The 54,326-nt window shown below is 70.2% G+C and carries 56 protein-coding genes, 1 tRNA gene and 1 pseudogene (1 of these 58 cut by a window edge); 31 read left to right on the forward strand and 27 right to left on the reverse strand.

Going from position 1 to position 54,326, the window contains the following annotated elements; all coding sequences use genetic code 11:
- The 3 genes in view from ACTU3I_RS06220 to ACTU3I_RS06230 are tightly spaced (at most 1 nt apart) and all read right to left on the reverse strand, a layout consistent with a single transcriptional unit that may run on beyond the window.
- A protein-coding gene (locus ACTU3I_RS06220) for an acetyl-CoA C-acetyltransferase (protein WP_442924790.1) crosses the window boundary here: on the reverse strand, window positions 1–885 show its 5' portion. The gene continues 300 nt to the left of window position 1, outside the view; only the first 885 of its 1,185 coding nucleotides appear in the window; its start codon is at window positions 883–885; its stop codon lies beyond the left edge, outside the window.
- Window positions 882–1,535, reverse strand: coding sequence for a CoA transferase subunit B (locus ACTU3I_RS06225; RefSeq protein WP_442924791.1), 654 nt, complete (start codon window positions 1,533–1,535; stop codon window positions 882–884). Before ACTU3I_RS06225 ends, ACTU3I_RS06220 begins: the two co-directional genes overlap by 4 nt.
- A gap of 1 nt (window position 1,536) precedes the next feature.
- Window positions 1,537–2,310 carry a CoA transferase subunit A gene (locus ACTU3I_RS06230; protein ID WP_442924792.1) on the reverse strand — a complete coding sequence of 258 codons (774 nt, stop codon included), beginning with the start codon at window positions 2,308–2,310 and terminating at the stop codon, window positions 1,537–1,539.
- A 122-nt stretch (window positions 2,311–2,432) separates the two neighbouring features.
- Between ACTU3I_RS06230 and ACTU3I_RS06235 the strand changes: the two genes are divergently transcribed.
- Window positions 2,433–3,224, forward strand: coding sequence for an IclR family transcriptional regulator (locus ACTU3I_RS06235; RefSeq protein ID WP_442924793.1), 792 nt, complete (start codon window positions 2,433–2,435; stop codon window positions 3,222–3,224).
- Window positions 3,225–3,226: 2 nt separating this feature from the next.
- On the opposite strand, the gene ACTU3I_RS06240 is transcribed toward ACTU3I_RS06235, so the two are convergent.
- The 3 genes from ACTU3I_RS06240 to ACTU3I_RS06250 form a co-directional block, all read right to left on the reverse strand.
- Window positions 3,227–4,816, reverse strand: coding sequence for a hypothetical protein (locus ACTU3I_RS06240; protein ID WP_442924794.1), 1,590 nt, complete (start codon window positions 4,814–4,816; stop codon window positions 3,227–3,229).
- Window positions 4,798–5,541, reverse strand: a complete 744-nt coding sequence (locus ACTU3I_RS06245; protein WP_442925306.1) for an ABC transporter ATP-binding protein — start codon at window positions 5,539–5,541, stop codon at window positions 4,798–4,800. The genes ACTU3I_RS06240 and ACTU3I_RS06245 overlap by 19 nt, the downstream gene beginning before the upstream one ends.
- 75 nt (window positions 5,542–5,616) lie before the next feature.
- On the reverse strand, window positions 5,617–6,243 hold the full coding sequence (locus ACTU3I_RS06250) for a J-domain-containing protein (RefSeq protein WP_442924795.1): 627 nt from the start codon (window positions 6,241–6,243) through the stop codon (window positions 5,617–5,619).
- A gap of 128 nt (window positions 6,244–6,371) precedes the next feature.
- On the opposite strand from ACTU3I_RS06250, the gene ACTU3I_RS06255 reads away from it, so the two are divergent.
- Genes ACTU3I_RS06255 through ACTU3I_RS06265 form a run of 3 tightly spaced genes read left to right on the forward strand, consistent with a single transcriptional unit; the run spans window position 6,372 to window position 10,467 of the window.
- Entirely contained in the window at window positions 6,372–7,988 is a 1,617-nt protein-coding gene (locus ACTU3I_RS06255; RefSeq protein ID WP_442924796.1) for a xylulokinase, read from the forward strand.
- 15 nt (window positions 7,989–8,003) lie between these two features.
- Window positions 8,004–9,515 (forward strand): L-arabinose isomerase, encoded by a 1,512-nt coding sequence (gene araA / locus ACTU3I_RS06260; protein ID WP_442924797.1) that lies wholly within the window; start codon window positions 8,004–8,006, stop codon window positions 9,513–9,515.
- Between the two features lies 1 nt (window position 9,516).
- Entirely contained in the window at window positions 9,517–10,467 is a 951-nt protein-coding gene (locus tag ACTU3I_RS06265) for an aldose 1-epimerase family protein (RefSeq protein ID WP_442924798.1), read from the forward strand.
- Window positions 10,468–10,484: 17 nt separating this feature from the next.
- Here the strand turns inward: ACTU3I_RS06265 and ACTU3I_RS06270 are convergent, their stop codons facing one another.
- Together ACTU3I_RS06270 and ACTU3I_RS06275 are read right to left on the reverse strand one after the other, a co-directional pair.
- A complete protein-coding gene (locus tag ACTU3I_RS06270) occupies window positions 10,485–11,045 on the reverse strand; it encodes a hypothetical protein (protein WP_442924799.1) in 561 nt (186 codons plus the stop codon).
- 9 nt (window positions 11,046–11,054) lie between these two features.
- Window positions 11,055–11,462, reverse strand: coding sequence for a DUF4383 domain-containing protein (locus ACTU3I_RS06275; RefSeq protein ID WP_442924800.1), 408 nt, complete (start codon window positions 11,460–11,462; stop codon window positions 11,055–11,057).
- A gap of 210 nt (window positions 11,463–11,672) precedes the next feature.
- Here ACTU3I_RS06275 and ACTU3I_RS06280 point away from each other — a divergent pair, with 210 nt between their 5' ends.
- A complete protein-coding gene (locus ACTU3I_RS06280; protein WP_442924801.1) occupies window positions 11,673–11,834 on the forward strand; it encodes a hypothetical protein in 162 nt (53 codons plus the stop codon).
- Window positions 11,835–11,886: 52 nt separating this feature from the next.
- Window positions 11,887–12,468 carry an asparagine synthase gene (locus ACTU3I_RS06285; protein ID WP_442924802.1) on the forward strand — a complete coding sequence of 194 codons (582 nt, stop codon included), beginning with the start codon at window positions 11,887–11,889 and terminating at the stop codon, window positions 12,466–12,468.
- 99 nt (window positions 12,469–12,567) lie between these two features.
- Here ACTU3I_RS06285 and ACTU3I_RS06290 read toward each other — a convergent pair.
- Window positions 12,568–12,640, reverse strand: a tRNA-Arg gene (locus ACTU3I_RS06290).
- Window positions 12,641–12,760: 120 nt separating this feature from the next.
- Here ACTU3I_RS06290 and ACTU3I_RS06295 point away from each other — a divergent pair.
- Window positions 12,761–14,257: an L-serine ammonia-lyase, iron-sulfur-dependent, subunit alpha gene (locus tag ACTU3I_RS06295; protein WP_442924803.1), complete on the forward strand. Its 1,497-nt coding sequence runs from the start codon at window positions 12,761–12,763 to the stop codon at window positions 14,255–14,257.
- 3 nt (window positions 14,258–14,260) lie between these two features.
- On the opposite strand, the gene ACTU3I_RS06300 is transcribed toward ACTU3I_RS06295, so the two are convergent.
- A complete protein-coding gene (locus tag ACTU3I_RS06300) occupies window positions 14,261–14,704 on the reverse strand; it encodes a MarR family winged helix-turn-helix transcriptional regulator (RefSeq protein ID WP_442924804.1) in 444 nt (147 codons plus the stop codon).
- A 44-nt stretch (window positions 14,705–14,748) separates the two neighbouring features.
- Here ACTU3I_RS06300 and ACTU3I_RS06305 point away from each other — a divergent pair, with 44 nt between their 5' ends.
- On the forward strand, window positions 14,749–16,539 hold the full coding sequence (locus ACTU3I_RS06305) for a DUF2207 family protein (RefSeq protein ID WP_442924805.1): 1,791 nt from the start codon (window positions 14,749–14,751) through the stop codon (window positions 16,537–16,539).
- 20 nt (window positions 16,540–16,559) lie between these two features.
- On the opposite strand, the gene ACTU3I_RS06310 is transcribed toward ACTU3I_RS06305, so the two are convergent.
- The gene (locus ACTU3I_RS06310) at window positions 16,560–17,222 is read right to left on the reverse strand and encodes a response regulator transcription factor (RefSeq protein ID WP_442924806.1); all 663 of its coding nucleotides are present in this window, start codon (window positions 17,220–17,222) and stop codon (window positions 16,560–16,562) included.
- On the reverse strand, window positions 17,219–18,415 hold the full coding sequence (locus ACTU3I_RS06315) for a sensor histidine kinase (RefSeq protein WP_442924807.1): 1,197 nt from the start codon (window positions 18,413–18,415) through the stop codon (window positions 17,219–17,221). Before ACTU3I_RS06315 ends, ACTU3I_RS06310 begins: the two co-directional genes overlap by 4 nt.
- A gap of 153 nt (window positions 18,416–18,568) precedes the next feature.
- Between ACTU3I_RS06315 and ACTU3I_RS06320 the strand changes: the two genes are divergently transcribed.
- A complete protein-coding gene (locus ACTU3I_RS06320) occupies window positions 18,569–19,267 on the forward strand; it encodes an ABC transporter ATP-binding protein (protein WP_442924808.1) in 699 nt (232 codons plus the stop codon).
- Window positions 19,264–20,574 carry an ABC transporter permease gene (locus ACTU3I_RS06325; RefSeq protein ID WP_442924809.1) on the forward strand — a complete coding sequence of 437 codons (1,311 nt, stop codon included), beginning with the start codon at window positions 19,264–19,266 and terminating at the stop codon, window positions 20,572–20,574. The genes ACTU3I_RS06320 and ACTU3I_RS06325 overlap by 4 nt, the downstream gene beginning before the upstream one ends.
- 51 nt (window positions 20,575–20,625) lie before the next feature.
- On the opposite strand, the gene ACTU3I_RS06330 is transcribed toward ACTU3I_RS06325, so the two are convergent.
- The 4 genes from ACTU3I_RS06330 to ACTU3I_RS06345 form a co-directional block, all read right to left on the reverse strand.
- Window positions 20,626–22,047, reverse strand: coding sequence for a DUF222 domain-containing protein (locus ACTU3I_RS06330; protein WP_442924810.1), 1,422 nt, complete (start codon window positions 22,045–22,047; stop codon window positions 20,626–20,628).
- Between the two features lie 364 nt (window positions 22,048–22,411).
- On the reverse strand, window positions 22,412–23,452 hold the full coding sequence (locus ACTU3I_RS06335) for a Gfo/Idh/MocA family protein (protein ID WP_442924811.1): 1,041 nt from the start codon (window positions 23,450–23,452) through the stop codon (window positions 22,412–22,414).
- On the reverse strand, window positions 23,452–24,066 hold the full coding sequence (locus tag ACTU3I_RS06340; protein ID WP_442924812.1) for a bifunctional 4-hydroxy-2-oxoglutarate aldolase/2-dehydro-3-deoxy-phosphogluconate aldolase: 615 nt from the start codon (window positions 24,064–24,066) through the stop codon (window positions 23,452–23,454). Before ACTU3I_RS06340 ends, ACTU3I_RS06335 begins: the two co-directional genes overlap by 1 nt.
- Window positions 24,063–25,091 carry a sugar kinase gene (locus ACTU3I_RS06345; protein WP_442924813.1) on the reverse strand — a complete coding sequence of 343 codons (1,029 nt, stop codon included), beginning with the start codon at window positions 25,089–25,091 and terminating at the stop codon, window positions 24,063–24,065. The genes ACTU3I_RS06340 and ACTU3I_RS06345 overlap by 4 nt, the downstream gene beginning before the upstream one ends.
- Window positions 25,092–25,364: 273 nt before the next feature.
- Between ACTU3I_RS06345 and ACTU3I_RS06350 the strand changes: the two genes are divergently transcribed.
- The 11 genes from ACTU3I_RS06350 to ACTU3I_RS06400 are packed head-to-tail and all read left to right on the forward strand — an operon-like array spanning window position 25,365 to window position 37,599.
- Window positions 25,365–26,828: an ABC transporter substrate-binding protein gene (locus tag ACTU3I_RS06350; protein WP_442924814.1), complete on the forward strand. Its 1,464-nt coding sequence runs from the start codon at window positions 25,365–25,367 to the stop codon at window positions 26,826–26,828.
- Window positions 26,825–27,871: a carbohydrate ABC transporter permease gene (locus ACTU3I_RS06355; protein WP_442924815.1), complete on the forward strand. Its 1,047-nt coding sequence runs from the start codon at window positions 26,825–26,827 to the stop codon at window positions 27,869–27,871. Before ACTU3I_RS06350 ends, ACTU3I_RS06355 begins: the two co-directional genes overlap by 4 nt.
- Complete coding sequence (locus ACTU3I_RS06360) at window positions 27,864–28,679, forward strand: carbohydrate ABC transporter permease (RefSeq protein ID WP_442924816.1); 816 nt, start codon at window positions 27,864–27,866, stop codon at window positions 28,677–28,679. The genes ACTU3I_RS06355 and ACTU3I_RS06360 overlap by 8 nt, the downstream gene beginning before the upstream one ends.
- A 20-nt stretch (window positions 28,680–28,699) precedes the next feature.
- Window positions 28,700–30,151, forward strand: coding sequence for an aldehyde dehydrogenase family protein (locus tag ACTU3I_RS06365; RefSeq protein ID WP_442924817.1), 1,452 nt, complete (start codon window positions 28,700–28,702; stop codon window positions 30,149–30,151).
- Between the two features lie 32 nt (window positions 30,152–30,183).
- Window positions 30,184–31,215: a Gfo/Idh/MocA family protein gene (locus tag ACTU3I_RS06370; protein ID WP_442924818.1), complete on the forward strand. Its 1,032-nt coding sequence runs from the start codon at window positions 30,184–30,186 to the stop codon at window positions 31,213–31,215.
- Window positions 31,212–32,333 carry a pyridoxal-phosphate dependent enzyme gene (locus tag ACTU3I_RS06375; protein ID WP_442924819.1) on the forward strand — a complete coding sequence of 374 codons (1,122 nt, stop codon included), beginning with the start codon at window positions 31,212–31,214 and terminating at the stop codon, window positions 32,331–32,333. The genes ACTU3I_RS06370 and ACTU3I_RS06375 overlap by 4 nt, the downstream gene beginning before the upstream one ends.
- A 7-nt stretch (window positions 32,334–32,340) precedes the next feature.
- On the forward strand, window positions 32,341–33,942 hold the full coding sequence (locus ACTU3I_RS06380; RefSeq protein ID WP_442924820.1) for an N-acyl-D-amino-acid deacylase family protein: 1,602 nt from the start codon (window positions 32,341–32,343) through the stop codon (window positions 33,940–33,942).
- Entirely contained in the window at window positions 33,939–35,048 is a 1,110-nt protein-coding gene (locus ACTU3I_RS06385; protein WP_442924821.1) for an NAD(P)/FAD-dependent oxidoreductase, read from the forward strand. Before ACTU3I_RS06380 ends, ACTU3I_RS06385 begins: the two co-directional genes overlap by 4 nt.
- Window positions 35,038–35,880: an IclR family transcriptional regulator gene (locus ACTU3I_RS06390; protein WP_442924822.1), complete on the forward strand. Its 843-nt coding sequence runs from the start codon at window positions 35,038–35,040 to the stop codon at window positions 35,878–35,880. The genes ACTU3I_RS06385 and ACTU3I_RS06390 overlap by 11 nt, the downstream gene beginning before the upstream one ends.
- Window positions 35,881–35,938: 58 nt before the next feature.
- The gene (locus ACTU3I_RS06395) at window positions 35,939–36,343 is read left to right on the forward strand and encodes a RidA family protein (protein WP_442924823.1); all 405 of its coding nucleotides are present in this window, start codon (window positions 35,939–35,941) and stop codon (window positions 36,341–36,343) included.
- A 2-nt stretch (window positions 36,344–36,345) separates the two neighbouring features.
- On the forward strand, window positions 36,346–37,599 hold the full coding sequence (locus ACTU3I_RS06400; protein ID WP_442924824.1) for an amino acid deaminase: 1,254 nt from the start codon (window positions 36,346–36,348) through the stop codon (window positions 37,597–37,599).
- Between the two features lie 100 nt (window positions 37,600–37,699).
- Here ACTU3I_RS06400 and ACTU3I_RS06405 read toward each other — a convergent pair whose 3' ends face one another.
- The gene (locus tag ACTU3I_RS06405; RefSeq protein ID WP_442924825.1) at window positions 37,700–38,044 is read right to left on the reverse strand and encodes an ArsR/SmtB family transcription factor; all 345 of its coding nucleotides are present in this window, start codon (window positions 38,042–38,044) and stop codon (window positions 37,700–37,702) included.
- 92 nt (window positions 38,045–38,136) lie between these two features.
- On the opposite strand from ACTU3I_RS06405, the gene ACTU3I_RS06410 reads away from it, so the two are divergent.
- Window positions 38,137–39,456, forward strand: a complete 1,320-nt coding sequence (locus ACTU3I_RS06410; protein WP_442924826.1) for an FAD-dependent oxidoreductase — start codon at window positions 38,137–38,139, stop codon at window positions 39,454–39,456.
- A gap of 58 nt (window positions 39,457–39,514) precedes the next feature.
- On the opposite strand, the gene ACTU3I_RS06415 is transcribed toward ACTU3I_RS06410, so the two are convergent.
- Window positions 39,515–39,913, reverse strand: a complete 399-nt coding sequence (locus ACTU3I_RS06415) for an arsenate-mycothiol transferase ArsC (RefSeq protein WP_442924827.1) — start codon at window positions 39,911–39,913, stop codon at window positions 39,515–39,517.
- A 21-nt stretch (window positions 39,914–39,934) separates the two neighbouring features.
- Window positions 39,935–40,609, reverse strand: a complete 675-nt coding sequence (locus tag ACTU3I_RS06420; protein WP_442924828.1) for an arsenate reductase/protein-tyrosine-phosphatase family protein — start codon at window positions 40,607–40,609, stop codon at window positions 39,935–39,937.
- 48 nt (window positions 40,610–40,657) lie between these two features.
- On the opposite strand from ACTU3I_RS06420, the gene ACTU3I_RS06425 reads away from it, so the two are divergent.
- Both ACTU3I_RS06425 and ACTU3I_RS06430 read left to right on the forward strand, forming a co-directional pair.
- Window positions 40,658–41,416 carry an MIP/aquaporin family protein gene (locus tag ACTU3I_RS06425; protein WP_442924829.1) on the forward strand — a complete coding sequence of 253 codons (759 nt, stop codon included), beginning with the start codon at window positions 40,658–40,660 and terminating at the stop codon, window positions 41,414–41,416.
- Window positions 41,417–41,426: 10 nt separating this feature from the next.
- Complete coding sequence (locus ACTU3I_RS06430) at window positions 41,427–42,809, forward strand: FAD-dependent oxidoreductase (RefSeq protein ID WP_442924830.1); 1,383 nt, start codon at window positions 41,427–41,429, stop codon at window positions 42,807–42,809.
- 49 nt (window positions 42,810–42,858) lie between these two features.
- Here the strand turns inward: ACTU3I_RS06430 and ACTU3I_RS06435 are convergent, their stop codons facing one another.
- Genes ACTU3I_RS06435 through ACTU3I_RS06445 form a run of 3 tightly spaced genes read right to left on the reverse strand, consistent with a single transcriptional unit; the run spans window position 42,859 to window position 44,017 of the window.
- On the reverse strand, window positions 42,859–42,993 hold the full coding sequence (locus ACTU3I_RS06435; RefSeq protein ID WP_442924831.1) for a hypothetical protein: 135 nt from the start codon (window positions 42,991–42,993) through the stop codon (window positions 42,859–42,861).
- A complete protein-coding gene (locus ACTU3I_RS06440; protein WP_442924832.1) occupies window positions 42,990–43,676 on the reverse strand; it encodes a cation diffusion facilitator family transporter in 687 nt (228 codons plus the stop codon). The genes ACTU3I_RS06435 and ACTU3I_RS06440 overlap by 4 nt, the downstream gene beginning before the upstream one ends.
- Window positions 43,673–44,017, reverse strand: coding sequence for an ArsR/SmtB family transcription factor (locus tag ACTU3I_RS06445; protein ID WP_442924833.1), 345 nt, complete (start codon window positions 44,015–44,017; stop codon window positions 43,673–43,675). Before ACTU3I_RS06445 ends, ACTU3I_RS06440 begins: the two co-directional genes overlap by 4 nt.
- A 113-nt stretch (window positions 44,018–44,130) precedes the next feature.
- On the opposite strand from ACTU3I_RS06445, the gene ACTU3I_RS06450 reads away from it, so the two are divergent.
- On the forward strand, window positions 44,131–44,691 hold the full coding sequence (locus tag ACTU3I_RS06450) for a hypothetical protein (protein ID WP_442924834.1): 561 nt from the start codon (window positions 44,131–44,133) through the stop codon (window positions 44,689–44,691).
- Between the two features lie 10 nt (window positions 44,692–44,701).
- Here the strand turns inward: ACTU3I_RS06450 and ACTU3I_RS06455 are convergent, their stop codons facing one another.
- Together ACTU3I_RS06455 and ACTU3I_RS06460 are read right to left on the reverse strand one after the other, a co-directional pair.
- A complete protein-coding gene (locus ACTU3I_RS06455) occupies window positions 44,702–45,073 on the reverse strand; it encodes a carboxymuconolactone decarboxylase family protein (RefSeq protein ID WP_442924835.1) in 372 nt (123 codons plus the stop codon).
- A 44-nt stretch (window positions 45,074–45,117) separates the two neighbouring features.
- Complete coding sequence (locus ACTU3I_RS06460; protein ID WP_442924836.1) at window positions 45,118–46,386, reverse strand: MBL fold metallo-hydrolase; 1,269 nt, start codon at window positions 46,384–46,386, stop codon at window positions 45,118–45,120.
- A 97-nt stretch (window positions 46,387–46,483) separates the two neighbouring features.
- Between ACTU3I_RS06460 and ACTU3I_RS06465 the strand changes: the two genes are divergently transcribed.
- The gene (locus tag ACTU3I_RS06465; RefSeq protein WP_442924837.1) at window positions 46,484–47,059 is read left to right on the forward strand and encodes a TetR/AcrR family transcriptional regulator; all 576 of its coding nucleotides are present in this window, start codon (window positions 46,484–46,486) and stop codon (window positions 47,057–47,059) included.
- Between the two features lie 39 nt (window positions 47,060–47,098).
- Here the strand turns inward: ACTU3I_RS06465 and ACTU3I_RS06470 are convergent, their stop codons facing one another.
- Entirely contained in the window at window positions 47,099–48,664 is a 1,566-nt protein-coding gene (locus ACTU3I_RS06470) for a glycosyltransferase family 2 protein (RefSeq protein ID WP_442924838.1), read from the reverse strand.
- Between the two features lie 108 nt (window positions 48,665–48,772).
- Between ACTU3I_RS06470 and ACTU3I_RS06475 the strand changes: the two genes are divergently transcribed.
- A complete protein-coding gene (locus ACTU3I_RS06475; RefSeq protein WP_442924839.1) occupies window positions 48,773–49,882 on the forward strand; it encodes an alpha/beta hydrolase in 1,110 nt (369 codons plus the stop codon).
- On the opposite strand, the gene ACTU3I_RS06480 is transcribed toward ACTU3I_RS06475, so the two are convergent.
- Window positions 49,883–51,073, reverse strand: a complete 1,191-nt coding sequence (locus ACTU3I_RS06480; protein ID WP_442924840.1) for an MFS transporter — start codon at window positions 51,071–51,073, stop codon at window positions 49,883–49,885.
- 51 nt (window positions 51,074–51,124) lie between these two features.
- On the opposite strand from ACTU3I_RS06480, the gene ACTU3I_RS06485 reads away from it, so the two are divergent.
- From ACTU3I_RS06485 to ACTU3I_RS06500, 4 genes are all read left to right on the forward strand, one after another.
- Window positions 51,125–51,439 carry an ArsR/SmtB family transcription factor gene (locus tag ACTU3I_RS06485; protein WP_442924841.1) on the forward strand — a complete coding sequence of 105 codons (315 nt, stop codon included), beginning with the start codon at window positions 51,125–51,127 and terminating at the stop codon, window positions 51,437–51,439.
- A 43-nt stretch (window positions 51,440–51,482) separates the two neighbouring features.
- On the forward strand, window positions 51,483–51,923 hold the full coding sequence (locus ACTU3I_RS06490; protein WP_442924842.1) for a GNAT family N-acetyltransferase: 441 nt from the start codon (window positions 51,483–51,485) through the stop codon (window positions 51,921–51,923).
- Between the two features lie 4 nt (window positions 51,924–51,927).
- Window positions 51,928–52,455, forward strand: coding sequence for a GNAT family N-acetyltransferase (locus ACTU3I_RS06495; RefSeq protein ID WP_442924843.1), 528 nt, complete (start codon window positions 51,928–51,930; stop codon window positions 52,453–52,455).
- Between the two features lie 171 nt (window positions 52,456–52,626).
- Window positions 52,627–53,460 (forward strand): aldo/keto reductase, encoded by an 834-nt coding sequence (locus ACTU3I_RS06500; RefSeq protein ID WP_442924844.1) that lies wholly within the window; start codon window positions 52,627–52,629, stop codon window positions 53,458–53,460.
- A 386-nt stretch (window positions 53,461–53,846) separates the two neighbouring features.
- On the opposite strand, the pseudogene ACTU3I_RS06505 reads toward ACTU3I_RS06500, so the two are convergent.
- Window positions 53,847–54,203 (reverse strand): annotated as a pseudogene (locus ACTU3I_RS06505) (SDR family oxidoreductase); the annotation flags it as partial.
- Between the last annotated feature and the right edge of the window lie 123 nt (window positions 54,204–54,326).

Consider the following 54,326-nt stretch of genomic DNA (forward strand, 5'->3'; position numbering starts at 1 on the left):
CGGCTGCTCGTGCAGCGAGTTGTCGGGACCGGCGACCTGGCCGACGGCGCCGAGCGTCGCGAGGACGTCCCAGCCCTGCTCGGCCGCGTGCGAGCGGGTGGTGAGGACGACGGCGGATGCCCCGTCGGAGATCTGCGACGAGTTCCCCGCCGTGATCGAGCCGCCCTCGGCGAACGCCGGCCGCAGCCGCGCGAGCGTCTCGACTGTCGTGTCGGCGCGGATCCCCTCGTCCGCGGTGACGACGATCGGGTCGCCCTTGCGCTGCGGGATCTCGACGGGCACGATCTCGGCGTCGAAGACCCCGGCGTCGCGCGCGGCGGCGGCGCGCTGGTGCGACCGCGCGGCGACGGCGTCCTGCGCCTCGCGGGTCACCTCGAACCGGCCGTTGGCGCGCTCGGTCGAGGCGCCCATGCTCTCGCGGTCGTAGGCGTCGGTGAGCCCGTCGTAGGCCATGTGATCGAGTGCCTCGATCGACCCGTACGCCCACCCCTCCCGCGAACCGACGAGGAGGTGCGGCGCGCGCGTCATGGACTCCATGCCCGCCGCGACGACCACGGTGGCGTCGCCGCTGCGGATCATGCGCGCTCCGTCGATGATGGCCGTGAGGCCCGACAGGCACACCTTGTTCACCGCCGACGCGTGCACGTCCCATCCGATGCCGCCGGCGATCGCCGCCTGCCGTGCGGGGTTCTGCCCGGCGCCGGCCTGCAGCACCTGTCCGACGACGACCGCGTCGACGGCCTCCGCGGGGATCCCGCCGCGCTCGAGGGCGCCGCGGATGGCGATACCGCCCAGCTCGGTCGCCGAGAGGCTGCCGAGCTGCCCCTTCAGGCGGCCCTGCGGTGTGCGGGCGGCGGCGACGAGGACGATGTCGTTCGTGGTCATGCGTTCTGCTCCTCGGGGATGCGGACGATCAGGGGCGGCTCGGTGGCGGCGATCACATCTTGCACCGTCACGCCGGGGGCGGTCTCCACGAGCACGAGTCCCTCGTCGGTCACGTCGATCACGGCGAGGTCGGTGATGATGCGGTCGACGACGCCCTTGCCGGTCAGGGGAAGGCTGCAGGTCTCGACGATCTTGGCCGATCCGTCGCGGGCGACGTGCTCCATGAGGGCGATCACGCGACCAGCGCCGTGGACGAGATCCATCGCGCCGCCCGGGCCCTTGACCATCTTGCCGGGGATCATCCAGTTGGCGATGTCGCCGGTGGCCGACACCTGCATGGCGCCGAGGATCGCCGCGTCGATCTTGCCGCCGCGGATCATGCCGAAGCTGAGACCCGAGTCGAAGAAGGCCGCACCGGGCAGGGTCGTCACCGTCTCCTTGCCCGCGTTGATGAGGTCGGCGTCGACCGCGTCATCGGTCGGGTACGGTCCGACGCCGAGGATGCCGTTCTCGGACTGCAGAACCACGGTCACGTCGTCCGGCACGTAGTTGGGGACGAGCGTCGGAAGGCCGATCCCGAGGTTGACGTAAGAGCCGTCCTTGAGCTCCTGCGCCGCGCGCGCGGCCATCTCCTGTCGCGTCAGAGTCATGTCAGTTCCCCTCGGTGCGCACGGTGCGTCGCTCGATGCGCTTCTCGATGCCGGTGCCGACCTCCACGACGCGGTGCACGAAGACGCCGGGGAGGTGGATGCTGTCGGGATCGAGCTCGCCGGGTTCGACGAGCTCTTCGACCTGCGCGATGCACACGCGCCCGGCCATGGCGGCGAGCGGGTTGAAGTTGCGGGCCGCCTTGTTGAAGACGAGGTTGCCATGGCGGTCGCCGCGGAGCGCGTGGACGAGGGAGAAGTCGGTGACGATGGCCTCCTCCAGCACGTACTCGCGCGGCTCGCCGGAGACGTCGAAGGCGCGGACCTCCTTGACGGGGGAGGCCACCGCGACGCCGCCCTGACCGTCGTAGACGCGCGGGAGACCGCCCTCGGCGACCTGCGTGCCGACGCCGGTCTGCGTGAAGAAGGCGGCGATCCCGGAGCCGCCGGCACGGAGCTTCTCGGCGAGGGTGCCCTGCGGGGTGAGCTCGAGCTCGAGCTCACCCGAGAGGAACTGCCTCTCGAACTCCTTGTTCTCCCCGACGTACGAGGAGGTCATCTTGCGGATGCGGCGGGCATTGAGGAGCATGCCCAGTCCCCAGTCGTCGACACCGCAGTTGTTCGAGACGATGGAGAGATCGCGGGTGCCCTGGGCGAGGAGGGCCTCGATGAGGGCGATCGGATTGCCGGAAAGACCGAAACCGCCCACGGCCAGTGACGCTCCGTCGGGGATGTCGGCGACGGCCTCTGCCGCCGAGGACAGGGTCTTGTCGATCACGTGGCGACTCCTTCGTGGTCCGTGCCGCGGCCCGGCGCCGCTCTCCCATCGTGGGCGATCGACGCCGCGACGACGGCATCCGCTGTTGCCATGTGGATGAGTAGCAGCGTAGCGTCCATATCGTGGACACCGGTGACCCGCGTCGTAGCATCCCGGGCGCGCAGGCGATCGCGCGCGCGGCGCTCCTCCTGCGGCTGGTGACGTCGGCCGGGGCGGACGGCGCGGCGATCGGCACGCTGGCCCAGCGTGCCGATCTGACCCGGCCGACCGCCCATCGCCTGCTCAGCGCCCTGCGGCGCGAAGGGCTCGTCGACCGCGATGAGCGTTCAGGTCGCTGGACCCCGGGTCCCGAGCTGTATCTCATGGGGACCGTGGCCGCGGCGCGCTACGACATCACCGCCACCGCTCGGGACATCGTCCGCTCCCTCGCCGTGCGGACGGAGGAGAGCGCCTTCCTGTCGGTGCGTCGCGGCGACGAGACAGTGTGCCTCCTGCGCGAGGACGGGAGCTTCCCCATCCGGTCCTTCGTCCTGTCCGAAGGCGTGCGCTTCCCGCTGGGCGTGGCCTCCGCGGGGCTCGTCATCTTGTCATTCCTCCCGCCCCACGATGTGGACGCCTACCTCGACAGTCATCCTGACCTGGCACGGGAGTGGGGTGCGGCGCACAGCGAGAAGCGACTGCGGGCGCGACTGCGCGAGACGCAGGAGCGAGGTTACGCGGTCAACCCCGGGCTCATCGTCGAAGGAAGCTGGGGGATGGGCGCCGCCGTCTTCACGCGCGAGGGCGACCCGCAGTGGGCGCTGAGCCTCACCGGTGTCGAGTTCCGCTTCGGCCCCGATCGGGTCGCCGATCTCGGGCGCATCCTCCTCGCGCACGCGCACCAGCTGACGACGCGGATCGCCGCGCAGCGCTGAACTCAGGCGCCCTTGAGGGCCTGCAGGCGCGCCAGGAGGACCGGACCGCTGCGGTCGAACTGACGGCCGCCCACCGCGATGCCCAGGGCCAGCACGAGCGGGCCCAGCACGACGCCCACCGCCAGCGCGATCCACCCGAAGAGCACCGACGACGAGACGGCCGAGATTGCGGCGAGGACGATCGCGGGGGAGGCGAGGACGACGGCCGCGAGCCAGCATCCGAAGAAGGCGAGGAACATCGTGAAGTTCGCCCCCGGCACGCGTTTGAAGGGGTTGTCGCCGGAGGCGGGGGTGGGGACGATGAGGAGCGCCGAACTGACCGCGCTCACGCCGTATCCGGCGAACAGCAGCGCGATGCCCGCGCCGAGCACCGCCGGCAGAAGGTCCCAGCGGCCGGAGATGGCGATCGTGACGACGGTGATGATCAGCAGGAGGGGAAGGCCGAGACTCGCCGCCCCGAGCATCCGCCCGGCGCGGTCGGCGCGCCCCCGGATGCCGGTCTGCAGTACCGTGGCGAACGCCGTGCCGTCGAAGGAGACGTCGGTGTACGGCACCACACCGAGGAAGAACGCCACCAGCACGCCCGACAGGGCGAAGAAGACGCTCGACACATCGCCGCGGTTGTAGATCAGCAGAAGGATCGGCAGGAACGGCACGACGAGGAGCTGCCGCGAGTACCGGAGGTCACGCAGCCAGTAGGTGAGGGATCGGGCCCAGGTGGCTCCGACCGGCCCCGTCGGGAAGACGCCGAACCAGCCCAGGGCGCCCGCCTTCGCGCGACGGGCGGCCGAGCGCGCCGGCGGGGCGATGAGCGACGCCGACAGGCTCCGGTGCCACAGCGCCCACAGCAGCACCAGCGTCCCGGCGGCGATGAGCGCCTTCAGGAGCGCCGGCAGCACGGCGCCGGCCGCGAGATCCCCCGGCACCGCCCACGCCGCGGCGATCGGCGTCCACGACACGCCCTCGATGACGGTCACGATCTGGGCGCCGTCGTCGGCGGCCGCACGCACGAGGCTGAGGATCGCCAGGATGAGAGGGCTCGCGAAGATCACGGCGGCGAAAGCGAGGAGGCCGAGCACCTCGCGCGTGCGGCGGCGGCCGCCCAGGCCCGCGGCGAACGACGCCACCGCGCGGGAGGCGACGACGCAGATGGCGACGCCCACCGGGATCGCCACGATGGCGGCGAGGGCGGCGACGGGCCACCGCCACCACACCAGGAACGTCGCCAGAGCCCCAGCCGCCGTCGTGATGCCCGGGATGCCGGTCGCGCCGCCGGCGGCGATCGCCACCATCATGCGCGTCGTCGTCAGCGGAAAGGGCGCCAGCTTGGCGGGGTCGAGCGTCGTGTCCACGCCCGCGGCGAAGATCGGGCCGACGACCCAGCCGAGGGTCAGAAGGCCTCCCGCGATGGTGACGGTGTACCGAGCCGGGTCGAGGCCCTGCGTCCCGGCGAAGAAGAGGCCGGCGCCGGCGAGCACCAGCATCCACAGGGCGCCGAACGCGCCGAAGAGAAAGCCGACCAGTTGCCAGGGGCTTCGGGCGAGGGTGTTGCCGAGGACGCGGAACCGGATCCTCAGGACTGTCGCAACCACTCCGGGCCTTCCGAACGGTGACGGCCGCCGACGAGCTCGACGAACCGGTCCTGCAGGGTCTGAGTGCCGCGCACCTCGTCGACGGTGCCCGCCGACAGCAGCTTTCCCGCGGCGATGACAGCGACGTGGTCGCACATGCGTTGAACGAGATCCATCGAATGGCTCGAGACGATCACCGTGCCACCGCCGGCGGTGTAGCCGCGGAGGATGTCCTCGATGTTGGCCGCCGAGACCGGATCGACCGACTCGAACGGCTCGTCGAGGACGAGAAGACGCGGCGCGTGCACGAGAGCGCACGCGAGGGCGATCTTCTTCGTCATTCCGGCGGAGTAGTCCACGACGGGAGTGCCGGCGGCGTCGACGAGATCCATGATCTTGAGCAGGTCGGCCGTGCGCGCGGTCACCTCGTCGCGCGAGAGCCCGAACATCATGCCGGTGTAGGTCACCAGCTGCTCGCCGGTGAGGCGGTCGAACAGGCGCACGCCGTCGGCGAGGTTGCCGATCATGCCCTTCGCCTTCACCGGGTCCCGCCATACGTCGACGCCGTGGATCTCAGCGGTTCCCGCATCCGGCCGCAAGAGTCCGGTGGCCATCGACAGGGTCGTGGTCTTGCCGGCGCCGTTCGGGCCGACGAGGCCGTAGAACGACCCGGTCGGCACGGTCAGGCTCAGCTGATCGACGGCGACCTTCTCGCCGAAGCGCTTGACGAGACCCGTCAGCGCCATCGCGGGAAGTGACGCCGTCTGTGCAGAAGCGGGAGCGGGTGAGGGAAGGTCGGGGATGTCGGCCACTGTCCGAACCTATCGGCCATCCTCCCGTGTCGACTCGCCATCTTCTGCCGTGTCGAGCGGCGAAAGCCGACGTTTTCTGGCGACTCGACGGCGGAACCACCCGCGCGGCGCCGGGCGAGGAGCGGATGCCGTGCTCGCCATCCGTTCGGCGCGGCGATCGGCCCACGCCGAGACCTCCGCGTCGACGTCGAGCGTCGGTGTCACGACGGGCGGGCCGCCGAGGAGCTGGCGGCGCGCCTCGATGATGCGGCGGTTGAAATCCGTCACTGCCTCGCGCACGTCGTCCGCGCGCGAGAGCGCGTCGAGCCGCGCGGCCATCTCGGCGTGCTCGACACGGAGCGTCAGAGCGGGCGGGCCGAGGCCGGTGAGCTTCTCCGTCTCGATCTTCCGACGGATCCACCAGTCCGGGTCGGAGCTCGTGCCGAGGTCGAGCGGCTTGCCGGCGCCGGGAAGATCGTCGAAATCGCCGCGGCGGATCGCCTGCTGGATCGCCGTCTCGACGTACGCGGCGCGCTCCGCGGCGCTCGACCCGCGTGCCGGGGCGCCCGCGTCGTCTTTCGGAACGGCCTCGCCCCGTGCCTCGGCGTCCCGGTCGAGGCGGTAGCGTGCGGCCGCCTGTCGGGGATCCTCGCTCATCGCGCACCTCCTCGATCCTCCGACCCTACGCGCGCCTGCGCCCTCCGGCGGCCGGACCGGGTCGCAAGAGTCGCGCGCGGCGAATGTGAACGGTAACATTCCGGTGATCCCGAGTCGATGGAGCCGCCGTGACCACTACCGAACCCGCCGCACGCGCCGGCGACGACGATCGCCGCGCCATCGAGGACGGACGCACGGCCCTCGGGATCGAACTGGGGTCGACCCGTATCAAGGCGTGCCTCATCGACGAGGACGGCGCCGTGCTCGCGGTGGGGAACTCGGCCTGGGAGAACGCCTACGTGGAGGGCGTGTGGACGTACTCGCTCGACGCCGTCGAGCAGGGACTCCGGGCGGCCTACGCCGACCTGGTCGGCGACGCCGAGCGCCGCCATGGCGTGCGGCCGTCGACGTACGGCGCGATGGGCGTCTCGGCCATGATGCACGGCTACCTCGCGTTCGACGGGGCCGGCGACCTTCTCACGCCCTTCCGCACCTGGCGCAACACGTCCACGACGGATGCGGCCACCGAGCTCACCGCCCTCTTCGGCGTCAACATCCCGCTCCGCTGGTCGATCGCCCACCTGCATCAGGCCGTGCGCGACGAAGAAGCCCATGTCCCCCGTATCCGCTCGATCACGACCCTCGCCGGATACGTGCACCGTCGCCTCACCGGGCGTCACGTGCTCGGGGTGGGGGACGCGTCGGGCATGTTCCCCATCGACCCGGCCACCGGCGGTTACGACGCCGAGCGCCTGGCGCGGTACGACGAGATCACGAGCGGAACGGCGCTGCCGGGCTCCCTCGCGGAGCTGCTCCCCGAGGTGCTGCCCGCGGGAGAGATCGCGGGCATCCTCACGCCCGAGGGCGCGGCCTTCCTCGACCCGACCGGGGCCCTTCGCGCGGGGGTGCCGCTGTGCCCGCCGGAGGGGGATGCCGGCACCGGCATGGTCGCGACCAACGCCGTCGCGCCCCGCACCGGCAACGTCAGCGCCGGCACCAGCATCTTCGCGATGGTCGTGCTGGAGCGCGCCCTGGGCGGCATCCACGACGAGATCGATTTCGTGACGACACCGGCGGGCGACCCGGTCGCGATGGTGCACTGCAACAACGGCGCGAGCGAGCTGGCCGCGTGGGCCGACGTGTTCGGCGCGTTCGCCGCTGCCATCGGCGCGCCGCGCGACAGCGATGCGGTCTTCGCCGCACTGCTGAGGGAGGCGCTGGACGGCGACCCCGACGGCGGTGGCGTGCTGGCGTACAACCACCTCGCGGGGGAGCCCATCGCGGGCCTCGCCGAGGGGCGCCCGCTGATCGTGCGGACGCCGGCCCGTCGACTGACCCTCGCCAACCTCATGCGGGCGCAGGTCTACGGCGTCTTCGGCACGCTGAGCCTCGGCATGAGGGTTCTCGCGGACGAGGACGTGCAGCTCGACCGGATGTATGCCCACGGCGGCATCTTCCGTACCGCCGGGGTGGCGCAGCGCTTCCTCGCGGGCGCGCTCGGGGTTCCGGTGACGGTCGCCGAGACGGCGTCGGAGGGTGGGGCGTGGGGGATGGCGCTTCTCGCCGCCTATGCCACGGCAGGCTCCGGTGCGGATCTCTCCGCGTATCTCTCCGACCGGGTCTTCGCCGCCGCCCCCGCCCGCACCGTCCACCCCGACCCCGTCGACGTGGCCGGTTATGCCGCCTATCTCGATCGCTACCGCGCCGGTCTCGCCGTCGAGGCGGCCGCCGCCGCTGTTCTCTGAATCCGAAGGAACCCCATGCCCCGCACCGTGCTGTCCTCCTCCCTCGACGCCTACGAGATCTGGTTCGTCACCGGCAGTCAGACCCTCTACGGAGAAGAGACGCTCCGCCAGGTCGCCGAGCAGTCGCAGGCCGTCGTGGCGGGGCTCACCGGACTCCCCGTCCGCGTGGTCTGGAAGCCGGTGCTCAAGGATGCCGACAGCATCCGTCGCCTCGCCCTCGACGTGAACGCCCGCGACGACGTGATCGGGATGATCGCGTGGATGCACACGTTCAGCCCCGCGAAGATGTGGATCGGCGGCCTGGATGCCCTTCGCAAGCCGCTGCTGCACCTGCATACGCAGGCGAACGTCGAGCTGCCGTGGGCGGAGATCGACTTCGACTTCATGAATCTCAATCAGGCCGCGCACGGGGACCGGGAGTTCGGCTACATCCAGACCCGGCTGGGCGTCGCCCGCAAGACCGTCGTCGGTCACGTCTCGAACCCTGCCGTCCGCGCGCAGGTGGCGCACTGGCAGCGCGCGGCCGCCGGGTGGGCTGCCGCGCGCTCGCTGAAGCTCGCCCGCTTCGGCGACAACATGCGGTACGTCGCCGTGACGGAGGGCGACAAGACCGAGGCAGAGCTGCGGTTCGGCGTGCAGGTGAACACGTGGGGCGTCAACGAGCTGGCGGCCGCCGTCTCGGAGGCGACGTCGTCGGAGATCGACGCTCTGGTGGCGGAGTATCAGGAGCTGTACGACGTGCAGCCGGAGCTCCGCCCCGGCGGAGAGCGGCACGCGTCGCTTCGCGACGGTGCGGCCATCGAGATCGGGCTGCGCTCGTTCCTGGAGGAGGGCGGGTTCGGAGCCTTCACGACGTCGTTCGAAGATCTCGGGGCGCTGACCCAGCTGCCCGGGCTCGCCGTCCAGCGGCTCATGGCCGAAGGGTACGGATTCGGTGCGGAGGGGGACTGGAAGACAGCGATCCTCGTGCGGGTCGCGAACGTCATGGGCGCGGGCCTGCCCGGCGGGGCGAGCCTCATGGAGGACTACACGTACGACCTCGTGCCCGGCGACGAGAAGATCCTCGGCGCGCACATGCTCGAGGTGTCACCCTCGCTGACCACCGCCCGGCCGCGTCTCGAGGTACATCCGCTGGGGATCGGAGGCAAGGACGATCCGGTACGCCTCGTCTTCACGGCCGATCCCGGACCGGCCCTCGTCGTGGCGATGAGCGACATCCGCGACCGGTTCCGCCTCGTCGCGAACGTCGTGGACAACGTGGCCGCGCCCGACCTGCCGAAGCTGCCCGTGGGCCGGGCCGTGTGGAAGCCGCAGCCCGACTTCGCCACGTCGGCCGCCTGCTGGCTCTCCGCGGGAGCGGCGCACCACACCGTCATGACGACCGCCGTGGGAATCGACGTGTTCCGCGACTTCGCCGATATCGCCGGCGTCGAACTCGCCGTCATCGACGACGACACCACGGTGCGCGGATTCACGCGCGAGCTACGGTGGAACCAGGCTTACTACCGCCTCGCACAGGGATTCTGACATGGTTCGCACCCCGCTCTCCGGCACGCAGCACGCGCTCCGTGCCGGGAACGCCACGGCGGTGATCGCCGGAGTCGGCGCATCGCTGCGCTCTCTCACCCACGGCGGGCGCGACCTCGTCGCGTCCTTCGGAGCCGACGAGGTCCGTCCCGCGTACCGCGGCGCCACGCTCGCGCCGTGGCCGAACCGCGTCGTCGACGGACGCTACGCCTTCGGCGGCGTCGCGTACGAACTGCCGCTGACCGAGCCGCGGCGCGGGCACGCGCTGCATGGTCTGCTGGCGTGGACGGAGTACGCCGCGATCGACAAGGGCCCGAGCCACGTCACCCTTGCGGCGACGATCGAGGCGCAGACCGGGTACCCGTGGCGCGTCGCGGTCGAGACGACGTACGAGTTGTCGTCCGAGGGTCTTCGACAGGTCGTGCGGGCGCGCAACGACAGCGAGACCGCCGCGCCGTGGGGAACGGGCCCGCATCCCTACCTGCTGGGCGGTTCGGGGCCGCTCGACGAGTGGACGCTGCACCTGCCCGCCGCCCAGGTGCTGGAAGTCACCCCCGACCGTCTGATCCCCACGGTGCTGGCCCCGGTGCACTCCGACCCCACCCGTTTCGATTTCCGGGAGCCGCGGCGCCTCGGAGCGGTCGAGATCGACCACGCCTTCACCGACCTCACCCGTGACGCCGACGGCTTCGCGACGGTGGTCGTGACGGACGCGGCGGGCTGCGGGGCAGCGATCGCGTTCGACGACGCCTGCGCCTGGGTACAGGTGCACACCGCCGACCAGCCGGACGGGCCGGCGTCGCCGCTTCACCGGGCGGGGCTCGCCGTCGAGCCGATGACGTGCGCGCCCGACGCTTTTCGCGGCGAGCAGAGCGCTTACGACCCCGGCCTGATCACCCTCGAGCCCGGGGCGGAGACTGTCGCCTCCTGGGAGATCCGACCCGTCGGCTGACTAATCGTCCTGCGGTCTCAGTGACCGTGCACGACCACGGGCACCGTCCCGTCCGACCGGATCAGCACGGCGTCCTGCGTCGCCCCCAGGGCAGGGGTCACCACGACCGACAGCACGGCGGCGGCGAGGATGAGGCCCCACACGCTGGGCGTTCGCGGCGACGCGGTGCGGCGACGGACGGCGGCCGCGGCGAAGCCGGACAGGACGAGCAGGAGCGCGAAGACAGTTCCCACGGCGAAGACGCTGGTGTGCGCGGGTGCCAGGGCCAGGAGCGCGGAGGTCAGGAGGACTCCGACCGCGGCGGCCGCGAGCACGAGGCGAGGCAGCAGCATCCGTGCCCTCGCCAGCACGACGGCGCCCCAGGCGAGGAACCCCAGCGCGAGCGCGAAGACGAGGATGCCGGCGACGCGGCTGGCGATCGTCCCCGGACCCACGACGCCGCCAGCGCCCAAGGCGGCGAGGATCAACCCCACCGCCCACGCGGTCAGCGCCGGCCACGAGCCGGTGAACGCGACGTCGTCCGCCCCCGCACGCGCGGGGCGGGCGGGGGCGGACGACGGTGAGGTGGTGAGGGTCACGGGGCTCGATCAGACCGCTGCGGTGCGCCGCGTGTTCTTGTCCGCCGCCAGGCCCACGCCGAGCAGGATCACGGCGCTCGCGAGGTGGAGGAAGTGGTCGGCAACGTTGAGGGCGAGGAAGTTCGCCGGACCGGCGAGGAAGAACCCGACGATGCCCAGCAGCAGGTAGACGGCGCCCACGACGACGTTGACGGTGCGGGCGGCGCGCACGCCGGAGATGCCGCCGATGAGGAGAGCCGCACCGATCAGCAGGTGAGCGATGTTGTGCAGCGGGTTGACCTGGAAGATCCCGAGGAGGAGTCCTCCGTCAGGACCGGCGAACGCGACCTCACCGGTGACGGTGAAGCCGAGGATTCCGACGAGCAGGTAGACGGCGCCGAAGATGACGGCGACGAGACGATTGGGGGACGAGCCCATGAGGACCTCCTGAGGTTGGCGCGGCCAAACCGCGTTTCGCTGTGATTCGGCACTGATGGTCGATCGGATTGCGGAAACCGACCCTGTCGGGACCGACACACCGACGCTAGGGGGCTCCTGGCAGAATGCTGGACGGGCTTGCGGAACGGAAACCCGCACGGTATGGGCCGCGCAGAGTGAGCTCTCGCATCGGCCTGGCACACTCGGGGGATGCGCTTCGAGACGACTCTGCATCAAACGGGCAACAACACCGGCATCGAGGTCCCGCCCGACGTGCTGGAGGCGCTCGGCGGGGGGAAGCGTCCCGCGGCGAAGGCATCCGAGACCCGCGAGCGCCGGATCGCGGCGATCGTGGCGAAGCTGGCCGGCTGACCTGCGGGCGTGTCCGGCGAAACGCTAGCCTCGAAGGGCCGGGAGGTGGGCGTTGGGTTACACGGCGGATGCTGTCGCGGAGGGCGTGTCGATCGCCTCGGCCGCGGCTCGGCTGACCGTCCGCAACCACATCCTCGTCGAGACGATCGCCGGCGGCTCCGATTTCGACCGCGACCAACTGTCGGCCTTCGCCCGCGAGACCCTGCTCTCCCTCGCGCAGGAGCAGGAGGAGGCCGCCGAGCGGATGCGGGCGCTTCGGCGCCGCGCTTTCGGCAAATTCTCCACGTCGGGGGGCACTCATGACTACCGAGATCGTGACGCGCGAAACCTCCGCCGCCGACGCAAGCAGTACGCGGGCGTCGCGAAGGAGTTGCGGCTGTGGGCGGATGACACCGAGCGCGTCTCGGCTCTTGTGGACGAAGCGCGGAACGCGGCGTGGGGGGACGTGGAGGCGAATCTGCAGCGGCGCCTCACGGTGGAGGGGATGACCGCCGACGCGGACCCCGACTACGCACGGATGCGCAAGGCCCGCATGGACGCACTCCGACTGGTGGATCTTCCGCGGCTGGCCTCGCAGGCACGGCGGCGGCGAGAGGTCTCGATCGAAAACGAGCCCGATCCGGTGGACGGGTGAACTCCACCAGGAAAGACGAAGTCCCGGTCAAGAATTTCTTCTTCACCGGGACTTCTCACTGTCTCAACACAGTGCGCGCACTCTGTCACAAGGACGCTGCGCGCCCGGAGGGACTCGAACCCCCAACCTTCTGATCCGTAGTCAGATGCTCTATCCATTGAGCTACGGGCGCACGGCCTCCGCGCGAAACGGCGCGCAGGCCTCCATGAGAATACCCCACGCCGGGCCGGGGCGACGAATCGGGGCGGGGGTCGCCCACCGCGAGTGAGGAGGTGCGGCGTAGGGTGGGGATATGAGCGCCTACGTCTCGGCGTTCGAGCTGTTCTCCATCGGCATAGGACCCTCGAGCTCCCACACCGTCGGGCCCATGCGGGCAGCCGGCGAGTTCGCGCGACGCCTCACCGCGGGCGGCGACCTCGGCCGTGTCCGGCGCGTCGAGTGCGCGCTGTACGGATCGCTCGGCGCCACCGGCATCGGACACGGCACACCGGATGCGGTGGTCGCGGGGCTGCAGGGGCTCCTGCCCGAAACGGTCGATCCGGATGCGGTGCGCGACGCCTGGACCGGATGGGCCGACGGCGCGCCGCTGCTTCTGGACGGGGTGCATCCGATCGCCTTCGGCAAGGCTGATGTCGTCTTCGCGCCGCGGACGCGACTGCCCGGCCATCCCAACGCGCTCGCGCTGATCGCCCGCGACGAGACCGGCCAGGTGGTCGCCGAGGAGACGTACTTCTCCGTCGGGGGTGGCTTCATCCGTCGCGAGGGAGAGCCGGCCGCAGTGCGCTCGACCGTGCTCCCGTTCGATTTCGACGACGCCGCGGGCCTGATCGCGCTGTGCGACGAGCAGGGCATCACCATCGCCGAGGCGGCACGCCGCAACGAAGCGGCGATGGGCGAGGATGCGGCGGTCGCGACGGGTCTCGACCGTATCTGGGACACCATGGCTGCGTGCGTCGACGCGGGGCTGCACGCCGACGGCGTGCTCCCGGGCATGCTGCAGGTGCGGCGCCGGGCCGCTGCCATCCGTGCGCAGCTGGAGGAGACCGAGGCCGACGGGCGCCGCGAGCTGCCGGGGGAGTGGCTGGGTGCATTCGCCCTGGCGGTGAACGAGCAGAACGCCGCGGGCGGGCGCGTGGTGACGGCTCCCACGAACGGGGCCGCCGGCATCCTCCCCGCCGTGGCGATGTACTGGTGGCGCTTCCTCGCCGACTCCGGCCTCGGCTCCGGCAATGCCGTCACCCCGTACGGCGAGCTGGTCGGCAGCGCGCTCCTCGGGTACGACGGACACGCCGCCACGTCGGCGGAGGCGGCGGCGTGGGACGAGGCGCAGGTCGCCGAGGCGAATCGGCGCCGCGGCATCCGCCGCTTCCTCCTCACCGCAACGGCGCTCGGGTCGCTGTTCAAGGCGAACGCATCGATCTCGGGTGCCGTCGGCGGGTGTCAGGCCGAGGTCGGCTCGGCCTGCGCGATGGCGGCGGGAGGCCTCACCGCCGTCATGGGCGGCACCAACCGGCAGATCGAGAACGCCGCGGAGATCGCGATGGAGCACCATCTCGGTCTCACGTGCGATCCGGTCGGCGGGCTCGTGCAGATCCCCTGCATCGAACGCAATGCGATCGCCTCATCGACCGCGGTGGCCGCCGCTCGCCTGGCTCTTCGCGGCGACGGCTCGCACTACGTCTCGCTCGACACCGTCGTGGAGACGATGCGGCAGACCGGCATCGACATGTCGCACAAGTACAAGGAGACCAGCGAGGGCGGCCTCGCCGTCAACGTCATCGAGTGCTGACGCTCAGCAGTCGGTCGGCGGGGGCGTGCGCAGCTTCGCCGTCAGGTCGCGTAGCGCCGTCAACTCCTCGTCGGTGAGCGGAGCCATACGCTCGGCGATGGATGCGGCATGCCGTGTGGCGATCCGCCGGAACACCGCCGCACCGGCATCCGTCGCGTGGACGAGGGCGCCGCGTCCGTCCTCGGGGTCGGGACATTTCTCCAGCAGCCCCCGCGCGACCATGCGGTCGACCAGGCGTGACACGCTGGGCTGACTGATGAGCATGTTCGCCGTCACGTCGCGCAGCCGCGCGGTCGTGTTCTCTCCGCGCGTGACGGTGAGGAGCACGTCGTACTCGGCCTGCGAGAGATCGGTGCCGCTGAAGTCCACGCTCAGATGTCCGAAGACCTCGTGCTGCGCACGGAAGAGGCTCTCCCAGGCCTCGACGGCGAGGCGGCGGTCGGTCATACCGTCAAGAGTACGACCGAGCACCGACCCCTAGGCTGAGCGGCATGAGGCGGATTCTTCGCGCAGCCGCGCTGGCCGCGGTCGCGCTCGGCGTCGCGCTCGCCGCCGGGGGCCTCGCCTCGGCGGCGCGGGCCGACGTCGATGATTTCCACTTCGCCAGCATGGATGCCGACTACACCCTCACCCGCGCCGACGACGGCACGAGCGAACTGCGTGTCGTCGAGACGTTCGTCGCGGTCTTCCCCGACACCGATCAGAACCGCGGGATGCGGCGACTGCTGCTCGAGTCGTCGTTCGGCGCACCGATCGACCCCGAGCTGGTCTCCGTGACCGACGGCGAGGGCGATCCCCGGCCCGTGGAGACCGACAGCGAAGACGGCGTGCTGGCGGTCACGGTGCGCGCCGACGACTTCGTGCACGGCGAGCAGACGTACGTCTTCACCTACACGCTCCGAAACGTCACGCCGCACTTCGCCGACACCGACAGCGACGAGTTCTACTGGGACGTCAACGGCGTGGATTGGTCGCAGCCGTTCGGGCGGGTGTCTGCGCGGCTCCACGTCGACGCCGAGCTGGCAGCCGCCCTCACCGGCGGACGAGCCTGCTACGTCGGCGAGCAGGATGCCACGACGACCTGCCCGATCGCTGCCGAGACCGCCCCGGACGGAAGCGTCACGGTCTCCGCCGAGGCGACAGATGTCGCGCCCTTCCAGACGCTCACCGTGGCGGTGGGGTTCGCGACCGGCACGTTCACGCAGTTCGACGCGTCGTACTTCGCCTCACCGTGGGGATGGCTGCAGGCGCTCGCCGCCGTCGGGATGCTGGCGGCGCTGGCGTGGGCGGTCGTCGTGAGGGTCCGATTGCTGTCGGATGCCCCGGGCCGCCCCGCGATCATCGCGGAGTACACGCCGCCCTCGGTCATCGATGCGCTCGAGAGCGCCGTCCTCCTGGGGCACACGACGAAGGCGATTCCGGCGGAGGTGCTCGAGCAGGCGGTGGTCGGCAGCCTCCGCATCGTCGAAGGCTCCCGCGGGTGGTGGGGGCGCGTCAGCCTCGAGGCGCACCTGATCGATCGGTCGCGCGCCGATCGTGACGGCCGCATGCTGCTGGACGGGCTGTTCGGCGCGGATGCGGCGCCAGGGGCGGTGTTCGTCTTCGGCCGGCAGGACACCCGCCTGTCGACCGCGGCCCGCTCCATCCTCTCCGCGGCCGGCTCCGAACTCGTGCAGCGCGGCCTCCGCCGATCGGTGCCGCTTCGCCGGCGGATCGGCCCGGTGCTGCTCTCGTTCGCCGCGGGCGCGGGGATGTTCGGGTTCGGGGTGGCAGCGCTCACCGCGAGCGTGACCCCGTGGGTGCCGCTGCTGCTCCTCATCCTCGCGGTCCCGCTGCTGTTCGTCGTCGGCGGGCTGATCGCCCGCAAGCCCCTCACCGCGCTCGGTGCCGAGACGCGCGACCATCTGACGGGCCTCAAGGAGTTCATCGAGTGGGCCGAGGCCGACCGCATCCGGATGCTGCAGTCCCCGGTGGGCGCGGAGCGGGCAGCGATCGACCCCGCGGATCCGCGGCAGATGCTGCGACTGTACGAGGCGCTGCTGCCCTACGCCGTCGTCTTCGGTCAGGAGAAGGACTGGGCCGAGCGCCTGGCCGTCCTCTACGACGCCACCGGCACTCCCGGGTGGTATCTCGGGACGTCGAGCTTCAGCGCGTCCGCGTTCGCGTCGGGGATCGGGTCGCTGTCGGCGGGCGTCTCCTCGGCGTCGTCGACATCGGGCGGGTCCAGCGGGGGCGGATCGGCCGGGGGCGGCGGCGGAGGGGGCGGGGGCGGCGGGGTCTGACCCGTCCTCACCGCGCGGGCTCAGGCGCCGGGGACCAGCAGGCCCGTCTCGTACGCGAGGATCACGAGCTGGGCGCGGTCGTGGGCGCCGAGTTTCATCATGATGCGTTTGAGGTGCGTCTTCGAGGTGTGCGGCGAGATGTACAGTGCCGCCGCGATCTCGTCGGTGGAGCGTCCGCGCGCCACCAGCAGCAGCACTTCGCGTTCGCGTTCGGTGAGTTCGTGCAGGAGTGCGGAGGCATCGGCGTCGACGGCCGGCGGGTGCACGTACCGGGTGATGAGACTGCGCGTGGCCGCGGGGGAGAGGAGGGCGTCGCCCGCGTGGACGGCGAGCACGGCGCGCACGATCTCATCGGGCTCTGCGCCCTTGCCGATGAAGCCGCTGGCCCCCGCGCGGAGGGCGGCCAGCACATACTCGTCCTCTTCGAACGTGGTGAGGATCAGCACGCGCGTGTCGGCGAGGGAGGGATCCCCGCAGATGCGGGCGGTGGCCTGGATGCCGTCGACCTCCGGCATGCGGATGTCCATCAGGACGACGTCGGGATGCAGCTCGGCGGCGAGCGCTCCCGCCTCACGACCGTTGACGGCCTCTCCCACCACGGTGATCCCCGGCGCGGCATCGAGGAGATCGCGCACGGCGGCACGGATGAGGGCCTGGTCGTCGGCGATCAGCACGTCGGTCATGCGCCGGCTTCCTCTCGGGACAGCGGCAGGGTGGCGCTGAGACGATACCCGGCCGCCGTGCCTCCCGCTTCGACGACCCCTCGCACCGCGGCGACCCGCTCGCGCAGGCCGAGCAGTCCGTAGCCCCCCGAGTCCTCCCTCTCCGACGGCCCGGCGGGGTTCGTCACCACGATGTGGAGCGCCTCGGCAGTCGTGCGCACCAGGATGTGCGCGCGCCCCTCGATGCCGTGTTTGAGCGCGTTCGTCAGCCCCTCCTGCAGCACACGGTAGGCCACCGCATCGGTCGCCATGGGCAGCTCCGGCAGGTCTCCTTCGATACGGACGGCCACCTCGAGCCCCGCCTGGCGGAAGGCGGCCACCAGGTCGACGAGCTGCCGCAGACTCGCGTGCGGCGCTGTCTCGGCGTCGTCGTCGGCACGCAGCATGGCCATGAGCTCGCCGATCTCCCCGAGCACCGCCCGCGACGCGGTGCGGATCGTGGCGAGCGCCTCGCGGGTCTTCTCGGGCCGTGTCTCCAGAGACGCCGACGCGACGCCGGCGTTCAAGCTGATGACGGAGATCTGGTGCGCCACCGCGTCGTGGAGGTCTCGGGCGATGCGCAGACGCTCCTCGCTCACGCGACGGCGCGCCTCCGCGTCGCGGGTCTGCTCTGCGCGGATCGCCCGGTCGGTGATCGCCTGCAGGTACGCGCGGCGCGACCGCGTGGCATCCCCGGCCGCTGCCGCGATCACGATCCACGCCAGCGTGACGAATGTGCGCGGGTCGAACAGTCCGCCGATGGAGGCGAGCAACGAGAAGACGCTCGTCGCCACGGCCGTCGCCCCCAGCACGACCAGCGTCCGCCGCCGGGAGGACCTGTCGGCCACGGTGAACATCGACACGACGGTCGCGAAGATCGCCCCGAACGGCACCATTCCGACCAGGACGGCGCTGACGGCCAGCAGCACGTTCACGGCGAGGACGAGAACCGGCCAGCGGCGGCGCCAGGGGAGCGCCACGGCCGGGGCGAGAGCCAGCGCGAATTCTCCCGGACCCTCGGCGGCCGCCCCCGAATCGGCGAACGGCGCGAAGGCGGCGAAGACGACGATGAGAGCCAGCAGGGCGTCGCCGACGCCGCGCCACACCGGGTGCGTCCTGGAGAGCATCGGCTGACGCTTCGCATCGGCCGATGCGCGGAGCGTCTCGTCTCGCATTCCTCCAGTGTGGCCTCCGCGCGGGCGCTTTCCATCACCTCCCGGGGGGACACGGGCGTACCCCGCGAGGGGTATCCAGGTGCACCCGGCAGCGGGACGTGCCGACGTGGTGAGAGCGGGAGCCTGGGGGAAACCCAACGAGAGGCCAGACAAATGAGCACCCCACTGCTGTCGCTCACCGACGTGCGGAAGACGTACGGCCGGGGCGACACCCGATTCGACGCTCTCCGCGGCGTCGATCTCGACATCCATCCCGGCGAGAGCGTGGCGATCGTCGGCAAGAGCGGATCGGGGAAGTCGACCCTGATGCACCTGCTCGCGCTCCTCGACGTGCCCACGAGCGGCACGATCGAACTCGAGGGGCAGGACACCGGCACGCTTCGCGGTCGCAACCTCAACCGCGTCCGGAACAAGACGTTCGGGTTCGTCTTCCAGCAGTTCTTCCTCACCCCGAACTCGAGCGTCCTGGAGAACGTCATGCTGCCCCTGAAGATCGCCGGCGTGCCGCGCGGTGAGCGTCGCCGACGGGCGCTTTCGGCGCTGCGCGACCTCGATCTCGCCGACAAGGCCCGCAACCGCGCGACCGACCTCTCGGGCGGCCAGAAGCAGCGCACCGTGATCGCTCGCGCGCTCGTCAACAATCCGCGAGTGATCTTCGCCGACGAACCGACCGGGAACCTCGACTCCACCACCGGTGCCGTCGTCGCCGACATCCTGTTCGGGCTGCAGCGCGAGCACGGCATCACGCTCGTCCTCGTGACGCACGATGAGGAGCTGGCGGCACGGTGCGACCGTCGCGTCACCATGCGCGACGGCGTCCTCACGGCCGAGGACGAGGCGGTGGCAGCATGAACGCCGCAGACCTCGTCACGAGCGCCCTGTCGAACACCTTCCGCTCCCGCACGCGCAGCATCCTCACCATCCTCGCGATCTTCGTCGGCGCCTTCACCCTGACGCTGACCAACGGCGTCGGAACGGGCATCAGCCGTTACATCGACGACACCGTCGCCTCCATCGGAGCGCAGGACGTGCTGACTGTCACCAAGACATCGGAGACCGCGACAGCCGGGGCAGCGGACAGCGGACCGGCCGAATACGACGCCGACGCGATCGTCGACGACAGTTCGGGGCCTCCGGGGAGCGAGTCGACGGTCACCGCGCTCACCGCAGAGGACATCGCCACGATCGAGGGCATCGACGGGGTCGTCCGCGCCGAAGCCGTGCACGTCGTCTCGACCGACTTCATCCGCGTGGGGGACGGCACCCCGTACGTGATCGGTGCAGGCTCCGTCATCCCGGGGCAGTCGATCCAGCTCACCGCGGGAGACGCACCGGATGACGACGCGAACGCCTACGAGGTCGCGATTCCCACCACGTATGTCGAGCCGCTGGGCTTCGCCGACGCCGACGCCGCGATCGGGAGCACCGCGACGCTCGCGATCAGTGACTCGCTCGGCACTCAGCACGAGGTGGAGGCCACGATCGTCGGGGTGGCGGAGCAGACTTTCGCGCCGAACGGCCCGACCGCGCTGCCGAACGAGGCGTTGTCGGGGGAGCTGTACTCGCTGCAGAACACGGGAGTACCCGCCGGGCAGCAGGACCGGTTCGCGGTCGCGAGTGTCTGGTTCGATCCGGATGCGACGACGGAGCAGGTCGACGCGCTCAAGGCCGACTTGAGCGAAGAGGGGTACACCGGGACCACGGTCGCCGACCAGCTGGGCGCCTTCACCGCGGTGATCAACGGCATCGTCCTCGTCCTCAACGCGTTCGCGATCATCGCGCTGCTGGCCGCGAGCTTCGGCATCGTCAACACGCTGCTGATGTCGGTGCAGGAGCGCACCCGGGAGATCGGGCTCATGAAGGCCATGGGGATGGGAAGCGGCCGGGTGTTCTCGCTGTTCAGTCTCGAGGCCGTCTCGCTCGGCCTCTTCGGCAGCGCCCTCGGCGTGATCCTCGGAATCGGGGTGGGCAGCATCGCGAGCTCGGCCCTGTCGGGGAGCCTCCTGGCGATGCTTCCCGGTCTGACGCTGCTCATCTTCGACCCGCTGTCCGTGGCCGTCATCGTTCTTGTCGTGATGGGGGTGGCCTTCCTGGCCGGCACGCTGCCGGCCGCCCGGGCGGCGAGGGCCGATCCGGTGGAGTCCTTGCGGTACGAGTGACGCGCGTCCCGCGGTCCGGTCCGAGCACGTCGGGCCGGACCGCTTCGACGTTCAATCGGGAGGGGATGCGCCGGCGAGGGCCTGCAGTCGTCGGGCGGGGGAACCGCTGGCCGGCCGCCACCGTTGGGTGTGGTCGATCCAGCGGGGTGCCCGGATCCACGGGACTCCGCGGATCATGCGGATGTCCCACCCGCTCGTGTCGATGGTGCGGTGGTGGAACCAGCACAAGAGAACGCCGTTGTCGGTGCTGGTGGGGCCGCCGCGGGCGGCGGGGGTGACGTGGTGGATCTCGCACCACGCCGCGGGAACGTGGCATCCGGGGGTGATGCATCCGCCGTCGCGGGCAGCGATCGCTCGGCGTTGATGCGCGGTGAACACGCGCTGGGGAGAGCCGAGCTCGATGATGCGGCCGCCGTGGTCGAACACGAGACGCTGGATCTGTCCGGCGCAGCCGATGTGCCCGGCGGCGGCGGCGTCGACGGCGCCCATGTCGTCCGGGCGTTGCGTCGGAAGGAACGCGACCCCGTCGGCGCGGGCGAGCTGGTCGGCGGCGACGGTGACGACGAGGGTCGGGGGTGCCCCGCCGAGCAACGGCATGCCCTCGACCCCGGCGGCGACGGTGAGGATGCCGGCGAACGCGTCGTGACGTTGCTGGCGGGGTGTGCGCCGGTCGACGGGCTCGTCGTCGGTGGGATCGGGGTCGAACCGAGGCCCCGGCGCGTGGCGGACCTTCGGGTTCAAGAAGGCGTCGAGGAGCTTCTCCAGCTGGGCGGCGACGTCGGGCAGGAGGTCGCCGCGCAGCTTGACAACCCCGTCGCGCTCGCGGCCGATGCTGACCTCCCGCATCCGCAGGCCGCGTTCGTCGTCCGGGAGGGCGCCGTCGGGGTCGAGGTAGAGTGCCCACGTCCGCGCCATGACCGCGACGTCGTCGGCGGTTGCTGCCGCATCCGAGGGCGTGCCCGTCGCTGCGGCGACGAGCTCGGTCTCCGCGGCGGCCAGCGCACTCGGCTCGGCCGCGCCGTTCGCGGCGATCGGCGCGAGAGCGCGCACGATGACGGACGCCGCGTCCAGGCCGAGAGCGCCGGATGCCAGGGCGTCGGCGACGGCCGGGAACGCGGCGGGGAGGTGCTCGCCGGTCAGTCCGAGCCGAGGGCGCAGCGGCAGCGACGTGCGGATCCGCCCCCGTGCGGTGACGCTCGAGGTCTTCGTCAGGCGCTCGAGCAGTTCGGCCGCGTTCCGGCACCCGAGCCGGTGCGCCAGGCCGTCCGTCGCGACAGTGGAGCGGCTGCGATCAGCGATCTCCCCGGCAGCAGTGACCCGGGCGGCGTCGATGACACGCCCCAACGATTCGAGTTCGCGGACGTGGTCGAGGAGCTCCTCGTCGGTCGCGAGCGCGAGGCCCACGCCGTCGATCAACGCGTGCAGCATCCCGCGGAGGTCATCCGCGGGAGGGGCGCTCCGGTTGCCTGACATACCCCCATCCTGGTGAGGGCCACCGACATTCAGATGCCCGATTTACCCAGATCAGGTAATAATTCTGGACGACTTTCCTGACACTGCACCAGCGCCACGAAACTGCATGAACCGCAAGAGTAAGGGCCGGTCGGAGAGGCTTCCGACCGGCCCTTGTCCCTTGCACCAAGAGTGTCCTGCAATCACATGCCGGTAGCTGCCACAGCAAAACAACTACCGTGCTTGCACTCTATAACGGTGAGGTAACGGATGGGAAGACCTCGCCGTTATCTTTTTGTGATTTCGATCGGATCGCCCGCTCGCCTCGACTTCGTGGGCCCCGCGACGTGGCGCGTGATGACTCGCACGCGGTCGGGCCCCCGCGTCAGGTCGTCACGACCACCGTGTCGCCGGTGCGCGCCGACACTTCGACGGCGTCAACCAACTCCATCGTCCGCGCGACGTCCGAGATCGTCACGAGCGGCTCGGCCGTTCCCGCGACGACGTCGGCGAAATGAGCGAGCTGACGGACGTACGAGCTGCCCCCCGGCACCGCCGCATACTCCGCAGCGATCGGATGATGCCAGTCGCCGTCGGGGCGGCTGTGCCGGTGGAGCCGCACCTGCGGGAGCGTCAGCGACCCGGCCGTTCCCGCCAGAACGCAGCTGACTGCCCCGGGCACGTAGGGGAAGGCGGCGTCGTCGAGCGTCGCCTGATCCCAAGTCCACGGCGAGACCGCGGCATCCGAGCAGACGTAGGTACCGAGCGCCCCGGATACGAACTCGACGGCGATGGTCGCGGTGTCGGGCACCGCGAGGCCGCGAGCGCGCGAGGAGTATTGCGCGCGCACGGAGCGGATCTCGCCGACCACCGTGCGGAGCAGGTCGAGGTCGTGGACGGCGTTGATCAGCACGACGCCCGCCCCCGGTTCCCGCCGCCACGCCGGCTCGAAGTACGCGTCGGACTTCCTCGCCATCCAGGTGCTCGTCACCGCGACCAGGTCGCCGATCGCTCCCTCGCAGAGGAGTTCGCGGACGGCCGCCACGGCGGGGTGATGTCGTCGGTGGTGGCCGACGAGGACGGGTGCTCCGCGACCCTCGATGTCGAGGAGCGGCTGCATCGCCGCGCGCGATGTCGAGATCGGCTTCTCGACGAGCACCGCGATGCCCCGCTCGTGCGCGGCGAGGGTCGTCGCGACGTGCGCGGCGTTGGGGTTCGCGACGATCACTGCGTCGAGGCCTTCTCTCGAGCCCTCGTCGAAGAGCGCGTCGTGGGTGTCGAACGCGGACACGCCGAAATCGTCCGCCAGTTCGCGCGAGAAGGGGTCGGCGACCCCGACGAGCTCGAATCGCGCCTCGCCGGCGAGCGTCTCGGCGTGACGGCGCCCCATGACCCCGCCGCCGATGATTCCGAGGCGGAGGGCCATCACGAGACCTCGGCAATCCGGATGCGGAGCAGCTCCAGCTGCGAGGGGTCTTCGAGGGCCGAACCCACCGCGACCACGCGGGCGCCCGCGCGGAGGAATTCGGCCGCGTTGGACGCATCGATTCCGCCTGTCGCGACGAAGCGGGCCGTCGGGAACGGACCCGCCATCGCGCGCAGCCACCCCGGGCCGAGCACCGAGGCGGGAAAGGCCTTCAGCCAGGTGAGCCCGAGCGAAAGAGCCAGCTGGATGTCGGAGGGCGTAGCGACCCCGGGCAGATAGGCGATGTCGCGCTCGGCCGCGAGGGCCACGATCTCGGGATCGAGCCCCGGCGCGACGGCGAAGTCGATGCCGAGCCGCTCGAGCACGTCGAGCTGCTCGGCCGCGATCACGGTTCCCGCTCCGACGGCTTTGCCGCGCTCGCGAGCGGCGGAGGTGACGGCCTCGAGCGACGCCACGAACTCCGGCGCCTGGATCGGCACCTCGACGAGGGTGAACCCCGCGTCCCACGCACGGTGGGCGAGTGTCACGGCGTGGGCCGGCGGCATCCCTCGAAGGATCGCCATAGTGCGGTCGGTGCCGAGGAGTTCCTCGATGCGCGTCGTGGCGTCGGTCATGATGCGGCTCCGGTCGTGGCGTTTCGGGACAGGGCGAGGGTGATCACCGTGGATGCGGTGTCCCAGTGCTCCTCAGCCCGCGAGAGCAGCTCGGACAGCCGCGGGAGGACCGGAACGTCTCCGGTGACCTGTATCGCCTCGCGCGCGGCGAGGTGACCGGCCATCAGGCGTCGGGGGAGGACCACTCCGTCGAGAAGCGCCGAGAGGTATCCGGCGGCGAAGGCATCGCCGGCGCCCACCACCTCGTGCACGTCGATCGGCGGGGTCGGAACCGAGACGATGTCGTCGGCCGTCACGACCGAAGCCTCACGCGGTCCGTCCTTCACCACGAGTTCGCCGACGCCGGGGAACACCGCGCGCAGTTCCGCGGGCGAGCGCACGCCCCACAGGTGCGCCGCCTCGTCCAAGCCCACGAACACGATGTCGGCGTGCGTGCCGAGCTCCGCGAGACGAGCCGCGGCGATGTCGCGGGGCCACAGTTGCCCGCGGTGATTGATGTCGAAGCTCACGAGGCCGCCGTCGGGGCGAGGGCCGGTGAGAAGCGCCTCCAGGAGATCGTCGGCGCTGGCGGACAGTGCCGGGGTGATGCCGGAGACATGGAGCAGACGCCGCCATGGGGGGAGGAGCTCGGCGTCGGCGGGGCCCATCGCCGACGCGGCAGAATCCCGTCGGTAGTACATCACGCGGGTTCCCTCGGGCGTGATGTCTTTGAAGTACACACCCGTGGGGCGGGCCGGGTCGCGCACGACCGAGACCTTCACGCCGAGGTCGGCGATCCGCTCGGCTACGTAGCGGCCGAGAGCGTCGTCGCCGACGCGGCTCCACCAGACGGTCGGCACGCCGAGCTGGGCGAGGCCCATCGCGACGTTGGACTCGGCCCCGCCGACGTGCAGCCGGAGCCGGGCGTTCTCCGCCGTGAGTTCGACAGGTATGTCGGGCGTCACCATGACCATCGTCTCGCCGAGGCAGAGCACGTCGCACGCCGGGGATGACCCCGGCGGGGGAGCGTGCTTTGTTTCGTTCATGCAAAGTCCTCGTTTCGATTTCCCGCGGTTCCCGGCGAACGCAATTCCACGCCCGAGCGGTCGGGAATGCTGGAAAGCCCGCCGCATTCCCGGTTTTCCCCCGGAATTCCGCTGTTCGCGGAGTCACCCCGACAACGGTCGGCGTGCGTTTCCGCTCGCTCGTGGCCTCACTCTAACGAACAGGGGGTTGATTTTGGAAACGACTTCCAGAATAGAATGGCGCCACCCATGACGGCTCGGCCTGCGAGCCCTTTCCCAGGAGGCACCATGCGAATGCGACGCTCACGCGTTGTCGCCGGAGCGAGTGCGCTGGTCATCAGCGCCCTCGCGCTTTCGGCGTGCACCGGCGACGATTCTTCGTCGGAAGTCCTGAATGACGAGAACCTCGAAGGCACCGAGATCAGCGTTCTCGCCCTTCAGGACCCGTTCTTCTACGCGCTCGAGGAGGTCATCCCGGAGTTCGAGGAGGAAACCGGGATCACCGTGAACCTCGAAGGCGTCGACTACGACACCCTGAACTCCCGCGCCACGAACTCGTTCATGGCTGATCAGGGGGATATCGACGTGATCGCGCCCGACTCGATGTGGCTCTCACGCTTCGCCGAGTCGGAGTGGCTCGAGCCACTCGACGACTGGATCACGGCCGACAACGACGAGGTCCAGATCGAGGATTTCATCCCCGCGTCGCTCTACAGCTTGAGCGAATGGAAGGGGTCGCTCTACACGCTCCCCGTCGCCACCTACGGCACGAACGTCTTCTACCGTCCGAGCGTCTTCGAAGCACTGGGGATCGAGGCTCCGCCCACCGAGAGCTCGCCCGACTGGACGTGGGACAAGTACATGGAGATCGTCGAGCAGATCCAGGGCCAGAACGTGAACGGGACCGACATGTTCGGCACGGTCGTGCTCGGTTCAGGCCCGCAGCCGATCAACCACATGTACTCGCAGATCCCGGCGAGCAAGGGCGCGCGGTGGTTCGAAGCCTTCCCCGAGGCGGCGGAGTGGAACTTCACCCCCGACTTCGAGTCGGAGGAGAGCATCGAGTCGCTTGACTACTACAAGCAGCTCTTCGCCAACTCGCCGGCGGAGGCGGTCAACTACGTGTGGTTCGACGCCGGCACCCGCTTTGGAGCAGGCGACATCGGGATGATGTACCACTGGTCGGCCTACAACTACCTCGTGCAGCGCACGGAGTACATGGGCACCACCGAGTCGCCGGCCGCGGACGACTACGCGATCGCTGCGCTCCCGCAGCAGCCCGGCGTGGACCAGGCCATCAACATCGGTGGCTTCGCGTTCGGTGTGGGTGCGAACTCGCAGAAGAAGGCGGCCGCGTGGGAGTTCGTCAAGTGGGCCACGAGCGCGGAGACTCAGAAGGAGATGGCCCTGCTCGACATGCGCCAGTTCTCAGACTTCAGCCGCGAGTCGCTTTACGAAGACCCCGAGCTCCTCGAGGCCTACCCCTACCTCCCGTCGCAGCTCGACGTGATCTCGCAGGGCAACGGCAAGGCCGTCCGCCCGCCGATCCAGAACTACGCGACGCTCGAGGAGTCGATCGGCAACACGCTCAACAGGATGCTGGTCAACGACGTCTCCGCGGAGGAAACCGCCAGGACCCTCAACACCGACGTCACGACGATCAACGAGGATGAGGGCTTCATCCCGTGGAGCGGCGAGAGCTACGACGACACTCCGGAGCGCACGCAGGAGCTGATCGACAAGCTCAGCGCCGGGTGAGTCCCCGACGCGCCGGCCCGCCGCCCGCGGGCGGGCCGGCGCGTCGCCACATCCTCATCCCCGCACCCCGAAAGGCCATCATGGCGATCGACACCGATCCCGACACCCGCACCCACGCCTCGGCGCATCCCATCGTCGCGGTTCGGCGCAGGTCGCTCGGTGCCCGCTTCCTCGGCGGGCCGTTCCCCTGGCTCATCCCGAGCATCGTGGTGCTGCTGATCGTCAGCATGTACCCCTTCGTCTTCGCGGTCGTCAACAGCTTCCGCTTCTACAACCTGGGCGTGTCCAACCGCCCCGGCGACTTCATCGGGTTCGCGAACTTCGCTCGAGCCCTTACCGATCCCACGGTCCTCCAGTCCATCTGGCAGACCGTCGTCTTCGCCGTCACCGTCACCGCGATCGAGGTGATCCTCGGGATCCTCCTCGCGCTTCTGCTCCGTCAGGCGCTCTTCGGCGTGAACGTCGTCCGCTCGATCCTCATCCTCCCCGTCGCCATCGCCCCGGCTGTCGCGGGCCTGGCCTTCCGGAGCATGTACACGAACGACACCGGGTTCATCGCGGTGCTGCTCGAACGCATCGGCATCTCGGTTCCCGACGCCGGCATCCTCGGCGACCCCGCCACGGCCATGCCGGCGCTGATGTTCACCGACGTGTGGCAGTGGACCCCGTTCGTCGCACTCATCGCGCTCGCCGCCATGCAGGGGGTTCCCGAGGACGTCGTGGAGGCCGCCCGCGTGGACGGCGCCGGAGGCGTCCGCATCCTGTGGTCGGTGACCCTGCCCCTTATCGGGACGGCCCTCGCAACGGTCGCCATGCTCCGCTTCATCCAGTCGTTCAACGTCTTCGACATCATCTACGTCCAGACCCGCGGCGGCCCAGGCGGGAGCACCTCGACGATCGGCTTCGAGGTCTTCATGGCCGGGCTCAGCCAGTACAACATCGGCCTCGCGTCGGCGCTCACCATGATCGCGTCGATCATCGTGGGGGTCTTCATCAACATCTATTTCTACGTCTCGAACCGGAAGGCGGACCGCTATGCGTAAGCTCACCCGCCCTCTGCTTTACCTGGCGCTCGTCGTCACCGCGCTGTTCTTCCTTTTCCCGGTCGTGTGGATGCTGCTCATGGCGATCCGCCCCACGGAGATCACCGCCAACGATCCGCTGCAATTCGTCTTCGTGCCCGACTTCAGCCCGTTCGTCTACCTCATGACCAACGGCGGCGGCTTCAACTCGCTCATCGCGAGCATCGTGCAGGCGGGTCTAGCGACGCTCATCGCGCTCCCGATCGCGATCATGACCTGCTACGGCTTGACCCGCTGGCGTTACCGGGGACGCACGATCCTCGGACAGTGGTACCTCACGCTGATGCTGGCGCCCCCGGTCATCTTCGTCATCCCTCTGTTCATCATGCTGACCTCCATCGGCGTCGTCGGCACGAACTGGGCGGCGGTCATCGCGTTTCAGACGTTCTCGATTCCCCTCGCCGTGCTACTGCTCAAGAGCTTCTTCGAGGAGCTCCCGGTCGAGATCGAAGAAGCGGCGATGCTGGACGGCTGCTCGCGCGGCCGCATCCTGGTGCAGATCTTCCTGCCCGTGCTGCGTCCTGGCCTTCTCGTCGCGGGAATCTTCGTGTTCTGCTTCGGGTGGAACAACCTGCTGTTCGTCATGCCGCTCACGAGCGGCTCGAGCGTGCCACTGACGGTCCGCGCCCTCAGCTTCTACGCCACGAGCGGCGTCAACTGGACCTACATCGGCGCCACCGCGGTCATCAGCATGATCGTGCCGATGGTGCTCTTCTTCATCTTCCGCAAGCACATCGTCAGCGGCCTGACCTTCGGCGCCGTCAAGTGAACTCTGAAAGGAACACGGGAATGACACTCCGCGACCAGCTCCTCATCGGCGGCGAATGGGTCGACTCCGCCAGCGGAGAGGTGTTCACCTCGACCGATCCATCGACCGGCGAGGTCATCGCCGAACTCCAGAAGGGCAACGTCGACGACGTCGATCGCGCCGTCGCTGCCGCCCGCGAGGCCGCGGCCGTCCTCCGCGGCACCGGCGTCGAGCAGCGCGCCGCATGGTGCGAGGCGGTCGCCGGCGAGCTCGAGCGCCGCGTGGACGAGATCGCCGCGGTGCTCTCGGCCGAGCAAGGAAAGCCAGTCGGCGCCGAGGCGCGGGGCGAGGTCCTCACCGCCGCCAAGGGCTTCCGCGACGCGGCCGGTCACGTCCGTCACCTCGACGGCACGATCCCCTTCGCGGAGGACCCGAACGTCCGGGTGCTCAGCATCCGCCGTCCACGGGGGGTGTACGCGGTCATCACGCCGTGGAACTTCCCGGTCAACATCCCCACGGAGTACCTCGCTCCCGCGCTGGCCACGGGCAACGCGGTCGTCTGGGTTCCGGCTCCCACGACGTCCCATGTCGCGGTGCTCCTCGCCGAGGCGATCACGGCGGCGGGGGTTCCGGCCGGGACGCTCAACCTCATCACCGGCCCCGGCGCCGTCGTCGGCGATGCCGCGGTCGCGCACCCTGGCGTGGATGCGGTGGGCTTCACGGGCTCTACCGTGACGGGGCAGAGCATCGCCCGTCGCGCCGCCGGGAAGCCGTTGCTGTTGGAACTCGGCGGCAACGGTCCGACGATCGTCCTGGACGACGCCGACCTGCCCAAGGCGGCCGCGGCGATCGCCTCCGGCGCATACTTCAACGCCGGTCAGACGTGCGCGGCTACCGAGGTTGTGCTCGTGGAGCGTTCGGTGCACGACGAGCTCGCCCGCCTCGTGACCGAGGAGGCCCGGAAGGTGCGACTCGGCCGGCCCGACGATGCCGAGACGACGATGGGCCCGCTCAACAACGAGCCCACGGCGGCGAAGACCGACAGTCACATCGATGACGCCCGCCGCCGCGGCGCGCAGGTCCTGGAGGGTGGCTCACGCAAGCCGGAGCTGGGAAGCGACCTCTACTACAGCGCCACGGTGCTCTCCGAAGTCGACCCGCTCGCCGACATCGTGACGCACGAGACGTTCGGCCCCGTGGTCCCGCTCGTTCCCGTCGACTCCGCCGAGGACGCGGTGCGGATCGCGCAGGCGCCGCAATTCGGGCTCTCCAGTTCGGTGTGGTCGCGGAGCGCATCGCGCGCGTTCGCGGTGGCGGAGCAGCTTCGGGCCGGGATCGTCAACATCAACGAGTCGTCGACCTACTGGGAGATCCACATCCCCTTCGGCGGCGGCAGCGGCACGATGTCGGGACTCGGGCGCCTGGGCGGTATGCACACGCTCCTGGAGATGACCGAGATCAAGACCATCACCTTCGACACCCGCTCGTTCTGAGCCATCTCATCCAACGATAAGGAGAAACAGGAATGTCGGAAAAGCTCAAGGTCGGCGTCGTCGGCCTCGGCATCTGGGGACAGAACCACCCGCTCGTCTACAACGACTACCACCGCAGCGAGATCGCGGTCGTCTGCGACATGAACGAGGATCGCGCGAAGGAGATCGCGGCGAAGTATGGCTGCGACTGGACGACGAGCGTCGAGGAGCTCGCCGCGAGCGACATCACGACCTTCAGCGTCGCAACACCTGACTTCGCGCACTTCGAGCCGGTCTCGACACTCTTGAAGGCGAACAAGAACGTCCTCGTCGAGAAGCCGCTCACGACGAACCTGGAAGAGGCGCGCGAGCTGGTGCGGCTGTCTGACGTCTCCACGGGCATCTCAATGGTCGACTTCCACCTGCGCTGGAGCCCGGAGTGGTCGCTCATCAAGGACACCGTGGAGGAGGGCGGCATCGGAAAGCCTCATATGGGATACATCCGCCTCTCCGACGCGATCGAGGTCGCCCAGAAGTGGCTGTCATGGGCGGGGAAGTCCGGGCCGCACTGGTTCCTCTACCCGCACCTGTTCGACCTCATGAACTGGATCGTGGGGGAGGAGCCCCAGTCGATCTACGCGACGGGTCACAAGGGCATTCTGGCCGGGCAGGGCGTTGACACCTATGACGCGATGCAGACGATGGTGAGCTTCCCCTCCGGTGCGAACGTCGTCGTCGAGACGTCGTGGGTGGTGCCGAACTCCAACCCGAGCGTCACGGACTGCCACATGGTGCTCTACGGCGAGACCGGAAAGGTCGAATACGACCAGGACTTCTCTGGCCTCTCCTTCGCGACCCAGGAGAAGTACTTCTACCCATGGGTGCCGCTCGGAAAGCCCGACCGCTGGGGCAAACTCGACCACTACATGTACGCGCCCATGAAGTACTTCGTCGATTGCGTCCTGGACGGCGTGACCCCGGAGTGCACCTTTCGTGAGGCCATGGTGAACACGGCGATGATCGAGGCGGCGCTGACCTCGATCGACACCAAGCAACCGGTCCAGCTCGCCGATCTGATCAAATGACGGCGCTCCCGGGCGCCGGGGGTATGACCCTCGAGGCAGCTCAGCCGGGCATCTGGCGCTACTCCGAGGCTCTCGGCCTCGCGCCGGAACTCGCCTGGCTGAGCCTCGGGGAGTCGATGACCCCGGTCGTGCGCGACCCGAGGCTCGCCGGGGAACTGGGCCTCGGCGATGTCGTGCTGAAGCTCGACTCGCTATGCCCGACCGGGTCGTTCAAAGACCGATTGGTCGCGGCCGGCGTCGCGCGGGCGGTGGCCGACGGTGCGAGCGGCATCGTCTGCGCATCCAGCGGCAACGCTGCGGCGTCGACCGCGGCGTACGGCGCTCGGGCCGGGCTACCGGTGATCCTCGTCATGCCCGCGAATACCCCGCCGGGGAAGATCAGCGCCAGCGCCGCCTACGGGTCTCGCGTGCTCCTCGTGACCGGCGATTACAGCGAGTCCTTCCGTGTTGCGGCGGAGATCGCGCGGACGCAGAACCTCGTCAACGTCACGACCACCTACGTCAACCCGCACGGTGTCGACGCTCTCCGGAGCGTGGCCTTCGACCTCCATGGGCAGCTCGACGACACCCCCGACGCGATCGTGGTTCCGACCAGCGCGGGGCCGCTCGTGCACGGGGTCGTAGCCGGCTACGAGGACCTCCGCGCGCGGGGTCTGGTGGGCCGCATCCCGCGTGTGATCGCGGCGCAGCCGGCGGGATGTTCTCCGGTCGCCCGGGCCTTCGAGGCGGGCGACGAGGAGGTTCGCGAGTGGGAGACGGTCACCACGACGGTCTCGGGGCTCGACGACCCGCTCCGCGGCTATGCCGGCGACGGCACGCGCACCCTGCGCGCGTTGCGTCGGAGCGGCGGGGTCGCGGTGGCGGTCGAGGATGCGGTGGCCGACGAGGCTCGTGCCGCGCTGGCTCGCCGCGCTGGTGTCTACGCCGAGCCGGCGGGATCCCTCGGCGTCGCGGCGCTCCCGGCGCTCGCGCGCTCCGGGGCCGTCGCGCGCGGCGAGCGCGTGGTTTGCCTCATCACGGGGAATGGAATGAAAAGACCGTTGACGCCCGACGCCGAACCCGTCCGCGCCGAGAGCGCTGACGAGGCGCTGGCGATCGCGGCGCAGTGGGTGGAGTGAGGTTCGAGTGAGCAGCATCCTGATCAGCGGCGGGACCGTGATCGACGGCACGGGAGCGGACCCCCGTCAGGCCGACGTGCGGATCCGCGACGGCGTCTTCGCCGAGGTGGGCCCGAGTCTCGCGGCCCGGGAGGACGACCGGATCGTCGACGCGCGCGGGCGGGAGATCCTGCCGGGTTTCATCGACGCTCACTCGCACGACGACGCCGCGCTCCTTCGCCCCGGTGCGATGGCTCCGAAGCTCTCGCAGGGAGTCACGACGACCGTGATCGGCAACTGCGGCCATGGGTGCGCGCCCTCGGGCGCCGGAGCCGCCCTACGCGATTACTCCACGCCGATCCTCGGGCCCTTCCCCGACGAGCACTACGGCACTTTCGGCGACTATCTGGACGCGCTCGACCGTGCCGAGCTCGCCCTCGATGTGGTCGCCCTCGTGCCCCACGCGCCGCTGCGTTCGGCCGTTCTCGGGATGGAGCGTCGACCGGCGACCGCAGCCGAGACGGCGCGCGTCGTCGGGCTTCTCGACGAGGCGCTCTCGGCGGGAGCCACCGGCCTCTCCTACGGCCTCATGTATTCGCCCGGCAACGCGGCCGCGCGCGACGAGCTGGAGGCGATTGCGGGCGCCGTCGCGCGGGCGGGTAAGGTCCTCGTCGCTCACGTGCGAAACGAGGCCGATCTCCTGCAGACCTCGCTCGACGAATTCCTGGTCCTCGGGCGGAGCACCGGCTGCGCCGTGCACGTGAGCCATCTGAAGGTCACCGGTCCCCGCAACTTCGGCACGATGCCCGCGATCATCGACAAGCTCGAGGCCGCGCGCGCAGACGGGCTCGACGTCACCGCCGATATCTACCCGTACGAAGCCGGCAGCACGACCGCGGCGACGCTCTTTCCCAGCTGGTCGACCGACCGTGGAGTGGACTCCCTCCTCGAGGTGCTCGCCGACCCGGCGGCGCGCCGTCGAGCGCTCGACGACATGCGGCGTCCGTGGACCGGTGCGCTCGAGAACTACTTCCACACGCTCGGACCTGCAGCGATCCTCCTCGCCGGCTTCGGCACGGAGGCGAACGTCGGGCTCGAAGGCATGCGGCTCTCGGACATCGCCGCCTTCCGCGGGCAGGACGCGGCGGAGTGCTTCGCCGATCTGATGCGGGAGGAGGGCGGGGCGATCACGGTCGTGCTGTTCCAGACCGACATCGAGGGCATGAAGGCCGCCCTCTCATGGCCGCACACGATCGTCGGATCGGACGGATTGCCGCGCGAACACGGCTACGTCCACCCGAGGTTGTTCGGGACCTTCCCTCGGGTGCTCGCGCGCTACGCAGGACAGGGAGGTGTGCTGTCGAGGCACGAAGCGGTGCACCGGATGACGGGGGCGACCGCCCGGCGGTTCCGTCTGCATTCCGGGGTCATCGCGCCGGGATCGCCTGCTGCCCTGCAGATCATCGACCCGCGCGTCTACTCCGACCGCGCCGACTTCAACTCACCGCGCGAGGAGACAGCGGGGCTCGATACCGTGTACGTCGCGGGGAGGGTCGCCTGGGGCGCGGGTCCTGGCGCGGTCGGCGCGGGCAGGCTCCACCGCGAACGCGTCGTGGCGGGCGCCCGGTGAGCGCGGTGGCCCACGAGGCCGACGCCCTGGTCGTGGGCGGAGGGATCGTTGGCGTCTCCGTCGCCGCGCGTCTCGCCCGCTCGGCGAGGGTCGTCCTCGTCGAGGCGGAGGAGCGGATCGCGACCCACTCGTCCAGCAGGTCTGCCCGCCAGATGCAGCCGTCCTACGGTCCGGCGGTGATCCGCCGGCTGACGGCGCGGAGCATCGAGATGCTGCGCGCGCTCGAGGCCGAGGCCGGCCGCACGATCCTCCGCGAGCGACCGCTCGGCTGGCTCGCGACCGAGGGTGGTCTCGGCACGCTGGCCGCGCTCAGCGCTGATCATTCCGCGCTCGTCGCGGTCACCGCATCCGACATCGCCGACGCTCTTCCCCTCGTCCGCCCCGGCCTCTTCGCTGCGGCCGCGATCGACGCGCACGCTTATGAAGTGGACGTGCCGGCGCTGCTCGACCACACGCTCGGCGACGGGGTCGACGCCGGGCTCACCGTGCTCCCCGGGCACCGGGTCGTCGAGGTCTCCCGGGACGGTGAAGCGTGGCGGGTGCGGACGACAGGCGACGCCGTGTCGGCACGCGTCGTGGTCAACGCGGCGGGCGCGTGGGCGGACGAGGTCGCCCCGCTGTTCGGCGCGGCCCCGCGGGGCCTCCGATCGTATCTGCGAACGGTCGTTATCACCGACGCGCGCCTGGACGAAGGCCTCTCGGGTGCACCGATGGTCTCGAACGTCGACGGAACGTTCTACGCGCGGCCCGACGGGAGCGCCCTTCTCATCTCCCCCTCCGACGAGACGGAGGTCGCGGCGGGGGACGTCCGCCCCGATCCCGCGGTCGTTGATGCCGTCATCGCTCGGGCCGGCGGCATCCTCGCGGTTCCCCTGGGTGATGTCGACCGTGCGTGGGCCGGACTTCGCGTCTTCGCACCCGATCACCTGCCGGTCGTCGGGTGGGATGATGAGGTCCCGGACTTCTACTGGCTCGCGGGTGTGGGAGGCTACGGCATTCAGACGAGCCCCGCGCTGTCGACCGACGTCGCCGCAGAGGTGCGGAACCGACTCGGCGATGGTGGGCGAGTGCTCGCCGGAAAGAAGGATGGGGCACATGGGCGTTGAACCGATGGTCGAGAACCAGCCGCCGAACGGGAAGCGCGGCCCCGACGGGACGAAGGCGGTGGACCGCACGGCGCGCACGCTGATCGAGCTCGCGCGGTTCCCGAGCGGGCTTTCGCTGACCGAGCTGGCCCGGCATCTCGAAGAACCGGTGCCGACGCTCCACCGGTTGCTGGGGACGCTCCGCAAGTACGACCTCGTGCGGGAGACCGCCGAGGGCGGGTACGCGATCGGGGTGGGGGCCGCGATTCTCGCCGCATCGCTCGCCGAGGGGCTCGACTTGCGCACCGAGGCGCGGCCGGTCCTTGCGGAGCTGCGCCAGATCACGGGGGAGACCGTCCACCTCGGGGTTCTCTCGGGACCGCACATCGTCTACATCGAGAAGCTCGACAGCCCCAACGCCGTGCGCATGGTCTCCCGTATCGGGGGGACAAACCCGGCGCTGCGAACGGCGATCGGCACGTCGATCCTCGCCGCCTCCGATGAAGACGTCGTGGCGAAGACGATCGAGTCATCGCGGCTGACGTACGGCGAGACGGTCACGCGGGAAGATCTCGACGCGACCCTCGCCGCGATCCGCGCGCGGGGGTTCGGCCAAGATCTCGAGGCGAACGAGATCGGCATCTGCTGCCTCGGCGCGGCCATCACCGATATGTCGGGGCAGCCCATCGCGGGGATCAGCGTCTCGACGCCGTCCCTCCGATTCGACCGGGATCGCATCGACGAGCTCGGAGGAGTGGTGCGGGACGCGGCCCGCGAGATCTCGCGCCGCCTCGGCGCCAGCGACGCGGATGCGCGCGCCGCCGCCGAAGTGGCGCTTCGCGCGGCACCCTGACACATTCCGAACGGGGCGAAGCGTTCCCCCGAACCGAAGTAAGAGAGAGGAAGACCGCATGGTCAAGCAGCAGGTCGTCACCGACGGAGCCCCCCGCCCCATCGCCCCGTTCTCCCAGGGGGTGCGCGCCGGCGATCTCGTCACGATCTCCGGTCAGGGGCCGCAGGACCCCGCGACCGGCGCGTACCTGCACCAGGGCGACCTCGCGAAGCAGACCGTCCGCACCCTCGACAACATCCGCGCGATCGTCGAGGGAGCCGGCGGCACCTTCGACGATGTCGTGTCGCTCCGTGTGTTCCTCACGGAGCGCGAGCATTTCGCGGCCATGAACGAGGTGTACGGCGAATATGTGCGCGAGCACTGCCCGTCGGGGGTCTTTCCGACCCGCACGACGATCTTCGTGGTGCTGCCGCACGCCGACATGCTCGTCGAGATCGACGCGCTCGCGGTGCTGTCGAACTGACGATGCCGGTTCCCGACGTCGTCGTCTCCGCTGATCTGAAGGGGTTCCCCGCCGAACTGTCCGGCCGAACGCTGTCGACCGCGAGCGACATCGCGGTGCCGCTCGCCCGGTTCGAGACACCCGTCATGACGGTGGACATGGGCCGGGTTCATCGCAACGAGCGGCGACTCATCGAGTGGGCCGCTGCTCGCGGCATCGGGGTGGCACCGCACGGGAAGACCACGATGTCGCCCGCGCTGTGGCATTCCGCGCTGGATGCGGGCGCGGTGGCGATCACGTTCGCCACGCCTTGGCAGGTGCGCGCCGGGTTCTCCTACGGTGTTCGTCGCGCCCTTCTCGCGAACAACCTCGTCGACCCCGTCGCGATTCGCGCGCTCGCCGACATCCTGGACGGGGATCCGGAAGCGGAGCTGTGGGTGTGGGCCGACTCCGTCGAGGTGGCCGAGCGGTTGGCGGGCGTGTTGGAGGAGTACGGTGCGGCGCGGCCGATGGATGTGCTGGTCGACCTCGGGGGCCCCGGCGGTCGAACGGGCGCGCGGTCGGTCGAGGACGCGATCGCGGTGGCGGACGTCGTTCGCTCGCGGGCGTCGCTTCGATTGCGGGGTGTCGCGGGGTATGAGGGTCCGTTCGGCAGTGACCGCTCCGATGGCGCGGTCGCGGCGGTCGTCGGCTTCCTCGACACGCTGGGCGTGCTCGCGCAGGAGCTTTTGGCGCGCGGGTGGTTCGGCGAGGTGCTGCCGATCGTGTCGGCCGGGGGGAGCACCTACCCCGACTTCGTGGCGGAGCGTCTCGGGTCTCTCGCCGGCGAGGTCGAGTTGATCATCCGGTCGGGGGCCTTCCAAGTGCACGATTCGGGGTTCTACGAGCGGGTGTCGCCGCTTCGTACCGGGGCCGTTCCCGATCCGCTTGAGCCGGCGATCCACGTCTGGGCGCGCGTGATCAGCGCGCCCGAACCGGGTCTCGTACTGTTGGACGCCGGTCGTCGAGACGTGCCGGTCGACATCGACTTTCCTGTGATCGAGGGTGTGCTCGGCGAGGGTGAGCGGGTGATTCCGGATGCTGTCGTCACGGGCGTGAACGATCAGCACGCGTTCGTACGCGGCTCGGGGACGGCGGAGTTGCGCGTGGGCGATGTCGTGAAGCTGGGGTTGTCGCATCCGTGTACAGCGTTCGACAAGTGGCGCGCGCTGGCGGTGGTGGATGGCGCTTCGTCGCCTTCTCCGTCGGTTACGGGAGCCCTCGCAACCCTGTTCTGACCTCGGCCGAGTCTCCGGGTGTCGGCGGCGCGCGGGACTCGACCGAGACATCGTCCTGCGTGAGCGATGCGATATGGCACTAGACGGCGACGTTGCCCGGTCACGGGCGTAGTGCGTCCGAGGCCTGTTCGAGAGCGTTGGTGACGACGCGGTAGTAGGCCCACCGGCCGCGCTGTTCGCGAGTGGCGAGCCCGGCGTCGACGAGAAGCTTCATGTGGTGCGAAACGGTCGGCTGGGAAAGGCCGACCGGTCCGGTGAGGTCGCAGATGCAGGCTTCCCCGTTCGTCGAGGCGGCGATCAGCGAGAGCAATCGGACGCGCGTGGGGTCGCCCAGGGCCTTGAAGGTATGGGCGATCCGCTCCGCCGCCTCAGCCGTGAGGACGCCGCCCGTGACCGGGGCGCAGCAGGTTGCGGCGTCGGAGAGGACGGGCAGCATCGTCGTCATCCCTCGATTCTGGCACGACACATTGACAGTCGTCGATACATCGAGCAATCTCGATACATCGAGTTTTGTCGATACGTCGAGGGAAGGTTCGCATGAAGAGCGCGTTGCCTGTTGTCGTGATCGGTGCGGGCCCGCAGGGACTCGCCGCGGCTGCTCACTTGGCCGAGCGAGACGTCCCCGCCGTGGTGTTGGAGGCGGGCGCTGGGCCGGCGTCCGCGGTGGCGGAGTGGGGGCATGTGCGGTTGTTCTCGGAGTGGCCGGAGCTGGTTGATGCAGCCGGTGCACGGATTCTCCAGCCCACCGGGTGGAAGACGCCGACGACCGGGTATCCGACGGGCGCGCAGTGGATCACCGGTTATCTTGCACCCCTCGCTGCCGAGCTGGGCGAGAGCATCCGGTACGGAGCCCGGGTGGTCGGGGTGTCTCGTCTTGGCCGTGATCGGCTGGTCGATACCGGCCGCGGCGAGCAGCCTTTCACGGTGCATGTGCAACCGGTCGAGGGGGAGGAGTACCGGCTCCAGGCGCGCGCGGTCATCGACGCCTCGGGCACCTGGCGGTCTCCGAACCCGGCGGGCGCAGATGGTCTGCCCGCTCTCGGAGAGAAGGCGGCAGCTGAACTGCTGACCTACCGCATCCCCGACTTCAGCGACCGCGAAGGGTTTGAGGGCAAGCACACGGTCGTCGTCGGCTCCGGGCACTCGGCCGTCACCGCCGTCCTCGCGCTGGCTCGCATGGCCCGCCGCAACCCCGACACCACCGTGACGTGGGCGCTGCGCCGGGCCAGCGTCAGCAACGCCTTCGGCGGAGGCGAAGCCGACGAGCTGCCCGCCCGCGGCGCCCTGGGGATCAAGGCTGAGGAGTTCGTCGACGCCGGCCTCGTCTCGCTCGTCACCGGATTCCGCGTCGAGCGCATCGCCCGTGACGGCGACCGGCCGGTACTGGTCGCCGAGGACGGCCGCGCCCTCACCGCCGATCGCGTGGTGGTCCTCACCGGGTTCCGCCCCGACCTGTCGTTCCTGTCCGAGCTGCGCCTGGAACTCGATCCGACACTGCAAGCCCCGGTGCGGATCGCTGCGGAGGTCGATCCCCACGTGCATTCCTGCGGCTCGGTGGCTGCTACCGGTGCCGTCGACCTGGCGCAGCCGGAACCGGACTTCTACCTCGTGGGCGCGAAGTCGTACGGGCGTGCACCCACGTTCCTCGCGCTGACCGGGTACGAGCAGGTGCGCAGCGTCGTCGCGGAGCTCGCGGGTGATCATGAGGCTGCCCGTCGTGTGGAGCTCGTGCTGCCCGACACCGGTGTGTGCGGCGGGGCCGGCCTGTTCGACGCGTCCGGGGCGCCTCTGGGCGGGGCTTGCTGTGCCCCGCCGGCGCAGGTGCTTCAGATCGGACGGGCGCCCGCGGCCGTCTGAGCGCGAGAACACCGACGGGAGGGCAGTGCGCAGCGGGGCCGCGCTTTCGCTCCCGTCTCTACCGGGTCAGGAGAGTCGCGGTGATCTCGTCAGACACGGCCTGGCGCAGCGGCCGCATCGCGTCGGCATTCCATGCTTCGGGGTTCGGGAAGGACCACTCCAGAACTTCACCGCGGGGCGTGGACGGCAGGGCGAGGCCGGGCTTCATGAGCACCACGACGTCCGCGGCATCCAGGTCCACTGTCGTGACCGCACGCGGCACCCGGCCGGTGATGTCCATGCCCAGCTCAGCCACCGTCGCGGCCACGGCGGGGTTCACTTCTTCGGCGGGGGACAGCCCCGCGGAGGTGGCGGTGAACCGGTCGCCGGCGAGGTGCTCCAAGAGGGCGGCGCCGAGTTGGGAGCGGCCGGCGTTGTGCTGGCAGATGAACAGGACGGTAGGGGTGTGATCGCTCACGGGTGCTCTTTCTGGGTTGGTTCAGCTGGCGGCGAGTCGCGGGGCGAGGCCCCCGATGCGGCGTTCCAGCTCGTCGTAGGCGGTATCGAAGGCCTCGTCGGTGCCGACGCGCACCGGGTCGGGGATCGACCAGTGCAGGTGCCCGGTCGTGCCGAGTTCTTCGTGTGCGTTGTCGCACACGGTCACCACGAAATCCGCATCGGTCACCACCGCTTCCAGGGCCCGCGGAGCCTCTTCGCTCAGCGGAAGAGCGTGCCGGTCGGCTGCGGCGATCGCGCCCGGGTCGATCCGCTCCGCCGGGTGCGTGCCTCCGGACGCGGCGGGGATGCTGCTGCGCGTTGACCACAGCGCGGCCGCCAGCTGCGAGCGGGCCGAGTTCGCTGTGCAGACGAACACCACCCGGCTTGCCCGCTCGACACGGCCGGACGAAAGCCCGTGGAGGGCGGTATCGGTCAGGTGAACGTAGCTGCGCCGCTTGTCGGCCTCGGACCGGGTCCGTGCCGCTATCCCCACCGTCTCCAGCACGTTCAAGTGATGGGTGAGGAGGTTTCCCGGGATGCCGAGCGCCATGCGAATCTCCGACGGAGACAGATCGCCCAGAGTCAGCAGGTCGACGATCCGCAGGCGCGTCGGATCGCCTAAGGCGGCGTGCTTCGCGGCCCTCGCTTCCACCGACTCAGTTCGTTCAGCGTTCATTGTGTCAATCTTGACTGAACTACCTTCGTCGCGTCAAGATGAGGCGACATGAACGCAAGCCGATCTCACCCCTCGCCGAGGCGACCCCATTTGCTGCGCCGTGCCGCGGCGGAGTTCGTGGGCACCGGGCTCCTGGTCACGGTCGTGGTCGGGTCGGGGATCGCGGCGCAGCGCTTGTCGCCGGGGGATGCGGGGTTGCAGCTTCTCGAGAACAGCCTGACCACCGCGCTCGGTCTGACAGTGCTGATCCTCATGCTGGGCCCCGTCTCCGGGGCGCACTTCAACCCGGTGGTGTCGATCGCGGATTGGTTGCTCGGCCGCCGTCTGAGGAGCGGGCTGATGCTGCGCGACCTCGCCCCCTACGTCGGAGCGCAGATCCTCGGGGGCATCGGCGGAACCCTCCTGGCGGTCCTGATGTTCACCACTGGTCCCGCGTTCTCCTCGAACGATCGCGCGACCGGCGGGCACCTGATCGGCGAAGTGGTCGCGACCGCCGGCCTCGTGCTGCTGATCTTCGCCCTCGCCCGCACCGGAAACGGCGCGGTCACCGCGGCCACGGTCGGCGCCTATATCGGTGCTGCCTACTGGTTCACCAGCTCCACATCGTTCGCCAACCCCGCCGTCACGATCGCCCGGATGTTCACCGACACCTTCGCCGGCATCGCCCCCGGATCGGTGGCTCCCTTCGTTCTTGCACAACTCGTCGGCGCCGCCCTCGGCTTAGCACTGACGATCGCCTTCTACCCGACGGCCGACCGCACCGCCGGCGCCGTCGTGGTTCCCACGCAACCCGAAACCCAGCCCTGAAAGGCGACTCATGCATCTCGTAGCGATCGGCGGAAGCGACGCCGGAATCTCCACCGCCCTCCGCGCCCGCGAACTCGATCCCGCCGTCGACGTCACCGTCGTCGTAGCCGACTCCTACCCGAACTTCTCCATCTGCGGCATCCCCTACTACTTCTCCCGGGAAGTGCAGCCCTGGCAGTCCCTCGCACACCGCACCCGCGCCGACCTTGAAGCCACCGGCATGAACCTCCGCCTGGACACCCTGGCCACCGGCATCGACGTCGGTGGCCGCAAGCTCACCGTCCGCGACGCGGCGGGCACCGAATTGACGATCGCGTACGACGAACTCGTGGTCGGCACCGGCGCCTCCCCGTCCACCGCCGGTATCGCGGGCCTCGACCGGCTCGGCCCCGACGACGGCGTGCACCTTCTGCACTCGATGGGCGACACGTTCGCTTTGGAGCGCTACCTCGACGCGCACCAGCCCGAAACCGCGATCATCGTCGGCGCCGGCTACGTCGGCCTCGAAATGGCCGAAGCCCTCACCGTCCGCGGCCTCCGCGTCACCCAGCTCCAGCGCGGCCCCGAAGTCCTCCCCACCCTCGACCCCGAACTCGGCTCCCTCGTTCACAACGAACTCACCCGCCACGGTGTCGATGTGCTCACCGGAACCCGCGTCGAAGCCGTCAGCCGCGATGCCGGCCGACTCACCGTCACAGGCAGCCGCGAAGGTGACTCCTTCTCTCTCAGCGCCGACCTCGTGCTCGTCGTCGTCGGCGTCCGGCCCAACACCGGCCTCCTCACCGACGCCGGCGCCCGCACGGGTGCCGGCGGCGCGGTCGTCGTCGACGAGCAGATGCGCACCGGTCTGCCGAACGTGTGGGCCGCCGGCGACGGTGTGGTCACCCATCACCGCCTTCTCGGCGTCACCTACCTTCCACTCGGAACCACCTCGCACAAGCAGGGCCGCGTCGCCGGAGAGAACGCGATCGGCGGCAACGCCCGGTTCGCAGGCAGCCTCGGCACGCAGGTCGTGAAGGTCTTCGACGTCGTGGCCGCCCGCACGGGTCTTCGCGATCACGAAGCCACCGCCGCCGGCTACGCGCCGCACAGCCACACCGCCATCGCGGACGACCACAAGCGCTACTACCCCGGAGCCACGCCCATCAGCATCCGCATCACCGGAGACGCCCGCGATGGACATCTCCTCGGCGCGCAGCTCGTCGGCGCCCGCGGCGCGGAGATCTCCAAGCGCGTCGACACCTACGCCGCCGCCCTGCATCACGGCATGACGGTGGCGGCGATGAGCGACCTGGACCTGTCCTACACGCCGCCGCTGGGCTCCCCGTGGGACGCGGTGCAAATGGCGACCCAGGCGTGGGAGCGGGAGTCGCGTTCGCTCGTGAGCGCCTGACCCGGGAGGCGGATTCGATCGCTGTCTTCCAAGACGGTCCACCGGTCGATCACGAGCGGTTCCCCGCCGACGAAGACAGGGCGGCCCACGGCTCGGCTTGTGTCTCGAACGTCCGGGAGCGGCGGACGACGTCGGTGATCTGCCCGGCGCCGCTGATGATGAGCCGCTTTGCGGCTGCTCTCATCCGTGAGCGTGCTGGTGCTCGTCCTGATCGTCGTGCTCGTCATCGAGGAGCATCCCCACCGACGTCGCGCAGGCGTCGCCGCGCCACGCCTCGACGCCCTCCCGGATCGCGAAGGCGGCGATGACGAGACCGGCGATCGCGTCGGCCCACCACCAGCCGAACAGGCTGTTGGTGACGAGGCCGATGAGCACCGCTGCGGACAGGTAGGTGCAGATGAGGGTCTGCTGCGAGTCTGCGACGGCCGTGGCCGATCCCAGCTCGCGGCCGGCGCGTCGCTCCGCAAGGGACAGGAACGGCATCACGACCACGCTCACGGCTGTGAGGACGATGCCGATCGTCGAATGCTCGACCTCGACGCGGCCGACGAGTGCCCGCACGGATGTGACGGTGACGTAGGCCGCCAGGGCGAAGAACGCCACAGCGATGACGCGCAGCGTGCCCCTCTCCCACCGTTCCGGCTCGCGGCGGGTGAACTGCCACGCGACCGCGGCCGCGGAGAGCACCTCGATCGTGGAGTCGAGGCCGAACCCGATCAGTGCTGCGGAGGACGCGACCGTGCCGGCGGTGATCGCGATGACGGCCTCGAGGAGGTTGTAGGCGATCGTCGCGGTGACGATCCACCGGATGCGCCGGTGCAGGACCTGCGTCCGGTCATCCTCTCGACGGGCGCGCGTGGTGGTCATGCGCAGGTGCACGTCTCTCCGGCGCAGCAGCCCGGCTCGACGTACAGGACGACGCGCAGCAATTCGTCGAGGGCCGGAGCCAGGTGTGGATCCGCGAGCCGGTACCAGGTGCGGCGGCCGTCCGGCACCGCCACGACGAGGCCGCAGCCGCGCAGGCAGGCGAGCTGATTCGACATCACCTGACGGGAGACGCCGAGAGCATCGGCGAGGTCGGAGGGGTACGCCGGCGCCTCGCGCAGTGCGAGGAGGACACCCGCGCGCGTCGCGTCCGACAGAGCGTGGCCGAGGCGCGCGAGCGCCGCGGTGTGGGTGATCGTCGCCGTGGTGGTCGCAGTCGACATGCGTCTGACGGTACAGGAAACACTGAATAAAGCGAAACGTGTACGGACAGCTCCATGCCGGCCCGCGAGAGGCGGCGGCTCGCACGACGGCGCGCGCCCGCTACCGTCGATGGATGGATCTCGTCTTCTTGCACGGCCCCGCGGCCGCGGGAAAGCTCACCGTCGCTCGGCATCTGTCCGAGCTCACGGGAATCCCCGTCTTCCACAACCACCTCGTCGTCGACCTCCTTCTCGAGGTGCTCGAGTTCGGGTCACCGGAATTCGTGCGGCTGCGCGAGAGCTTCTGGCTGGATACGTTCGCCACCGCCGCGGAAGCGGGACGATCGCTGATCTTCACGTTCGCGCCGGAGGCGACCGTCCTGCCGGGATTCCCCGAGCGTGCGGTATCCGTGGTCAGCGAGCGCGGCGGCCGCGTGCGGTTCGCGAGTCTGGGCGTCTCCATGGCCGAGCAGGAGCGACGGATCGAGAACGACGATCGCCGGCAGTTTCGCAAGCTCGCCAGCGTCGAGACGCTGCAGCGCCTCCGGTCCTCCGACGATTCGCCGGTGGAGGTACCGCCCGCGGACATCCTGATCGACACCGAGGATGCCTCGCCCGCCGAGGCCGCGCGGATCATCCGTGACGGGTTCGGCTTGGCCGTCGAGAACAGTCGGCGCGGCTACCCCGACATGTAGACCACGACGGTCATCGTCCCGGTCGCATCCGCGAAGGAGGCGGCTCTGCGGGTCGCGTGCGCCGCACCGCCCCCATGGCCGCCGAAGGATAGGGCTGCCCGACGTACGCCGTGAGGAGAATCATGAGCTGAGTGAGCCCGTCCTCGTCGAGACCGTTCGCGCGCGCGAGATTGAGGTAGACGTCGAGTCGCTCGTCGTTGACATCGCTGGCGACGAGGGCGCTGATGACGGCGATGCTGCGATCCCGATCGGTGAGCGCAACACCCTGCCACCCCGGCCCGCCCGCCGCTTCGTAGGCCTCCGCGGTGTATGCCGCGCCTGCCCGGTCGGTCATCACGCGTTCCGCCGTGGCCTCGTCGACCCCGAAGTTGCGGGCATACACGGCACGTCCTCTCTCTGCCCGCGCAGAGCGCGCCCCTGTGCCGGTCATCGGGCGTCGACCGTGGAAGGCTTCAAGAGGGGGATGCCCTGGTAGCCGCGCATGTCGTGCGCGGGCACGACGTGGAGGTGATCCTGCAGCGCCATGACGCGTTCCATGTCCTGCCGCACCTGCTTCGCGTCGCTGTCGGCAAGCATGCGCATCATGAGCGGCTTCTCGAGCCTGTCTGTGATGCCGTCGAGCTGCCAGGTGAGGTCGCCGATGAAGGCATAGCGCTGCCCGGAGGGCACCGTGACGAAGATGATCACGGAGCCCGTGGTGTGTCCGGCTGCGGGAACGATGACGACCGATCCGTCTCCGTAGAAGTCGTAGCTCGACGGGAAGCCGAGGTAGGAAGGGCCGTCGAAGGGGTATTCCTCGATTTCGTGGCCGCGTGAGACGGTTTCGAACACCGGGTCGCTCTTGGATTGCGCGGCGTACTTCCGCTCTGCCGCCGTCATCCAGATCGGCACGTCGAGGGAGTCCAAGCCGCTGACGTGATCCCAGTGGGAGTGGGTGAGCAGAACGCCGAGAAGTCGCTTCCTGTCGTACCCCGCGGCGGACAGCTGCGTGCTCGCGGTATCGGCGAGTTCGTGGGGTGCGCGGCGGAACGACGGCAGGGCGTCGATATGCGCCTCGGCGCCGGCACCGAAACCGGCGTCGATGAGCACGTCGCCTTTCGGATGCTGGATGAGGACGGCTGTTGCCGCGAAGGCGCGCTGCTCGGTGACAGCGCCGCCCGCCACGGCGAGAGCGGCTCGCGTGCGGTATGTGCCGGTGGGTAGCTGGTACAACCTCATCTCGGCGGGCGGTGCGGCGTCGGGGAGCGGGCTGGTCCATTTCGTCGGGACCGGCAGCTGCGCTCGAATGGGCGCGCCACGCCAGCGACCCCACGCGACGATCCCGCCCGCGGAGGCGAGCACCAGGTTCGGGACCGTCTCGGAGGGTTCGCCCCGCAGCAGGTAGAAGACCACGGCGGACAGCATCAGAAGGACGACCCCGAGTGCGGCGAAGACCGTCGTCCGAGGGGCGACCCGCGTCAGAGACGGGAGAATCACGCCGAGGCCGCCAGCGATGTCCAGGATCGAGGTCACCGTGTACAACGCCGGAACGTCTGCGGCCCAGGGGAACATCGCCGTCGCCTGGTCGAAGGGCAACGACAGCTTCCACGCTCCGGCGGCGATGAGCGCAACGCCCAGGGCGGACTGCAGAACCCAGAGGGCGATATGGAGGCTCCGCGGCGGTGAGGCATTGCGGAGGGGGTTGGCGGTGACCATGCTTTCCTTTCGATGCGAGCGAAATTGGACGACTAAACAACTATTGAACAGTATGTCTAGAAAGATCTGAGATGTCCAGCAGCGGTAGGATCCAGGCGTGACCAAGGAATCGTCGGACCCGCGCGTGGCTCGGACTCGCCGCGATGTGGTGGACGCCACCGCGGCGTTGCTGTTGGAACGCGGCTGGGACGGGGTCACTCATGCGGAGGTCGCTCGCGAGTCGGGCTATTCCAAAGCGACCGTCTACACGCACTGGCCCACGCGCCTCGATCTCATCCGCGCGGCCATCGAGCAGATCTGCGACACGGAGCACCACCCGTCCGCGACCGGGAATCTGGAAGAGGATCTGCGGACCGCGCTGCGAGACTTCGCCGCCGACCTCACCGACGGGCACCTGGACCGCCTTCTCGCCGGCGTCGTCGAGCGATCGAACACGAGTGAAGTCGTGCGCGAGCTCCGCGGACGCCTCTACGAGACGGGCACGAGCCACATGCGAGAGGTCCTGTCCGCGCATCTGGATCCGGCCGATGTGGAGCCGTCGCTGGCGCTGCTCACCGGAGCCGTGCTCGTTCGCGTCACCTTCGAGGGCCGGGCTGCCGGTGCGGACTTCGTGGCGGATGTCGTGAGCCGGGTGCTGAGCGCCATCGACTCGCGTCGCGTCGTCACCCCCTGAGCAGCAGCCGACGGTCGCAGCTCACGCCGTCCGGCCGCCTCACGCGGCGAGCCGCCGCCACGCCGCGCGGAGCCGGCGGACGGCGCGAGCGGCGAAGTCCCTTCCCGTTCCGCCGTCCGCGTCCCGCCGCCACACGACGACGCCGTCGTCGTCCGTGGTGAGGACGGAGGCGCGGCCGGCGAGCACCGGCGAGCGTCCCGCCCGTGCGAGGACATCCGCATCTGCTGCCAGCGGCACGGTGAACGTCCATCCCGCGCGGCGGACCTTGACCCAGACGGAACCGCCGGGGGAGGAATCGCCTCTGGCGAAGACCCGCACGGGATCGACCGACAGCTCCATCGCGCCGATGCGATGCGATCTGCTGCCGGGGAGCCGCCGCCGTCGAGCCCCGTCGCGCAGCACGAGGTCGACGCGGTCGTCGGCGAGGTCCGCACCCGCATCCCGGAGTTCGGACGGGAGGTCCGCCAGCGGTGACGGGGGGCGCCATACCATCCGCTCCGGTCGGGAAGCGGATGGCTCGAACACGAGTGCGTCTTCCCCGTCGGCCGTGATGCGGACGTCGACCGAGAGGTGCAGGCCTCCGCCCCGCGACCATCTCGCCGCCGTGACGACGGCTCGGCACTGCAGGTCGGATTCGAATCGGGCGAGCCGGATGAGATCGGCACGACGGTCGGCGCGCAGCAGGCCCGACCGGACCCGATGGGCGAAGCTGAGCCCGGTGTCCACGCCCGGCCCGAATCGTCGCTCGATGATCGGCTGCACCACGTCGAGGAAGCGATCGCGGTAGTCCTCCGGATACCGCAGCATCCGCCGGCCCGCCAGGCGTTTGAGGATCTTGCCGCGATACCAATGCCGAAGCAGCCGATCGCGCAGCTCCCCGGGCTCCGTGTGAGCCTCGACGAGCTCGAGCACCGTCTCCAGGTGCGGGAAGTACGTCCGTGGCTCGATGCGCGACGAGCTCGCGCTCCCCGGATGCTTGACCCACGCGTAGCAGGGGACGCTGGCGAGGACGGAGATCGTCCCCGCGTCGAAGTAGGCCTTCATCACGAACAGGTGGTCTTCGAGCCTCACCCGGCCGTCGGGGAAGCGGATGCCGTGGGCGCGCAGGAACGACGTGCGGAACAGCTTGTGCGGAGTGAGCAGTTCGAGGATGGGGTCCGAGCCCAGGACCGCGCGCGGGATGTCGGCGTGGAAGATCTGGCGGGGGAGGCGGCGGCCGATCCCGACCTCCTTGCCGATGACGACGTCGGAGGCGTTCGCATCCGCGTAGTCGCAGAGCTTCTCCAGTGCGGCGTCGAACAGCCAGTCGTCCTGGTCGACGATGTAGACGTATTCGCCGCGAGCAGCGGCGAGCCCGTGATTGCGGGGCGTCCCCGGCCAGCCGGTGTGCGGCAGGTAGAGGACACGCACGTGCGGTCGATCGCGAGCCACCTCGGCCAGGCGGTCACGGGTCGCCTCACCCGACCCGTCGTCGCAGAGGAGCACTTCGAACCTCGCGGCGTCCAGAGTCTGCGCGTCGAGGGAGCGGATCAGATCGTCGAACGCCGGCCCGGGTTCGAACACCGCGACGACCACGCTCACCCGGGGGCGTTCTCCATCGCTCATAGGTCCACTCAAACATGGATGGGCCGGTGTCGCCTCCGGCCGGCGGTGGGTGGCGGCGACCGGCCGGGGATGCCGCCTTAGACTCGAACACTCTCGGAGGGAGCCGGAATGCCGTTGGACCCGTTCTTCGAGGAGCGGCTGCGAGTGCACCGCCGCTATCTGATCGGTCAGCGCGTCCAGGCGCTCAGGCGCCGGCTCTCGGACGGATGGCGCCGCATCCGGCGTGCCGGAGCCGAGACTCCGACAGACGCCGGACCGCGCGCGCCGCGGCCGGCTGCCGATGTCCCCTCCGCTCCCGCCGCCTCGGCGCGGGCACGCCACCGTCGCGCGGCGCTGGCATGGGACCGCCAAGAGCTCCGGACGGTCGGAACACCGGGCCCGAACGTCCGCACGAGCGAGCACATCGTGCCCGTCGCGGGCTTCCCCGCGGTGCGGGTGCGCATCTATGACCCGCGTCCGCCCGACGCGGCCGCCGGCGGCATCCCGGCCTGGCTCACCTTCTTCGGCGGCGCCTTCCGCATCGGCGGCCTGGACTACCCGACGACCGATGCTGCGAACCGGCGGCGGGCGGCGGAGGCATCCGTCGCCGTGGTGGCCGTCGACTACGCCCTCGCTCCCGAGCACCGTTTCCCCACGCAGATCGAGCAGGCGCACGCGGCGCTCGTGTGGCTGCACGAGAACGCGGTCGATCTCGGCATCGATCGCGAGCGCCTCGGCGTGGCGGGCACCTCGGCCGGAGCATCGATCGCCGCCGCGCTCACCCTGGCCAACCGCGACCGCTCGGCGCTACCGATCCGGATGCAGCTGCTCGAAGTGCCCGTGGCAGACCTCACCGGCGGGCACGTCGATCTGCGCGCGACCCGCGCTCTCGGGATCCCCAGCATCCTGGCACGCCGGGAGCTGCGCTCCGTGGCTCGGACATACCTGCCCCGCGCGGGGGATGCCCGCAATCCGCTCGCGTCGCCGCTTCTCGCCCCCTCCCTGGCCGGGCTTCCCGAGGCGCTCGTCTTCACGGCGGAGTACGACCCGCTCCGCGGCGACGGCGCCGCCTACGCCGCGCGACTGCGTGCCGACGGCGTCGACGCGAGCGCCGTGCAATACCTCGGGGTCACCCATGACGTCGCGATCTTCACCGGTGTGCTCCCGGCTGCCCGAAGGTGGCATCGCGACGTCGTCGCGGCGCTCGCTCGACTTCACGACGTGCCGGCGGTCGGCTGACTACGCCGGCTGCGCCCGCCACCGGCCGCCGACGACGAACGCCAGGGCGAGCAGGGCTGCCGCCATCGCCGCCAGCGGCACCGCCCACGGCCCGAGCGTGAGCGCGGCACCGCCGACGACGGGGGCGAGGGCGATGCCCACGTACATCGCCGTGGAGTACCACGACAGCGTGATCCCGGCCTCCTTCGGCTTCGCCGCGACGAGCAGATCCTGGATTCCGACCTGCGGCGACATGCCGACCAGGCCCCATGCCGCGTAGAGGGCGATCGCGCCGGGGAGGAAGGCCGTCGACCCTTCGAGGGCGGCGTAAACCGCGACCATCCCGAGGAGCCCCAGCGCGGTGGCGCGCAGTCCGCCGGAGCGGTCGACCAGCTGGCCACCCAGCCACGTGCCGAGCAGAGTCGCGACGCCGAAGGCGAGGAGCACGGCGGCGAGGACGCCCGGGGCCTCTTCGAGAGCGGGAGCGAGCACGTCGGCACTGAAGACGTACAGCACGTTGAAGGACAGGATGAAGCACACCATGCTCAGGAGCACCAGGAGGATGCGGCGATCGCCGAGCACGGCGACCCGATCGCGCAGGCGTGCTCCAGCGACCTGGGGGATCCGCGTCATCGTGACGCCGATCACGACGGTGAGGATCACGGCGAGCCCGGCGATCGCCCACAGCGACACGCGCCATCCGGCGAGTGCCGCCACGCCCGCGCCGAGCGGCGAGCCGAAGGCCATCGCGCCGGCGAATCCGAAGGCGACGATCGCGATGGCCCGGCCGCGGTGGCGGGGCTCCACGAGCGACGGGGCGGCCGCCGTCGCCGGCGGGACCAGCGCGGCGCCGCCGAGAGCGGCCAGGACCCGTCCGGCGGTGAACAGCTCCATACCGCCGGCCAGGGCGGTGACGGCGGTGCCCGCGGCCACGAGGCCCATTCCGACCGTGAGGAGCGCCCGCCGCGGCACGCGTGCGAGGAACGTCGCGACCAGAGGCGAGGCGACGGCGACGACGGCGGCGTACCACGTGATGGAGGAGGCGACAGTGGCAGTCGAGGTGCCGAACTCTCGCGCGAGCTCGGGGAGAACCCCGGCGATCACGAACGCGTTCGTACTGACGACGAACAACGCGAGCGCGAGGACCCACAGCCGGGCGAGCACCGGCGCGGACAAACGGTGGTCCGGGTAGGATCGTTTGATGGATGTCACACGGTCAGCGTAGAGGATCGTTTGACATTCATCAAACAATGGATGGATGGCATGCCCGAGTACCCGGTCCCGGAGATCGCCGATGTCGCCCTCGAGGGCGTCCTCAAGGCGCTGGGCGACCCCACCCGGCTCGCGATCGTCCGGATGCTCGCCGACGGGCAGGCTCGTCCGAAGGCCGAGGTCTGGGACGCCTTCGCCACCAGCAAAGCCACGTGCGCCCATCACTTCAAGACGCTGCGCGAGGCGGGGCTCGTGACCTACGAGGTCCACGGCCGCACTCACGACATCCGGCTCCGCAAGATCGAGCTCGACGAACGTTTCCCGGGGCTCCTGGGCGCGGTGACGGGGGCTCCCGCGGATGCCTGACGCGGCGGTCCGCGGGAGACGACGAGCGAGGTAGCGTCGAGGGATGCCCGAGATCCATCGCGCCCGCGTCGCCGACATCGACCCGGTCGCGCTCTACCGCATCCTGCGGTTGCGCGTGAGCGTCTTCGTCGTCGAGCAGCACGCGGCCTACCCCGAGATCGACGGGCGCGACATCGAACCCGATGCCGAGCTGCTGTGGATCGAGGAAGACGGCGCGGTCCTCGCGACCCTGCGCATCCTGCGTGAGCGGGACGCGTGGCGTATCGGGCGGGTCGCGACCGCCGAGGCGGCCCGCGGTCGCGGTCTGGCCGCGGATCTCATGGGCAGCGCACTCCAGCGGTGCCGAGAGGTGGCGTCGGAGCTTCCGGTCGACCTCGACGCGCAGATGCAGCTCGAGGACTGGTACGGCCGATTCGGCTTCGTCCGTTCGGGCGATCCGTTCGAGGAGGACGGCATCCCGCACATCCCGATGAGGCGCGGGTGATCCCGTGCGCACCGACCGTCTGACACTGCGCCGCTGGACGACGGAGCCCGACGACCTCGCGTTCGTCTACGACACCTACTCGCGGGACGAGGTGGCGCGGTGGATCGGCAACCCGCCGCGCGTGATGGCGTCACCCACTGAGGCGCGAGCGGCGGTCGCGCGCTGGCTCTCGCTGGACGACCCGCCCCTGGGAGTCCGCGCCGTCACGACGCACGAGGGCGACCGGCTCGGCAGCCTGCTGCTCAAGCGCATCCCCTGGTCGGCGGATGCGGTGCCCGCCGGAACACCCGAAGACGTCGAGATCGGCTGGCACCTGCATCCGGATGCGTGGGGCCGAGGATACGCCACCGAGGCTGCCCGCGTGGTGCTCGGCGAGGCGTGGGCGTCGGGCATCCCGCGTGTGGTGGCCGTCACCCACCCCGACAACGCCGCGTCGCAGCGCGTCTGCCGGCGGATCGGGATGCGCGGGCTCGGCCGCACCGATCGCTACTACGGCGTGGAGTGCGAGCTCTTCGAGATGCTCGCCCCCTAGCAGCTGTGGATAGTTCACGCACTGTTCAACCGGTTTAGGACATAGTGGATCGTTCCTCTTGCCGGCGCGTCACGCGTGCTGGATCCTGGCCTTCGCCGGCGGTTTCGAGCGGACGGGCTACAGCGATGAACCGTGAGGGCGAGAAGGGCCGACGGGAGAGAGGATAGAGGGATGACGACGATCCCTGCGGTTTCGCTCAACGACGGCACCGCCTTCCCCGAACTCGGCTTCGGCACGTACAAGCTCCGCGGTCCTGAGGGCGTGGACTCCATCCTCGCCGCCCTCGGAACCGGCTACCGGCTCCTCGACTCCGCGGTCAACTACGAGAACGAGGGCGAGGTGGGCGAGGCCGTGCGCCGCAGCGACATCCCGCGCGACGACATCCTCGTGACCACCAAGCTGCCGGGTCGCGACCACGGACACGCCGAGACGAAGGCCAGCGCGCGCCGGTCGCTCGAGGCGCTGGGGCTCGAGCGCATCGACCTGTACCTCATCCACTGGCCGAACCCGAGCGTCGGCAAGGACCTGGAGACGTGGCGCGCCATGATCGAGCTGCGGGATGAGGGCGTCGTCCACTCGATCGGGGTGTCGAACTTCACCGAGCGGATGCTTCGCCGTCTGGTCGACGAGACCGGCGTCGTCCCGGCGGTGAACCAGGTGGAGCTGCATCCCTACTTCCCGCAGGAGGAGCTTCGTGCCGTGCACGCCGAGCTCGGCATCCGTACCGAGAGCTGGAGCCCGCTCGCACGGCGGAGCGAACTGCGGAAGGAGCCGGTGGTGTCCGAGATCGCCGCTGCCCACGGGGTGACGACGACGCAGGCCGTGCTCCGCTGGCATGTGCAGCTCGGCTCGACGCCCATCCCGAAGTCGGCCGATCCCGAGCGTCAGCGGGAGAATGCCGACGTCTTCGGCTTCGAGCTCACCGACGACGAGGTCGCCGCCCTGTCGGCCCTCCGTCGTGGGCGCCTGTGGGGCGGCGACCCCGACACGCACGAGGAGATGTAGTCAGAGCGGCCCCGACAGCCACTCGTCGAAGGTCTGGCGGCCCCGCCGCGCGGAGGCATCCGGAAGCAGCGTGCCGTCCCGTTGCGCGCGACCGAACGCTCCGGGAAGCGAGATCGTCGGGATCCAGGCCCGTGAGCCCCGGGCGCGCGCGTAGGCGCGCACCATCCGAGCCAGGCTCTCCTCGCGCGGCCCGGCGAGATCTGGCGAGCGGCCGACCGCGCGGCCGGTCGCAGCGCCGCCAGCGCGTCTCCCACCTCGCGAGCGGCGACCGGTTGCGTGCGCATCCGGGGCGCCAGGTGGAGAGGTCCGGCCTTGGCTCGTGCGAACATCTGCGCCGCGAACTCGTGGAACTGCGTCGCGCGCAGGATCGTCCAGGGGACGGATGCCCGCTCCACGAGCTCTTCCTGCGCCGCCTTCCCCGCGTAGTAGCCGAACGGCGCCCGGTCGACGCCCACGATCGACAGAGCGACGTGGTGCTCGACGCCCGCCCGCTGCTCGGCCTCGAGGAGGCTCCGCGTGGTCGTGGTGAAGAAGTCGACGGCCTCGCCCTCGTTCAGCGTCGACACGCTCAGCGCGTCGACGACGGCATGGACGCCGCTCAGAGCCTGCTCCAGCCCCGTGCCGGAGACCACGTCGATGCCGCGTGCGCGTGCCAGCACGACGACGTCGTGCCCTCCGGCCTGCAGCGCCTCCGTGGCGAAGCGTCCCACCGTGCCGGTGCCGCCGGCCACCGCGACTCTCATCGTTGCTCCTGCGGAGGAAGAGACCGGATGTGTTCGTGCATCGTCGTCATACCTCTCCGACGACGCAGCTTCCGCGAATGTGAGGCGAACCGTGCATCGGACTGTTCACGTCCCCGTAGAGTG

Origin of the sequence: Microbacterium sp. RD1 (genome assembly GCF_052220165.1) — a bacterium.
Taxonomy (GTDB): domain Bacteria; phylum Actinomycetota; class Actinomycetes; order Actinomycetales; family Microbacteriaceae; genus Microbacterium.

Bases quoted from the DNA above. Each gene is read 5' to 3' on its own strand.
- ACTU3I_RS06360 (WP_442924816.1), top strand. From the start codon at position 27,864: ATGCGTAAGCTCACCCGCCCTCTGCTTTACCTGGCGCTCGTCGTCACC.
- araA (WP_442924797.1), top strand. From the start codon at position 8,004: ATGCCCCGCACCGTGCTGTCCTCCTCCCTCGACGCCTACGAGATCTGG.
- ACTU3I_RS06395 (WP_442924823.1), top strand. From the start codon at position 35,939: ATGGTCAAGCAGCAGGTCGTCACCGACGGAGCCCCCCGCCCCATCGCC.
- ACTU3I_RS06275 (WP_442924800.1), bottom strand. From the start codon at position 11,462: ATGGGCTCGTCCCCCAATCGTCTCGTCGCCGTCATCTTCGGCGCCGTC.
- ACTU3I_RS06390 (WP_442924822.1), top strand. From the start codon at position 35,038: ATGGGCGTTGAACCGATGGTCGAGAACCAGCCGCCGAACGGGAAGCGC.
- ACTU3I_RS06340 (WP_442924812.1), bottom strand. From the start codon at position 24,066: ATGACCGACGCCACGACGCGCATCGAGGAACTCCTCGGCACCGACCGC.
- ACTU3I_RS06460 (WP_442924836.1), bottom strand. From the start codon at position 46,386: ATGGTCACCGCCAACCCCCTCCGCAATGCCTCACCGCCGCGGAGCCTC.
- ACTU3I_RS06265 (WP_442924798.1), top strand. From the start codon at position 9,517: ATGGTTCGCACCCCGCTCTCCGGCACGCAGCACGCGCTCCGTGCCGGG.
- ACTU3I_RS06345 (WP_442924813.1), bottom strand. From the start codon at position 25,091: ATGAACGAAACAAAGCACGCTCCCCCGCCGGGGTCATCCCCGGCGTGC.
- ACTU3I_RS06405 (WP_442924825.1), bottom strand. From the start codon at position 38,044: ATGACGACGATGCTGCCCGTCCTCTCCGACGCCGCAACCTGCTGCGCC.
- ACTU3I_RS06225 (WP_442924791.1), bottom strand. From the start codon at position 1,535: ATGACTCTGACGCGACAGGAGATGGCCGCGCGCGCGGCGCAGGAGCTC.
- ACTU3I_RS06315 (WP_442924807.1), bottom strand. From the start codon at position 18,415: ATGCGAGACGAGACGCTCCGCGCATCGGCCGATGCGAAGCGTCAGCCG.
- ACTU3I_RS06250 (WP_442924795.1), bottom strand. From the start codon at position 6,243: ATGAGCGAGGATCCCCGACAGGCGGCCGCACGCTACCGCCTCGACCGG.
- ACTU3I_RS06420 (WP_442924828.1), bottom strand. From the start codon at position 40,609: ATGAACGCTGAACGAACTGAGTCGGTGGAAGCGAGGGCCGCGAAGCAC.
- ACTU3I_RS06370 (WP_442924818.1), top strand. From the start codon at position 30,184: ATGTCGGAAAAGCTCAAGGTCGGCGTCGTCGGCCTCGGCATCTGGGGA.
- ACTU3I_RS06375 (WP_442924819.1), top strand. From the start codon at position 31,212: ATGACGGCGCTCCCGGGCGCCGGGGGTATGACCCTCGAGGCAGCTCAG.
- ACTU3I_RS06280 (WP_442924801.1), top strand. From the start codon at position 11,673: ATGCGCTTCGAGACGACTCTGCATCAAACGGGCAACAACACCGGCATC.
- ACTU3I_RS06330 (WP_442924810.1), bottom strand. From the start codon at position 22,047: ATGTCAGGCAACCGGAGCGCCCCTCCCGCGGATGACCTCCGCGGGATG.
- ACTU3I_RS06245 (WP_442925306.1), bottom strand. From the start codon at position 5,541: ATGGCGCTGACGGGTCTCGTCAAGCGCTTCGGCGAGAAGGTCGCCGTC.
- ACTU3I_RS06425 (WP_442924829.1), top strand. From the start codon at position 40,658: ATGAACGCAAGCCGATCTCACCCCTCGCCGAGGCGACCCCATTTGCTG.
- ACTU3I_RS06450 (WP_442924834.1), top strand. From the start codon at position 44,131: ATGGATCTCGTCTTCTTGCACGGCCCCGCGGCCGCGGGAAAGCTCACC.
- ACTU3I_RS06310 (WP_442924806.1), bottom strand. From the start codon at position 17,222: ATGACCGACGTGCTGATCGCCGACGACCAGGCCCTCATCCGTGCCGCC.
- ACTU3I_RS06365 (WP_442924817.1), top strand. From the start codon at position 28,700: ATGACACTCCGCGACCAGCTCCTCATCGGCGGCGAATGGGTCGACTCC.
- ACTU3I_RS06335 (WP_442924811.1), bottom strand. From the start codon at position 23,452: ATGGCCCTCCGCCTCGGAATCATCGGCGGCGGGGTCATGGGGCGCCGT.
- ACTU3I_RS06500 (WP_442924844.1), top strand. From the start codon at position 52,627: ATGACGACGATCCCTGCGGTTTCGCTCAACGACGGCACCGCCTTCCCC.
- ACTU3I_RS06305 (WP_442924805.1), top strand. From the start codon at position 14,749: ATGAGGCGGATTCTTCGCGCAGCCGCGCTGGCCGCGGTCGCGCTCGGC.
- ACTU3I_RS06470 (WP_442924838.1), bottom strand. From the start codon at position 48,664: ATGAGCGATGGAGAACGCCCCCGGGTGAGCGTGGTCGTCGCGGTGTTC.
- ACTU3I_RS06325 (WP_442924809.1), top strand. From the start codon at position 19,264: ATGAACGCCGCAGACCTCGTCACGAGCGCCCTGTCGAACACCTTCCGC.
- ACTU3I_RS06445 (WP_442924833.1), bottom strand. From the start codon at position 44,017: ATGTCGACTGCGACCACCACGGCGACGATCACCCACACCGCGGCGCTC.
- ACTU3I_RS06475 (WP_442924839.1), top strand. From the start codon at position 48,773: ATGCCGTTGGACCCGTTCTTCGAGGAGCGGCTGCGAGTGCACCGCCGC.
- ACTU3I_RS06300 (WP_442924804.1), bottom strand. From the start codon at position 14,704: ATGACCGACCGCCGCCTCGCCGTCGAGGCCTGGGAGAGCCTCTTCCGT.
- ACTU3I_RS06485 (WP_442924841.1), top strand. From the start codon at position 51,125: ATGCCCGAGTACCCGGTCCCGGAGATCGCCGATGTCGCCCTCGAGGGC.
- ACTU3I_RS06490 (WP_442924842.1), top strand. From the start codon at position 51,483: ATGCCCGAGATCCATCGCGCCCGCGTCGCCGACATCGACCCGGTCGCG.
- ACTU3I_RS06430 (WP_442924830.1), top strand. From the start codon at position 41,427: ATGCATCTCGTAGCGATCGGCGGAAGCGACGCCGGAATCTCCACCGCC.
- ACTU3I_RS06435 (WP_442924831.1), bottom strand. From the start codon at position 42,993: ATGAGAGCAGCCGCAAAGCGGCTCATCATCAGCGGCGCCGGGCAGATC.
- ACTU3I_RS06295 (WP_442924803.1), top strand. From the start codon at position 12,761: ATGAGCGCCTACGTCTCGGCGTTCGAGCTGTTCTCCATCGGCATAGGA.
- ACTU3I_RS06410 (WP_442924826.1), top strand. From the start codon at position 38,137: ATGAAGAGCGCGTTGCCTGTTGTCGTGATCGGTGCGGGCCCGCAGGGA.
- ACTU3I_RS06440 (WP_442924832.1), bottom strand. From the start codon at position 43,676: ATGACCACCACGCGCGCCCGTCGAGAGGATGACCGGACGCAGGTCCTG.
- ACTU3I_RS06320 (WP_442924808.1), top strand. From the start codon at position 18,569: ATGAGCACCCCACTGCTGTCGCTCACCGACGTGCGGAAGACGTACGGC.
- ACTU3I_RS06350 (WP_442924814.1), top strand. From the start codon at position 25,365: ATGCGACGCTCACGCGTTGTCGCCGGAGCGAGTGCGCTGGTCATCAGC.
- ACTU3I_RS06400 (WP_442924824.1), top strand. From the start codon at position 36,346: ATGCCGGTTCCCGACGTCGTCGTCTCCGCTGATCTGAAGGGGTTCCCC.